The organism is Bacillus sp. RC251 (genome assembly GCF_044908765.1).
Taxonomy (GTDB): Bacteria; Bacillota; Bacilli; order Bacillales; family Bacillaceae_G; genus Bacillus_A; species Bacillus_A wiedmannii.
Genome location: NZ_JBIYDP010000002.1, coordinates 632,371 through 690,041 on the forward strand (window position 1 = coordinate 632,371; position 57,671 = coordinate 690,041).

Sequence of the window (57,671 nt, forward strand, 5' to 3'; positions counted from 1 at the left end):
AGTACCAGAAGAGCAGTTAGGTGAACTAGCTGAAGGCGAATACTACTACCATGAAATTATTGGTTGCAATGTTGTAACGGAAGAAGGAGAAGCGTTAGGAACAATAAAAGAAATTTTATCTCCTGGTGCAAATGATGTTTGGGTAATTAAACGTCCAAAAGGCCAAGATCTATTAATTCCTTATATTGATGATGTTGTACTTCAAGTTAACATTGAGAATAAATTAGTAACCATTCATGTAATGGAAGGGCTATTATAATGAAAATTGACATTTTAACATTGTTTCCAGATATGTTTACGGGTGTGTTTGGATCTTCAATTTTAAAGAAAGCACAAGAAAAAGAAGCGGTAGAGCTTCGTGTTGTCAATTTCCGCGATTATACAACGAGTAAGCATAATAGCGTAGATGATTATCCGTATGGTGGTGGCGCTGGGATGGTATTAACCCCCCAGCCCATCTTTGATGCAGTGGAAGAGTTAACGAAGGAAACAGAACGTAAACCGAGAGTTGTCCTAATGTGTCCACAAGGAGAGCGTTTTACGCAGAAGAAGGCAGAAGAACTTGCTGAAGAAGAGCATGTTATTTTTGTGTGTGGTCATTATGAAGGGTACGATGAACGAATTCGTGAGCATCTCGTAACGGATGAAATTTCTATCGGTGACTACGTATTAACCGGCGGAGAGTTAGCCTCTATGGTTATTACGGATAGTGTCGTGCGTCTCCTCCCGGGAGTGCTAGGAAATCATGCTTCACAAGTCGAGGATTCGTTTAGTACAGGTTTATTAGAACATCCTCATTATACACGTCCAGCTGATTTTCGTGGTATGAAGGTACCGGATGTACTAATGTCAGGAAATCATAAAAATATTGATGAATGGCGACACAAAGAATCACTACGTCGTACGTACAAGCGTAGACCGGATTTACTGGAAGAACGAGAATTATCTAAGCAAGAAGCGAAATGGTTAGAACAAATTAAAGAAGACAAGTAAGGGCTTGATATATTTTCTATTGCAACAGTCCTAGCAATATGCTATTATAACACTTGTGCTACTGAAATCAGTGGCCGTATTAACGATGTTCCGCTGTAATTTATTAAGACTTTATAAGAGCATCTGTTTAAAGGAGAGAATTTAATATGCAACAATTAATCGCAGAAATTACTCAAGGCCAATTAAAAACTGACCTTCCTTCATTCCGTCCTGGAGACACTTTACGTGTACACGTAAAAGTAGTTGAGGGAACTCGTGAAAGAATTCAGCTTTTCGAAGGTGTTGTAATTAAACGTCGTGGTGGCGGAATCAGTGAAACATTCACAGTTCGTAAGATTTCTTACGGTGTAGGTGTTGAGCGTACATTCCCAGTTCACACGCCAAGAATCGCGAAACTTGAAGTACTTCGTCGTGGTAAAGTACGTCGTGCTAAGTTATACTACTTACGTAACCTTCGCGGTAAAAAAGCACGTATTAAAGAAATTCGATAAGACATGTATGGGAGCTTGTAAATACACAAGCTCCCTTTTTCCAATCTATATAAAATTTTGATATAATACGAGCAGCTTACATAATCGTGGAGGGGAAACGCATGAAAAAAGAAAAGAGTTCACTTTGGGAATGGATCAAAGCAATTTTGATTGCTGTTGTATTAGCGGGTGTTATTAGACAGTTTTTCTTTGCTCCAATTCTCGTAGATGGAGTATCGATGGCGTCTACTTTACATGATCGCGATCGAATGATTGTCAATAAAATTGGTTATCACATAGGAGATCCGAAACGATTTGATATTATCGTATTCCGAGCAACGGAAGATAAAGATTATATTAAGCGCATTATCGGCCTGCCAGGCGATGAAATAGAGTATCGTAATGATAAACTATATGTTAACGGAAAGGCTTATGAGGAGCCGTATTTAGACAAGCAAAAAAAACAAATTGCTGACGGACCGCTTACATATGATTTTACTCTTGAAGAAATGACAGGGAAGAAAACTGTTCCAGAAGGTCAATTATTTGTTTTAGGCGATAATCGTCGTTTTAGTAAAGATAGCCGTTCGATTGGTACAATTTCAATGGACCAAGTGATTGGAAAAGCAAATATACTATATTGGCCGTTAAAAGATGCTCGTATTGTGAAATAAAAGAAAAAGAAGGTGGCAACATGGTAATTCAATGGTTCCCGGGACATATGGCAAAGGCTAGACGCCAAGTAACAGAAAAATTAAAGTTAATTGATGTTGTAATTGAGCTTGTAGATGCTCGATTACCTTTATCTTCTCGAAATCCAATGATCGATGAGATTATTACACATAAGCCGAGGCTTGTTGTTTTAAATAAAGCGGATATGGCAGATGATCGTTTAACAAAGCAATGGATTGCATATTTTAAAGAAAAAGGCCAAATGGCAATTTCAATTAACGCACAAGCTGGACAAGGTATGAAGGAAATTGCAGCGGCTTGTAAAGTGTTGGTGAAAGAAAAATTTGATAAAATGGTTGCAAAAGGTATTAGACCGAGAGCAATTCGTGCATTAATTGTAGGTATACCGAATGTTGGTAAATCTACGTTAATTAATAAGTTGGCGAAGAAAAATATTGCTAAAACAGGAGATCGTCCTGGTGTAACAACAGCTCAACAATGGATTAAAGTTGGGAAGGAAATGGAACTGTTAGATACACCGGGTATTTTATGGCCTAAATTTGAAGATCAATTGGTGGGTCTTCGTTTAGCGACAACAGGCGCAATTAAAGATTCAATTTTAAATTTACAAGATGTTGCTGTTTACGCTTTACGTTTTATGGAAAAACATTATCCAGAACGTTTGAAAGATCGATATAATTTAAATGAAATTCCAGAAGATATTGTGGAGTTATTTGATGCAATTGGAAAAAATAGAGGCTGTTTAATGGGCGGCGGAATGATTGATTACGATAAAACATCTGAGCTTATACTTCGTGAGCTTCGTGGTGGGAAACTTGGGAAAATGACGTTTGAAACACCAGAAGAGTTTGCGGAGCAAGTAGAAGGTGTTGAAAAAGTAGAAGAAGTATAAGACGTGCGTTTGTACGTCTTTTCTTTTTTGTATATAAAAGGAGTGTGCGTGAATGCAAAAAGTGACTATTCAAGAAGCGGAACATTTACTGCAAAAAATTATGAGTGAAGAGGACGACCGCTTTCAAATATTAATGAAAGATGAGCGAAAAGGGGTACAAAAGCTCATTTTGAAGTGGCATAAACAAAAAGAGTTAGCGCAGAAAGAAAAAGAAAAGTTTTTCGAAATGTCCAAGTATGAGATTGCATTACGTGAAAAAGGGCTCACATTTATTGCAGGTATAGATGAAGTAGGGCGTGGGCCGCTAGCTGGGCCTGTCGTGACGGCAGCTGTTGTCCTTCCGGAAGATTTTTATATTCCAGGGTTAAATGACTCGAAAAAGCTGAGTGAGGCGAAGCGAGAGCGTTTTTATGATGAAATTAAAGCACAAGCAATTGCAATTGGAGTTGGAATTGTATCACCACAAGTTATTGATGAGATAAATATTTATCAAGCGACGAAACAAGCGATGTTAGATGCTGTTGCGAATTTATCTTGTGCACCAGAACATTTATTAATTGATGCGATGAAACTTCCTACACCAATTCCGCAAACATCCATTATTAAAGGTGATGCGAAAAGTATTTCTATTTCAGCTGCATCCATTATTGCGAAAGTAACGAGAGATCGTATGATGAAAGAGCTTGGAGAAAAGTATCCTGCATACGGATTTGAACAACATATGGGATATGGCACAAAACAACATTTAGAAGCGATTGAAGCGCATGGAGTATTAGAAGAACATCGTAAATCGTTTGCACCAATTAAAGATACGATTCAAAAATAAGCTGCGAATATGCAGCTTATTTTTTTATTTTGGTATATGAACATTATTATTTTCAAAAAAGAATAAAGCGATTTCAGTTTTCTGACACTTTATTGTAGACAGCGTGCCAATCATCTTATACAATGGCAATGTAATGTTTTTTAAACATTAAAAAACTTTTCGAGTAAAACAGGAAAACAGGGGAGGATGGGACCATGAATATCCATGAGTACCAAGGTAAGGCAGTCCTTAAAAGCTATGGGGTTAGCGTTCCGAACGGGAAGGTTGCATTTACAGTAGAAGAAGCTGTAGAAGCAGCGAAAGAATTAGGAACGGATGTATGTGTAGTAAAAGCACAAATTCACGCTGGTGGACGCGGCAAAGCTGGCGGAGTAAAAGTTGCAAAAAATTTAGATGAAGTTCGTACATATGCAGAGAGCATTTTAGGAACTACACTTGTGACACATCAAACAGGTCCTGAAGGTAAGGAAGTAAAACGCTTACTTATCGAAGAAGGTTGCGATATTAAAAAAGAATATTATGTTGGTCTAGTTTTAGATCGTGCAACTTCTCAAGTTGTTTTAATGGCATCTGAAGAAGGTGGAACAGAAATTGAAGAAGTAGCAGAGCAAACACCTGAAAAGATCTTTAAAGAATATATTGATCCAGCAGTAGGCTTACAAGGCTTCCAAGCGCGCCGAATCGCGTTTAACATCAATATTCCAAAAGAGCTTGTAGGACAAGCTGTGAAGTTTATGATGGGCTTATACCGTGCGTTTATCGAAAAAGATTGCTCTATCGCGGAGATCAATCCACTTGTTACAACAGGTGACGGTAAAGTTATGGCATTAGATGCGAAATTAAACTTTGATTCTAATGCTTTATATCGCAATAAAGACATTTTAGAACTTCGTGATCTTGATGAAGAAGATTCAAAAGAAATTGAAGCTTCTAAATATGACTTAAACTACATTCCTTTAGATGGAAATATCGGTTGTATGGTTAATGGTGCAGGTTTAGCGATGGCTACAATGGATATCATTAAACATTACCATGGCGATCCAGCTAACTTCTTAGATGTTGGTGGCGGTGCAACAGCTGAAAAAGTTACAGAAGCATTCAAAATTATCCTTTCTGACAAAAATGTAAAAGGTATCTTCGTTAACATTTTTGGTGGCATTATGAAGTGTGATGTTATCGCAGAAGGTGTTATTGAAGCGACGAAACAAGTAGGTCTTGAATTGCCTTTAGTTGTACGTCTTGAAGGTACAAACGTAGAGTTAGGTAAGAAAATTTTAAATGAGTCTGGCTTAAATATTGTTGCAGCAGAATCTATGGCAGACGGTGCACAAAAAATTGTTTCACTAGTGGGCTAATAGAAAGCGGGGGAGAAAAATGAGCGTATTAGTTAATAAAGATACAAAAGTTATTGTTCAAGGTATTACAGGTTCTCAAGGTTTATTCCACACAAAACAAATGATTGAATACGGTACGAAAATTGTCGGTGGTGTAACGCCAGGTAAAGGTGGCACTGATATTGAAGGTGTACCAGTATTTGATACTGTAGAAGATGCAGTGAAAGCAACAGGCGCAAACGCTTCAGTTGTATACGTTCCACCCGCTTTTGCGGCTGATGCAATTATGGAAGCAGTTGATGCAGAAATCGATTTAGTAGTATGTATTACTGAAGGTATTCCTGTATTAGATATGGTAAATGTAAAGAGATATATGGCGGGTAAACATACACGTTTACTTGGACCAAACTGTCCTGGTGTTATTACGCCTGATGAATGTAAAATTGGTATTATGCCAGGGTACATTCATAAAAAAGGCCATGTAGGTATCGTATCTCGCTCTGGTACATTAACGTATGAGGCTGTACATCAGTTAACACAAGAAGGTATTGGCCAATCTACTGCTGTAGGTATCGGCGGGGACCCAGTTAACGGTACGGACTTTATAGATGCGTTAAAAGCATTTAATGAAGATGAAGAAACACATGCTGTAATTATGATTGGTGAAATTGGTGGTACAGCGGAAGAAGAGGCGGCTGAATGGGTGAAAGCTAATATGACAAAACCTGTTGTAGGCTTCATTGGTGGCCAAACAGCGCCTGCTGGCAAACGTATGGGCCATGCTGGTGCAATCATTTCTGGTGGTAAAGGAACTGCTGCTGAAAAGATTAAAACGATGGAAGCTTGTGGTATTAAAGTAGCGGAAACTCCAGCCGTTATGGGTGAAACACTAATCTCTGTCTTAAAAGAAAAAGGTCTATTTGAGACTTGTAAAAACTACTAATCTGTTGAAAGACACCTTCTTGCTTGAAGGTGTCTTTTTACGCAATTCTTGTTTACATAATAAAAATTATGGGTAAGGAGAATTAAGATGAAAAGAGAACGATTATTACATCTTCATTATTTTTTAGCAGATCATTGGAAGGCAATGGAAAGACTACTATATGTCGATCCTGAATTGAAGGGAATATACACGTTTAATACAAAACAAATGGAATACTACACTGGAATATCCTCGAAAAAATCTTTAGAATTAGTAAATTTTCTTCAAAGTTCAAATCTCCCACAATATATATCTTATTTAGAGAAAAATCGAATCTTCTATATGACTATATGGGACGAAGATTATCCACAATTATTACGTGAAATACAGGATCCCCCATTTGTATTATATGGAAAAGGAGAGAAGTGTTTTCTCAGTAAAGCGAATAAATTAGCAGTTATTGGAACGAGAGAACCAATTTTATATGGACATGAGAGTTTAAAATTTATTTTACACCCATTATTAGAAAGGGAATGGCTTATTGTCAGTGGGTTTGCAAGAGGGATAGATACAATGTCTCATGAAATTACAGTAAGACGGCATTGCCCGACTATTGCAATACTAGGACATGGATTATCGTATATGTATCCAAAAGAGAATAGACATTTATATGAAACGTGGAATGAATATATATTGTTATTAACAGAGTATCCGCCGCACTATGCACCGAAAAAATGGTATTTTCCAAAAAGGAACCGGATTATTAGTGGTATAAGTAAGGGTGTTTTAGTTGTAGAAGCGAAATCAAGAAGTGGAACACTTATTACTGCGGACCTTGCTTTAGAGCAAAATAGAGAGGTATTTGCACTTCCTGGACCTATATTTATAGATAGTGCATCAGGAACGAATCATCTGATTCAACAAGGAGCAAAACTAGTAAGAAATGCAGAAGATATCTTGGAAGAAGTTTTAAATTAACTTTATATTTTTATGTTTTTATTAAACAATTATTGACAAATGGTAGATAGGCACTGTATGGTATATTCATTCTTGATTGACAAAAACAAGAGAAATCAATAAGATTGATGAAGACTTGAATCCACCTCTTAAGGAGGCACTAGCATGTCAGATTACCTCGTAATCGTGGAGTCGCCTTCTAAGGCGAAGACCATTGAGAAATATTTAGGGAAAAAATACAAAGTTGTCGCGTCTATGGGACACGTTCGCGATTTACCTAAAAGCCAAATGGGGATAGAAGTAAAGAACAACTTCACCCCGAAGTATATTACCATTCGTGGTAAAGGTCCCGTCTTAAAAGATTTAAAATCAGCGGCCAAAAAAGCAAAGAAAGTCTATCTCGCGGCCGATCCAGACCGCGAAGGGGAAGCGATTGCTTGGCATTTAGCCAATACGTTAAATGTGGACGTTGAATCAGATTGCCGAGTTGTGTTTAATGAGATTACAAAAGATGCAATAAAAGAATCATTTAAACATCCTCGTGCGATTAATATGGATTTAGTAGATGCACAGCAAGCAAGGCGTATACTAGATCGTCTTGTTGGTTACAATATTAGTCCTTTATTATGGAAGAAAGTAAAAAAAGGATTAAGTGCAGGACGCGTACAATCTGTAGCAGTTCGTTTAATTATCGAACGTGAAAAAGAAATTCAAATCTTTGAGCCTGAAGAATTCTGGACAATTAAGACAGAATTTGTGAAAGGGAAAGACACATTTGAAGCAAGTTTTTACGGTGTAGATGGTGAAAAAGTTCAATTAACGAATGAAACGCAAGTGAATGAAATAATTGAACAGATGAAAGATAATGCGTTTTCAGTTGAAAATGTAACGCGAAAAGAGCGAAAACGTAATCCTGCATTACCGTTTACAACATCTTCCTTGCAACAAGAGGCAGCGCGTAAGTTAAACATGCGAGCAAAGAAAACAATGATGCTCGCGCAGCAATTGTATGAAGGTATAGATCTTGGAAAGCAAGGGACTGTAGGTCTTATTACGTATATGAGAACTGACTCAACACGTATCTCAGAAACAGCTCAAACAGAGGCGCGTACTTACATTACTGAGGCGTTTGGTGCGGAATACATAGGGACAGAAAAGAAGAAAGAAACGAAAAAGTCGAACGCGCAAGATGCGCATGAGGCAATTCGTCCTACTTCGGTAATGAGAAGGCCAGAGGAACTAAAGAGTTTCTTAAGTCGTGATCAACTTCGGTTGTATAAACTGATTTGGGAGCGATTTGTTGCAAGTCAAATGGCGTCTGCTATAATGGATACTGTGACAGCTAGACTCATTAATAACAATGTTCAGTTCCGTGCAAGTGGATCGGTTGTAAAGTTTCCAGGATTTATGAAAGTGTATGTAGAGTCGAAAGATGACGGGGCTGAAGAAAAGGATAAAATGTTGCCACCTTTAGAAGTAGGGGAAACGGTATTTTCGAAGGATTTAGAACCGAAGCAACACTTTACACAACCTCCGCCGCGCTATACAGAGGCTCGTCTAGTAAGAACACTTGAAGAGCTTGGAATTGGAAGACCGTCGACTTACGTGCCGACACTTGAAACGATTCAAAAACGTGGATACGTAGGTTTGGATAATAAACGCTTCGTTCCAACTGAACTTGGTGAAATAGTAATTGAACTTATTTTAGAGTTTTTCCCAGAAATTATTAACATTGAATTTACTGCTAACATGGAGCAAAGTCTTGATGAAGTAGAAGAAGGAAATGCGAATTGGGTAAAAATTGTTGATGATTTCTACGTAGGCTTTGAACCGCGTTTAGAAAAAGCGGAAAAAGAAATGCGTGAAGTGGAAATTAAAGATGAACCAGCTGGGGAAGACTGTGAATTGTGTGATCACCCAATGGTCTTTAAAATGGGTAAATACGGGAAATTTATGGCTTGTTCGAATTTCCCAGATTGTCGTAATACAAAACCGATTGTGAAAGAAATCGGTGTTACTTGTCCGAAGTGTGATAAAGGTCAAATTATTGAACGCCGTAGTAATAAAAAGAAACGTCTTTTCTATGGATGCGGTACGTATCCAGAGTGTGACTTTGTATCTTGGGATAAACCAATTGGTCGTAAATGTCCGAAGTGCGAAGGTATGCTTGTAGAGAAGAAGTTGAAAAAAGGCGTGCAAGTACAATGTATTTCGTGTGATTATGAAGAAGAACAACAAATGTGAGCGTAACTGCTCACATTTTTTTCGGGAAGAAAAGGAAAGGTGATAAATATGACAACACAAGTAGTAAACGTCATTGGCGCAGGTCTTGCAGGAAGTGAAGCAGCTTACCAAATTGCAAAACGTGGTGTCCAAGTAAAATTATATGAAATGAGACCGGTAAGGCAAACGCCAGCTCATCACACAGATAAATTTGCAGAGTTAGTATGCAGTAACTCGCTTCGCGCAAACACATTAACAAACGCTGTTGGTGTTATTAAAGAAGAAATGCGTTTAATGGACTCTGTTATTATTCGTGCAGCTGATGAGTGCTCTGTACCAGCAGGAGGAGCTTTAGCTGTAGATCGTCATGAATTTGCGGCAAAGGTAACGGAGTATGTGAAAAACCATCCGAACGTAACTGTGATGAATGAAGAAATTACTGAAATTCCAGAAGGACCTACTGTTATCGCGACAGGTCCACTTACGTCTCCTGATCTTGCTGCACAATTAAAAGAATTAACAGGCGAAGATTATTTTTATTTCTATGATGCTGCAGCACCGATTGTTGAGAAAGACAGCATTGATATGAATAAAGTATATTTAAAGTCTCGTTACGATAAAGGGGAAGCTGCATATTTAAACTGCCCAATGACGGAAGAGGAATTTGACCGTTTTTACGAGGCTTTAATTGCTGCTGAAACAGTACCTTTAAAAGAATTTGAAAAAGAAATTTTCTTTGAAGGCTGTATGCCGGTAGAAGTTATGGCAAGTAGAGGAAGACAGACGCTAGTATTTGGACCGATGAAACCTGTTGGATTAGAAGATCCGAAAACAGGAAAAACGCCATATGCTGTTGTTCAGTTACGTCAAGATGATGCAGCAGGAACGTTATACAATATCGTAGGTTTCCAAACGCATTTAAAGTGGGGACCACAAAAAGAAGTGTTACAGTTGATTCCAGGACTGGAAAACGCAGAGATTGTACGTTATGGTGTAATGCATCGTAATACGTTTATTAATTCACCTAACTTGCTTCGTCCAACATATCAATATAAACAACGTGATGATTTATTCTTCGCTGGTCAAATGACTGGAGTAGAGGGATATGTTGAATCAGCGGCGTCAGGATTACTAGCGGGTATTAACGCTGCTCGACTTGTGAAAGGTGAAGAACCGGTTGTATTACCGCCTGTAACTGCAATGGGAAGTATGGCGAATTATATTACTGCGACAAACGCGAAAAACTTCCAGCCGATGAATGCAAACTTCGGTTTGTTTGCACCGTTAGAGAAGAAAGTTAAGAGGAAAGCAGAACGAAATGAAGCATATGCAACACGCGCTTTAGAAACAATTCAAAATTTTGTAAATATTTAGTTAAATTTCTTGCAAAGGCTACTAAGTTGTGATACGATTTAGTAGCCTTTATTGAGGTGAATTGTGTGAATGTGAAGAAATTGTTACAATTATTCGTTGGATATTTACAAATTGAAAGAAATTATTCAAAATATACAATTGCAAGTTATCAAAATGATTTAGAACATTTTGTGCAATTTATGGAGCGAGAAGGCATATCCTCTTTTTTAGATGTTACATACGCGGATGTTCGTTTGTACTTAACGACGTTGCACGATGAAAAGTTAGCCCGTAAATCTGTCGCAAGAAAAGTATCAAGCTTACGAAGTTTATATCGTTTTTTGATGCGTGAAGGTTATCGGAAAGATAATCCGTTTGCACTTGCGTCACTCCCCAAAAAAGAATTGTCAATCCCAAAGTTTTTATATGCTGAAGAATTAGAGGAATTATTTGAAGTTGCTGATACGGAAACACCGCTAGGTCAAAGGAATCAAGCTTTATTAGAGTTGATGTATGCGACTGGAATCCGTGTGAGTGAATGTGTCAATTTACAACTTACCGATATTGACTTCGCGGTGGGAACAATTTTAGTAATGGGAAAAGGAAAAAAACAAAGGTATATTCCGTTCGGAAGCTATGCGCAAGATGCTTTAATTACTTATATAGAGAACGGGAGAAAACAGTTGGCTCACAAAACTGAAGAACACTCTCATATGGTATTTTTAAATGCGAAAGGCACGCCGCTAACAAGTCGAGGGGTACGCTATGTATTAAACGAGCTCATTAAGAAGGCTTCACTGACAATGCGGATAAGTCCCCATATGTTAAGGCATACATTTGCTACTCATATGTTAGATGAAGGGGCAGATTTACGTACTGTACAGGAGCTACTCGGTCATGAGAATTTGTCGACGACACAAATTTATACGCATGTCTCTAAAGAAAGATTGCGTTCGGTCTACATGAAGCATCACCCGCGGGCATAAATTGCTTTTAAAGCTATAAAAACATATAAAGGAGTTTTTTCTATGGGAAATTTCCACGCTACAACGATATTTGCAGTTCATCATAATGGAGAATGTGCAATGGCTGGAGATGGTCAGGTGACAATGGGAAATGCAGTTGTAATGAAACATACAGCTCGTAAAGTCCGTAAACTTTTCCAAGGGAAAGTTTTAGCTGGCTTTGCAGGTTCCGTTGCTGACGCATTTACTCTTTTTGAAATGTTTGAAGGGAAATTAGAAGAGTACAATGGGAACTTGCAGCGTGCTGCAGTTGAGATGGCAAAACAATGGCGTGGCGACAAAATGTTACGTCAGCTAGAAGCGATGCTCATTGTCATGGATAAAACAACTATGCTTCTTGTTTCAGGTACAGGAGAAGTGATTGAACCAGATGATGGGATTTTAGCGATTGGATCTGGTGGGAATTATGCGCTTTCTGCAGGTCGTGCTTTAAAGCAATATGCAAGTGAACATTTAACAGCGAAGCAAATTGCGAAAGCGAGTTTAGACATTGCTGGCGATATTTGTGTTTATACAAACCACAATATAATTGTGGAAGAATTGTAGAATCGTAAGGGAGGCATTTTATATGCATTTACATTTTACTCCGCGTCAAATTGTGGAAAAATTAGATCAATACATTATTGGTCAAAAAGATGCGAAGAAAGCGGTTGCTGTAGCTTTAAGAAATCGATATCGTCGAAGTAAATTAGCTGAAAATCTACGTGATGAAATTGCACCTAAAAATATTTTAATGATTGGACCGACAGGTGTTGGTAAAACAGAGGTAGCACGACGAATGGCGAAACTCGTTGGAGCACCTTTTATTAAGGTTGAAGCTACCAAATTTACAGAAGTTGGATATGTAGGTAGAGATGTAGAATCGATGGTACGTGACCTTGTGGAAACGTCAGTTCGTATCGTGAAAGAAGAAATGGTAATTAAAGTACAAGACAAAGCAGAAGAACAAGCGAACCAACGTCTTGTTGAAATTTTAGTGCCGAGTCCGGAGAAACAATCTGGATTTAAAAACCCATTAGAAATGCTATTTGGCGGTGCTCAAAATTCGAATCAAACATCTGATGCACAGGAAGATGTTGAAATCGAAAAGAAACGTCAAGATGTGGAAAGAAAGCTTGCTGCAGGACTTCTTGAAGATGAAATTGTATCGATTGAAGTGACTGAGCAACAGTCTTCCATGTTCGATATGTTACAAGGAACTGGCATGGAACAAATGGGAATGAATTTCCAGGATGCATTAGGGAGTTTTATGCCGAAAAAAACAAAAAAACGTAAACTTTCTGTGAAAGAAGCAAGAAAACTCTTGACAAATGAGGAAGCACAGCGCTTAATTGATATGGATGAAGTTACACAAGAGGCTGTTTATCGTGCTGAACAGCTCGGGATTATTTTTATCGATGAAATTGACAAAATTGCTGGTAAGCAGTCGAATAGCGTAGATGTATCACGTGAAGGTGTGCAACGTGACATTTTACCAATTGTAGAAGGATCGAATGTTGCGACAAAATACGGATCAGTAAAAACGGATTATATTTTATTCGTTGCAGCTGGAGCGTTTCATATGTCTAAACCGTCGGATTTAATTCCGGAACTGCAAGGGAGATTTCCGATTCGAGTAGAATTAACAAAATTATCGACAGATGATTTTGTTAAAATATTAATCGAGCCTGACAATGCGTTAATTAAACAATATATGGCTTTATTAGCGACTGAAGGTATAGAAATTGAATTTTCAGACGAAGCTATTCGTAAGATTGCTGAGATTGCTTATCAAGTTAATCAGGATACAGATAATATTGGAGCAAGAAGACTTCATACGATTATGGAGAAACTCCTTGAAGATTTATCGTTTGAAGCATCTGAAATTACGTTAGAGAAAATAACGATAACACCTCAATACGTTGAGGAGAAATTAGCAACGATTGCTAAAAATAAAGATGTGAGCCAGTTTATTTTGTAATAGTGTCATCAGGTGACTCGCCCTAGTTTCCAAGTGATGAAAAAATATGTAAGTAACATGTAGGAGGAACTTTTGAAATGGAATTATTAGCAAAAACAAGAAAATTAAATGCGTTATTACAGAGCGCAGCAGGAAAGCCTGTAAACTTTAGAGAAATGTCTGACACAATGTGTGAAGTAATCGAAGCGAACGTATTCGTAGTAAGCCGTCGTGGTAAATTACTAGGTTATGCAATTCACCAACAAATTGAGAATGAGCGTATGAAACAAATGCTTGCAGAGCGTCAATTCCCGGAAGAATACACGCAAAGCTTATTCAACATTACAGAAACATCTTCAAACTTAGATGTAAACAGTGCTTACACAGCATTCCCAGTAGAAAATAGAGAATTATTTGGTCAAGGTTTAACTACAATCGTACCAATCGTTGGTGGCGGTGAGCGTCTAGGCACATTAGTGTTAGCTCGTCTTGGTCAAGAGTTCTTAGACGATGATTTAATCCTTGCTGAATACAGTTCAACTGTAGTAGGTATGGAAATCTTACGTGAAAAAGCAGAAGAAATCGAAGAGGAAGCACGTAGTAAAGCTGTTGTTCAAATGGCGATTAGCTCATTATCTTACAGTGAGTTAGAAGCGATTGAGCATATCTTCGAAGAATTAAATGGAACAGAAGGTTTACTTGTTGCAAGTAAAATTGCTGATCGCGTAGGAATTACTCGCTCTGTAATCGTAAATGCACTACGTAAATTAGAAAGTGCTGGTGTTATTGAATCTCGCTCTTTAGGTATGAAAGGAACATACATTAAAGTGCTAAACGACAAGTTTCTACAGGAACTTGCTAAATTAAAAACAAACTAATTTATAAAACTCTCCTCGTTTTTTGAGGAGAGTTTTTTGTGTGTAAAAGATTAATGGTGTCTGTAAAAAGCGTCATAATCGTGTTCTTTGGAAAAGCTATGAGTTGAATTTCACTTTTTTGCTTAAAAGAAATGCAGGTTGGTAATACTAGAATTCGAGTGTGAACAAAGAAAGTTTTACATTGTTCGCATTTTCGACTTGATTGTAATATTTCAGTATGATATAGTAAGCAGTGGTGTCAGTACAAAGTACACACGTTTGCTGATTTAAGTGTTGGTGCTACGTTTGTAGTTTCGCTTAGAGATGAAGTAAACGGAGGATATCAAAAACCATTTAGGAGGAACTATATTATGTCAGTAATTTCTATGAAGCAATTGCTTGAAGCTGGTGTTCATTTCGGACATCAAACTCGTCGTTGGAACCCAAAAATGAAGCGTTACATTTTCACAGAGCGTAACGGTATCTACATCATCGACTTACAAAAAACTGTGAAAAAAGTTGAGGAAGCTTACAGAACGATGCGCGACATCGCTGCTGAAGGTGGAGACATTTTATTCGTAGGTACTAAAAAACAAGCACAAGAAGCTATTAAAGAAGAAGCAACTCGTGCTGGTATGTACTTCGTTAACCAACGTTGGTTAGGTGGAACTTTAACAAACTTCCAAACAATCCAAAAGCGTATCAAGCGTCTTAAAGACATCGAAAGAATGCAAGAAGATGGTACTTTCGAAGTACTTCCTAAGAAAGAAGTTGTTCAACTTAAAAAAGAGTTAGAGCGTCTTGAGAAATTCTTAGGCGGTATTAAAGATATGAAAGGTCTTCCAAGTGCATTATTCATAGTAGACCCTCGTAAAGAGCGTATTGCAGTTGCTGAAGCACGCAAATTACACATTCCAATCATCGGTATCGTTGATACAAACTGTGATCCAGACGAAATCGATCACGTTATCCCAGCAAACGATGATGCAATTCGTGCTGTAAAACTTCTTACATCTAAAATGGCAGACGCGATCCTTGAAGCAAAACAAGGTGAAGAAACTGTTACTGCGTAACAAATTTGGAAAGGTGATAAGGGGTTCGGCCTTTTATCACCTTTTTTAAGGTATAAACACCTTTATAAAAGGTATAAATACATATTTTAGGAGGATGAAAAATATGGCAATCACTGCACAAATGGTAAAAGAACTTCGTGAAAAAACAGGCGCAGGTATGATGGACTGCAAAAAAGCTTTAACTGAGACTAATGGCGACATGGAGAAAGCAATTGACTTCTTACGTGAAAAAGGTATTGCAAAAGCTGCTAAAAAAGCAGACCGCATCGCTGCTGAAGGCTTAACTTTCATCGAAACAAACGGTAACGAAGGTTTAATTTTAGAATTAAACTCTGAAACTGATTTCGTTGCGAAAAACGAAGGTTTCCAAGCATTAATTAAAGAATTAGCTGCACACTTATTAACTAACAAACCAGCTAACATTGAAGAAGCTATGGCTCAAACAATCGAAGGCGGCAAAACAGTAGAAGAGCACATCAACGAAGCAATCGCTAAAATTGGTGAAAAACTTACACTTCGTCGTTTCGAAATCGTATCAAAAACTGATGCGGATGCATTCGGCGCTTACCTACACATGGGTGGACGTATTGGTGTATTAACAGTTCTTGAAGGTTCTACTGACGAAGCTGCTGCTAAAGATGTAGCAATGCACATCGCAGCAGTTAACCCTAAATACATCGACCGCGATGCTGTAACAGCTGAAGAAGTTGAGCATGAGCGTCAAGTATTGACACAACAAGCTTTAAACGAAGGCAAGCCTGAAAAAATCGTTGCAAAAATGGTTGAAGGCCGTCTAGGCAAATTCTTCGAAGAAATTTGCTTACTTGACCAGGCATTCGTTAAAAACCCTGATATGAAAGTTCGTCAGTTCGTTGAGTCTAAAGGCGGAACATTAAAAGGATTCGTTCGCTACGCTGTTGGTGAAGGTATCGAAAAACGCGAAGACAACTTTGCTGAAGAAGTAATGAACCAAGTAAAAGGTAGCAACTAATAAAGATTAGGGAACACATTGTGTTCCCTTTTTTAAAATAAAGATGTAAGCAATTGGAGGTTCATTATGAGTAAACCGAAATATAATCGTGTCGTATTAAAGCTAAGCGGAGAAGCGTTAGCTGGCGAACAAGGATTTGGAATTAACCCGTCTGTTATTAAATCAGTTGCGGAACAAGTGAAAGAAATTGCAGAACTTGATGTAGAGGTTGCTGTTGTTGTTGGTGGCGGAAACATTTGGCGTGGAAAAATCGGAAGTGAAATGGGAATGGATCGTGCTGGAGCAGATTACATGGGTATGTTAGCAACAGTTATGAACTCATTAGCTCTTCAAGATAGCCTAGAGAATGTTGGAATTCAAACTCGTGTTCAAACTTCAATCGAAATGCGTCAAGTAGCAGAGCCTTACATTCGTCGTAAAGCAATTCGTCATCTAGAGAAAAAACGTGTTGTGATCTTTGCAGCAGGTACAGGTAACCCATATTTCTCTACAGATACAACGGCAGCACTACGTGCAGCGGAAATCGAAGCAGACGTTATCTTAATGGCGAAAAACAATGTAGATGGCGTATATAATGCAGATCCATCTCTTGACCCAACAGCTACGAAATACGAAACACTTACTTACTTAGATGTATTAAAAGAAGGTTTAGGTGTAATGGATTCAACAGCTTCTTCTTTATGTATGGACAATGATATTCCATTAATTGTATTCTCGGTTATGGAAAAAGGTAACATTAAACGTGCCGTTTTAGGCGAAAATATCGGAACAGTTGTAAGGGGGAAATAAATATGGGACAACAAGTATTGAAGTCTTCAAATGAAAAAATGGAAAAAGCAGTTGCTGCTTACTCTCGTGAATTGGCAACAGTTCGCGCAGGTCGTGCAAGCTCGTCTGTATTAGATAAGGTACAAGTTGATTACTATGGTGCACCAACACCTGTTGTGCAATTAGCGAACATTACAGTTCCAGAAGCACGTTTACTTGTAATTCAACCTTATGATAAAACTTCTATCGGTGATATTGAAAAAGCAATCTTAAAAGCAGATTTAGGCTTAAATCCTTCTAATGATGGAACTGTAATTCGTATTGCATTCCCTGCATTAACAGAAGAGCGTCGTCGCGATCTTGTAAAAGTTGTGAAAAAATATGCTGAAGAAGCAAAAGTTGCTGTTCGTAACGTACGTCGTGACAGTAACGATGATCTTAAGAAGCTTGAAAAAGCTGGCGATATTACAGAAGATGATTTAAGAGGATATACTGAAGATATCCAAAAAGAAACAGATAAATATATTGCAAAAGTTGACGAAATCGCAAAAAACAAAGAAAAAGAAATCATGGAAGTGTAATAGCGATACCTTCGCAAATATGACCCTCTTCTTAAGGGGGTCTTTTTACACTTTTAGGCATACGTCTGCTTGCTGGAGGGTATGAATGATGTTTAAAAACTTTCCTTTTTTTAAAAGTAAAAAGGTCGCATCGTTTGATTATCTCGTTGAAAAAGTGAAAAAAGGATACATCCCAGAACATATTGCCATCATTATGGATGGTAATGGAAGATGGGCAAAGAGGAGAGCGATGCCTCGTATTGCGGGACATCATGAAGGCATGCAAGTTGTAAAGAAAATCACAAAATTTGCAAGCAAACTTAATGTGAAAGTGTTAACTCTTTATGCTTTTTCAACTGAGAACTGGAAAAGACCGAAAAAGGAAGTTGACTATTTAATGAGGCTTCCAGAAGAATTTCTAGGTACATTTTTACCAGAATTGATTGAAGAGAACGTACAAGTCCGAGTGATAGGACAACAAGATCGTCTTCCTACGCATACACGCAGAGCGATGGAAAAGGCCATGGAAGATACGAAAGAGAATACGGGATTAATTCTTAATTTCGCGTTAAACTATGGAAGTCGAGATGAGATCGTTTCTGCTGTGCAACATATGGTGAAAGATAGTGAGGAAGGAAAAATTCGTGTTGAAGATGTAAGTGAAGAAATGCTTTCTTCCTACTTAATGACGAGTTCTTTACCTGATCCAGAGTTGTTAATTCGTACGAGCGGAGAGCTACGTATTAGTAATTTCATGTTATGGCAAATTGCATATTCGGAGTTTTGGTTTACAGATGTGTATTGGCCAGATTTTACCGAGGAACATTTGCTAAATGCGATTACAGACTTTCAACATAGAGGGCGCAGATTCGGAGGCGTGTAGAAAGAGAGGGTTTGGTAGTGAAACAGAGAATTATTACTGGAGTGGTTGCTGCCGCGCTATTCATTCCCATCGTAATTTACGGTGGCGTGCCTTTTACGGTTTTAGTGTATGCACTTGCTTCTATAGGTTTATATGAATTAATTCGTATGAATAAGCTTACGCTTATTTCAATACCAACAGTTTTAGCTGCAGTATTATTATGGGTTATTTTAATTCCAAGTAGTGCATCAGAACTGTTTACTTGGATTGGATTAGGTAAATTAGAAATCACATTTGTGATTGTTTTATTACTTTTATCATATACAGTCCTTTCTAAGAATACATTTACTTTTGACCATGCTTCCTTTTTACTAATGGCAACAACATATGTTGCAATGGGATTCTTATATTTGAATGAAACGAGAATTTTAGGAATTAAATATGTGTTTTGCGCATTATTTGTTATATGGGCTACCGATTCAGGCGCATATTTCGTAGGGAAAGCATTAGGAAAAAGAAAATTATGGCCAGAAATTAGTCCGAATAAAACGATTGAAGGTTCATTAGGCGGCATCGTTTGTGGGATTGTTGTGGCACTTGTTTACAATATGTTCTTCCCAGTTGAGGCTAATGTAGGGATTTTAATTGTGTTGACAATTATCATTTCTATTTTTGGACAAATTGGTGATTTAGTACAATCTGCATTTAAACGTCATTATGGCGTAAAAGATTCAGGTACAATTTTACCTGGACATGGTGGTATATTAGATCGAACAGATAGTTGGTTATTTGTTTTACCAATTCTCTACTTCTTATTACAATACAATTAATAAATGAACGAGGGGTTGGAGTCATGAAAAACATTAGTTTATTAGGTGCAAGCGGATCAATTGGTACACAAACTTTAGATGTATTACGCTCGCACCCAGACCAATTCCGTCTCGTTGCTTTTTCTGTAGGGAAAAATATTGACTACGCAGTAAAGGTAATTCAAGAATTTTCTCCGCAAATTGTCTCTGTGCAAAGAGAGGAAGATGTTTTAAAATTACAAGCTGTCTCTGGTAATACAAAAATTGTATATGGTAGTGAAGGGCTTTTAGAAGTAGCATTACATCCAGATGCAGAGATTGTAGTAAATGCTGTTGTAGGTAGCGTAGGGTTGTTACCAACACTTCGTGCAATTGAGGCGAAAAAAACAATCGGAATTGCAAACAAAGAAACGTTAGTAACCGCAGGGCATCTTGTAATGGAAGCAGCACGAAAACATAATGTTTCGTTACTTCCAGTAGACAGTGAACATTCAGCTATTTTTCAATGCTTGAATGGTGAAAATGAAAAAAGAATTTCTCGACTAATTATTACGGCTTCTGGTGGAAGTTTCCGTGATAAAACGAGAGATGAATTGCATCATGTGACCGTAGAAGATGCGCTTCGACATCCAAACTGGTCAATGGGTTCGAAAATTACAATTGATTCTGCTACAATGATGAATAAGGGGCTAGAAGTAATTGAAGCACATTGGCTTTTTGGTATCCCTTATGAGCAAATCGATGTTGTTTTACATAAAGAAAGTATTATTCATTCTATGGTTGAATTTGAAGATCGTAGTGTGATGGCACAGCTTGGCTCACCTGATATGCGAGTACCAATTCAATACGCACTTACATATCCTGATCGATTACCTCTTTCAGACACAAAGCAGTTAAATTTATGGGAAATGGGAACATTGCATTTTGAGAAAATGAACCAAGAACGTTTCCGTTGTTTGCGTTTTGCGTATGAAGCTGGAAAAACAGGTGGAAGTATGCCAGCTGTAATGAATGCAGCGAATGAAGTAGCTGTTGAAGCGTTTTTACAAAAGAGAATTGGTTTCTTAACAGTGGAAGACCTCATTGAAAAAGCAATGAACCATCACAATGTCATTGCACGTCCGAGCTTAGAGGAAATTCTGGAAATTGATGCAACCACAAGACGGTTTGTGATGGAACAAATTTAGCAAAGGTGGTATGGAATTGAATACAGCGATTGCCTTTATATTAATTTTCGGTGCACTCGTATTTTTCCATGAGCTAGGGCATCTATATTTCGCAAAAAGAGCAGGTATTTTATGCCGTGAGTTTGCGATTGGTTTTGGTCCGAAAATATTCTCATTTGAAAAGAATGAAACGGTGTATACGATTCGATTACTGCCCCTTGGTGGCTATGTAAGAATGGCTGGCGAGGATGCAGACACAGTTGAGTTAAAGCCTGGAAAAAAGGTTGGCCTTGTATTAAATGAAAAAGACGAAGTTGCGAAATTAGTTTTTGATGGATATGAAAAGTATCCAAATGTTCGTGTCATTGAAGTCGAACAAGCTGATTTAGAGCATAATTTAACAATTTCGGGCTATGAAGAGTACGAGGAAGAGCTTCAAACATTCCGAGTGAATGAAAAGGCTCGTATTATTACTGCTGGTGAAGAAATACAAATTGCTCCGTATAATAGGCAATTCGGCTCCAAGAAATTGGGTCAACGTGCCTTAACAATCTTTGCAGGTCCTGCAATGAACTTCATTTTAGCATTTGTTATTTTTGTGATTCTTGGATTTGTACAAGGTGTTCCTGTTGACAAGCCAATGGTCGGAAAAGTAATGGAGAATAGTGCAGCCGAGCAAGCCGGATTAAAAGAAAATGATACAATTCAAGCAATCGATGGGAAAAACACAAGTACATGGAAAGATGTTGTTACCATTGTACGTGAAAACCCAAATAAAGAAATTACGTTACAAGTAAAGCGTGATAATGAACAGTTTAATGTAAAAGTAACGCCAACACTCGATAAAGAAGGAAAAGACGAAGTAGGTAGAATTGGTGTTTACTCTCCAGTAGAGAAAACAGTAATGGGTTCTATTAAATCAGGATTTGAACAAACATACCAATGGACAAAACTAATTTTTGATTCACTTGTGAAATTAGTAACTGGTCAATTCTCTATTAATGAGTTGTCAGGTCCAGTAGGAATTTATAATCTAACAGATCAAGTCGTAGATTATGGATTTACGCGTGTATTAAGTTTAGCAGCAGTTTTAAGTATTAACCTTGGTTTATTTAATTTACTACCAGTCCCTGCTTTAGACGGTGGACGTTTGTTCTTCTTCTTAATTGAAGCGTTACGAGGGAAACCAATTGACCGCCAAAAAGAAGGAATGGTTCACTTTATTGGTTTTGCATTATTAATGTTACTTATGTTAGTTGTAACTTGGAATGACATTCGTAAGTTTTTCTTGTAAAATAAAGTGAAACTTATAATGAAATAGAGCTCGTAGAATAAAATCCCTCACCTAACTCGAGGTGAGGGGTTTTACTGCGTGTAAGAGTAAAATGAAGAGGTGCGAATAAATGAAACAAAGTATGGTATTCAGTCCTACATTACGTGAAGTTCCAGCTGATGCGGAGATTAAGAGTCATCAGTTATTACTTCGTGCAGGTTTTATGCGTCAAAATGCTTCTGGTATTTATAGTTTTCTACCATTTGGATTAAAAGTACTACACAAAGTAGAACGTATCGTTCGAGAAGAAATGGAGCGCGCAGGAGCTGTTGAATTATTAATGCCAGCGATGCAAGCTGCAGAATTATGGCAAGAATCAGGCCGTTGGTATTCTTACGGATCTGAATTAATGCGTATGAAAGATCGTAACGCTCGTGAATTCGCATTAGGAGCGACACATGAAGAAGTAATTACGGATCTTGTACGTGATGAAGTGAAATCATATAAAAAATTACCGTTAACATTGTACCAAATTCAAACGAAATTCCGTGATGAACAAAGACCTCGTTTCGGTTTATTACGTGGAAGAGAGTTTCTAATGAAAGATGCATACTCTTTCCATGCTACACAAGAGAGTTTAGATGAAGTATACGATCGCTTATACAAAGCATACTCTAACATTTTTGCTCGTTGTGGCTTGAATTTCCGTGCAGTTATTGCTGACTCTGGAGCAATGGGCGGAAAAGATACGCATGAATTTATGGTATTATCTGAAGTTGGTGAAGATACAATTGCATACTCTGATACATCTAATTATGCAGCAAACATCGAAATGGCTCCTGTGGTAGCTACGTACACGAAGAGTGATGAAGCAGAAAAGGCACTTGAAAAAGTAGCAACACCAGATCAAAAAGCAATTGAAGAAGTATCTGCATTCTTAAACATTGAAGCTGACAAGTGCATTAAGTCTATGGTATTTAAAGTAGATGAGAAATTAGTAGTTGTACTTGTTCGTGGTGATCATGAAGTAAACGATGTAAAAGTGAAAAATGTATACGGCGCTTCAGTTGTTGAGCTTGCTTCTCATGAAGAAGTGAAAGAGTTATTAAACTGTGATGTTGGTTCTTTAGGACCGATTGGTGTAACAGGTGATATCGAAATTATCGCAGACCATGCTGTAGCATCAATTGTTAACGGATGTTCAGGAGCGAACGAAGAAGGGTTCCATTATGTAAATGTAAATCCAGAACGTGACTTTAAAGTAAGTCAATATACAGATTTACGCTTCATTCAAGAAGGAGACCAGTCTCCAGATGGAAATGGAACAATTCTTTTCGCACGCGGAATTGAAGTTGGCCATGTATTCAAATTAGGAACTCGTTATAGTGAAGCAATGAACGCAACATTCCTAGATGAAAACGGAAAAACACAACCACTTATTATGGGTTGTTACGGTATCGGTGTATCTCGTACAGTGGCAGCAATCGCAGAGCAGTTTAATGATGAGAACGGTTTAGTTTGGCCAAAAGCTGTTGCACCGTTCCATGTGCATGTAATTCCAGTAAATATGAAATCTGATGCGCAACGTGAAATGGGTGAAAACATCTACAACTCATTACAAGAGCAAGGGTACGAAGTATTACTAGATGATCGTGCAGAACGTGCAGGAGTTAAATTTGCAGATGCAGATTTATTCGGCCTTCCAGTTCGCGTGACAGTTGGTAAAAAAGCAGACGAAGGTATTGTAGAAGTGAAAGTACGTGCTACAGGCGAGTCTGAAGAAGTGAAAGTAGAAGAACTTCAAACATATATTGCAAATATTTTAAAATAAGAAGAGGTACCTCGTAATGAGGTACCTTCTCTTTCTTTGTAAACGTATTTTGTAAAAGAAGAAGGGAGAAATCTTTCTTTGTAGTACGTTTCAATTTATAATAGCAAATGGAAGGAGAGTGCTTATGTCTTTAACAAATGAACAACAAGAGCGATTTCAAATTTTGCTCCAGCAGTTGCAAATACCAGACGACCTTATAAATCAATATTTACAAGGTGGTGGCATTGAAAGGCTCGTTATTGATAAAACGAATAAAAGTTGGCATTTTGATTTACAAGTGCCACGAATTTTGCCTACAGAATTATATGAATTGCTAGAAACAAAGCTTAAGCAATCATTTTCTCATATTGCAAGAACAACATTTGCATTAGAAACAGAGAATAAACAATTTACAGAAGAAGAAGTGAGGGCGTATTGGCCACTTTGTACGGAACGAATTACATTTTCACCTATGTTTGCTTACTTAAAAAAGCAGCTTCCGCAGGTGAATGGAGTGAAGTTGCTAATAAATGTGAATAATGAGCTCGAATCTACTGCTTTAAAGAAAAACGTTGCGAAACCAGTAGGGGATCAATACGAAACTTTTGGATTCCCGCGTTTTCAGTTAGACACACATATACAGCAAAATACAGAAGAAATGCAAAAGTTTCGTGAGCAAACGCAGCAAGAAGATCGTGAACGTGTTATACAAGCTATGGAAGAAATGGCAAAGAAGCAAGCTGAAGAAAGTAGCGTTGTGCATGAAGGACCGGTTGTACTCGGATATCTTATTAAGCCGGATGAAGAGATTACACCGATGCGAGAAATTCAAGATGAAGAAAGAAGAAAAACAGTTCAAGGGTATGTCTTCCATGTAGAAACGAAAGAGCTACGTAGTGGCCGTACGTTATTAACTTTAAAAATAACAGACTATACGGATTCAATTATGATCAAAATGTTCTCGCGTGACAAAGAAGATATTCCAATGCTGCAATCCTTGAAAAAAGGAATGTGGGTGAAAGCGCGTGGTTCTGTTCAAAATGATACATTCGTTCGAGATTTAGTAATGATTGCAAATGATATAAATGAAATAACAGGACCGTCTCGTAAAGATAAAGCGCCAGAAGGTGAAAAACGTGTAGAGCTGCATCTTCACACACCGATGAGCCAAATGGACGCTGTTACTCCTGTTTCTAGACTTGTTGCCCAAGCAGGTAAATGGGGACATGAGGCAATCGCTGTTACAGACCATGCTGTTGCGCAGTCTTTCCCAGAGGCATATTCTGCGGGGAAAAAGGCTGGGGTTAAAGTTATATACGGTGTAGAGGCGAATTTAGTTAATGATGGTGTACCGATTGCATATAACGAAGCGCATCGTTTACTTGCGGAGGAAACTTATGTTGTTTTCGACGTTGAGACGACAGGTTTATCAGCTGTATATGATACTGTTATCGAGTTAGCGGCTGTAAAAGTAAAAGGTGGCGAAATTATTGACCGCTTTGAATCTTTCGCAAATCCACATCAACCATTATCTGCGACGATTATTGAATTAACAGGTATTACAGATGATATGTTAACGGATGCACCAGAAGTGGACGAAGTGTTTAAAAAGTTTGAAGAATGGATGGGCGACCATACACTTGTTGCTCATAACGCAAGTTTTGATATGGGCTTTATTAACGTAGGTTTTAAAAAGGCTGGACTAGAAAAAACGAATAATCCTGTTATTGATACGTTAGAACTTGCAAGATTCTTATTCCCGGAAATGAAAAACCATCGATTAAATACGATGTGTAAAAAGCTTGATATTGAATTAACGCAACATCACCGTGCGATTTATGATACAGAAGCAACGGGATACTTACTTGTGAAAATGTTAAAAGATGTGATTGAAAAGGGATTTGAATATCACGATCAATTAAATGATAGCATGGGGCAAGGGGATGCGTATAAGCGTGGACGTCCAAGTCATATGACGTTACTTGCGACATCAGATGTAGGGTTGAAAAATTTATATAAACTTGTTTCCTATTCTCACCTAAATTACTTTTACCGTGTACCACGAGTACCAAGGTCACTATTAAAAAAATATCGTGAAGGAATTTTAGTAGGAACGGCTTGTGATAAAGGTGAAGTGTTTGAGGCGATGATGCAAAAAGCTCCTGAAGAGGTAGAAGAAATTGCGCAGTTCTATGATTACATTGAAGTAATGCCTCCAGAGGTGTTACGTCATTTAGTAGAGCGTGAACTTGTTCGAGATGAGGGACAATTAAAAACAATTATTTCTAACTTAGTAAAACTAGGTGAGACGTTAGATAAACCAGTTGTTGCTACAGGAAACGTGCATTATATAGATCCAGAGGATGCAATGTATCGCAAGATTTTAGTCAGTTCGCAGGGCGGAGCCAATCCGTTAAACCGACATTCATTACCACCTGTACATTTCCGTACAACGGATGAAATGTTAGAGTGTTTTTCATTCTTAGGTGAAGACGTAGCGAAAGAAATTGTTGTAACGAATACACAAAAGATTGCATCATTAATTGGTGATGTTCATCCAGTGAAAGATGATCTATATACACCGAAAATTGAAGGTGCAGATGATGAGACGCGTGATATGAGTTATGAAATGGCGCGTAGCATTTATGGTGAAGAGTTACCTGAAATTGTAGAAGCACGTTTAGAAAAAGAATTAAAAAGTATTATTGGGCATGGATTTGCCGTAATTTATTTAATTTCACATAAGCTTGTGAAAAAATCGTTAGTAGACGGATATTTAGTAGGTTCACGTGGATCGGTAGGTTCATCATTCGTTGCAACGATGATGGAAATTACAGAAGTAAACCCATTACCACCACACTATGTATGTCCGAAGTGTAAGCAATCAGAATTCTTTAATGATGGTTCTGTAGGTTCTGGTTTTGACTTGCCGGATAAAGAATGTCCTGCATGTAATGTTCCATACGTGAAAGATGGACATGATATTCCGTTCGAAACGTTCCTTGGATTTAAAGGAGATAAGGTACCCGATATCGATCTGAACTTCTCCGGGGAATACCAACCACGTGCCCATAACTATACGAAAGTACTGTTCGGTGAAGATTATGTATACCGTGCGGGTACAATAGGTACAGTTGCGGAAAAAACGGCTTATGGATATGTAAAAGGTTATGCAAATGATCATAATTTAACGATTCGAAATGCAGAGATTGACCGATTAGTAGCAGGATGTACGGGCGTAAAACGTACAACCGGACAGCATCCAGGTGGTATTATCGTTGTGCCAGATTACATGGATATCTTTGATTTCTCACCAATTCAGTTTCCGGCAGATTCAATAGGGGCTGAGTGGAGAACGACACACTTTGATTTCCACTCCATTCATGATAATTTATTGAAACTTGATATACTAGGACACGATGATCCTACTGTTATTCGTATGTTACAAGATTTAAGTGGTATTGATCCGAAAACAATCCCAACAGACGATCCGGAAGTAATGAAAATTTTCTCAGGCCCGGAATCGTTAGGGGTAACGGAAGAACAAATTAACTGTAAAACAGGTACACTTGGTATACCAGAGTTTGGTACGAAATTCGTAAGGCAGATGTTAGAAGAGACGAAACCTACGACATTCTCTGAGTTAGTCCAAATCTCTGGACTATCACATGGTACAGACGTATGGCTTGGTAATGCAAACGAGTTAATTTATAACGGTACATGTACGCTGAGTGAAGTTATCGGTTGTCGTGATGACATCATGGTATATTTAATCTATCAAGGTTTAGACCCATCATTAGCCTTCAAAATCATGGAGTCAGTTCGTAAAGGTAAAGGTGTACCGGAAGAATGGGAAGATGACATGAAAAGTAATAATGTACCAGGTTGGTATATTGATTCATGTAAGAAAATAAAGTACATGTTCCCTAAAGCCCATGCGGCTGCTTACGTACTTATGGCTGTACGTATTGCATACTTTAAAGTACATTTCGCGCTTCTATTCTATGCGGCATACTTTACAGTTCGTGCAGACGACTTTGATGTAGAGGCGATGGCGAAAGGTTCAGCATCTATACGTGTAAGAATTGATGAGATTGCGCAAAAAGGTTTGGATGCAGCGCCGAAAGAAAAAAGTTTATTAACAGTACTAGAAATGACACTTGAAATGTGTGAGCGTGGATACTCATTCCAAAAGGTTGATTTATACCGTTCGCATGCAACAGAATTTATTATTGATGGGGATACTTTAATTCCTCCATTTAATGCAGTGCCTGGACTTGGTACAAACGCAGCTTTAAGTATTGTAGAAGCACGCAAAAATGGAGATTTCTTATCAAAAGAAGATTTACAGCAGCGCAGTAAGGTTTCCAAAACAATTATTGAGTATTTAGATAGTCAAGGTTGCTTAGGCGATTTACCTGATCAAAACCAGTTATCACTGTTCTAATAGGTAGGAAAATTCTTTGCAAATCAACATTTGCTATGGTATACTATTAACCGAGATAACCATGTCATGTATACTGTGTAAAAAAAAGAGTGGGGAAACCCACTCTTTCGTGTTACTATCTACGTTTTATTGATGTGGAGAGGTAAGAAATTTCTGTCGTATATACATATTTTGTTACAAGTTTTACTTCTTAAATTTGGTAATACTAAGACAGATATTCCCTGCTTAACGGCAGGGGCTTTTGTTAGCTAACGAGAAAGAATAAGATGGACCGTTTTTATGGACGGGGTCTTTTCTTGTAAATGGTACATGGCGGCAGGAAGGAGGCTGTTTATGGATAAGAAAGTCACAGAAGTTGTAGAAGCATTTGCGCAGCCAATCGTTGAAGAGTTAAATCTTGAACTTGTAGATGTAGAGTATGTGCAAGAAGGACAAGACTGGTTCTTACGCGTATTCATCGATTCTGAAAAGGGAGTCGACATTGAAGAATGCGGTGCGGTAAGTGAACGTTTAAGCGAAGCTTTAGATAAAGAGGATCCAATTCCTCATCTTTACTTTTTGGATGTATCATCTCCTGGAGCGGAACGCCCATTAAAGAAAGAGAAAGACTTCCAGCAAGCGGTAGGAAAACAAGTGGCAATTAAAACATATGAGCCGATTGATGGTGAAAAAATGTTTGAAGGAAAGCTACTTTCCTACGATGGTACTACAATTACATTATTATTAACAATTAAAACACGTAAAAAAGAAATCCAAATTTCAATGGATAAAGTTGCAAATGCGCGACTTGCTGTTACGTTTTAGTTAGAAGGGGGATCTTCATGAGCACTGAGTTGTTAGATGCCTTGCTCGTATTAGAGTCAGAAAAAGGAATTAGCAAAGATATTATTATTGATGCGATTGAAGCAGCGTTAATCTCTGCTTATAAACGCAATTTTAACCAAGCACAAAACGTTCGTGTGAGCTTTAACCCAGAAGTGGGAACAATTCAAGTTTTAGCACGTAAAGACGTTGTTGATAATGTGTTTGATCCACGTCTTGAAATTTCTGTTGAAGAAGCAAGACAAATTAATCCAAACTATCAAGATGGTGACGTACTAGAGATTGAAGTAACACCAAAAGATTTCGGTCGTATTGCAGCACAAACTGCAAAACAGGTTGTAACACAACGAGTGCGCGAAGCAGAGCGTGGTGTTATTTACTCTGAGTTTAGTGACCGTGAAGAAGATATCATGGTGGGTATCGTACAACGTCAAGATGCTCGTTTCATCTATGTAAGCTTAGGGAAAGTAGAAGCTTTATTACCTGTAAGTGAGCAAATGCCAAACGAACAGTACAAACCACATGATCGTATTCGCGTATTCATTACGAAAGTAGAAAAAACAACGAAAGGACCACAAATTTACGTATCACGTACACATCCTGGTCTTTTAAAACGTTTATTCGAAATGGAAGTTCCTGAAATTTATGATGGAACTGTTGAAATTCGTTCTGTAGCACGCGAAGCAGGCGATCGCTCTAAAATTTCTGTACATGCAGAGAACATTGATGTTGATCCAGTAGGTTCTTGTGTAGGACCGAAAGGACAACGTGTACAACGCATTGTAGACGAACTAAAAGGCGAAAAGATTGACATCGTTCGCTGGTCAAATGATCCAGTAGAATATGTTGCAAATGCTTTAAGCCCATCACAAGTTGTTAAAGTGCTTGTAGATGAAGAAGAAAAAGCAACAACAGTTGTTGTTCCAGACCACCAACTTTCATTAGCTATTGGTAAGCGTGGACAAAATGCACGTCTTGCAGCTAAATTAACAGGTTGGAAAATTGATATTAAGAGTGAGTCTGATGCGAAACAACTTGGTATTGTAACAGAAGAAGATAGCGTAATCGCATTCGGATTCGATTCAGTTGAAGACGAAATCGAATAGAGGTGATGAGTATGAGCAATCGAAAAGTTCCGTTACGAAAATGTGTTGCAACGCAAGAAATGAAATCAAAACGAGAGCTCGTTCGCATTGTTCGTTCCAAAGAGGGAGAAGTGTCCATTGATTTAACTGGAAAGAAATCAGGACGAGGTGCTTATTTATCAAAAGATAAAGAAAGTATTCTTCAAGCCCAAAAGAAAAATGTTTTGGAACATCATCTAAAAGCGAAAATCGACGGTTCTCTATACGAAGAGCTTCTTGAGCTTGTTGAGAAGGAGTCGAAATAAGTGTCCGATTGGAAATCGTTTTTAGGACTAGCAAACCGGGCTCGGAAAATTATTTCGGGTGAAGAACTTGTTTTAAAAGAAGTACGAAGTGGCAAAGCAAAACTTGTATTGCTATCTGAAGATGCGTCAGCAAATACTACAAAACGCATCACGGATAAAGCGACGTATTACAACGTACCAATGAGAAAGGTCGAAAATCGACAACAATTAGGGCATGCGATTGGGAGAGACGAGCGAGTCGTTGTAGCTGTGTTAGATGAGGGCTTTGCGAAAAAGCTGCGTAGCATGCTCGATACAAATTACCGGGGGTGAAGGTATGAGTAAAATTCGAGTGCATGAATATGCAAAACAACATAATATCTCAAGTAAAGATCTTATGACAAAACTAAAAGAAATGAATATCGAGGTTTCGAATCATATGACAATGTTAGAAGATGAAGTAGTAAATAAATTAGATAATGCGTATCAAACTGAAAAACCTTCTGTTGCAGATGAGTTTGAAGTAGAAGAAAAAGTTGTTCGTAGTAAAAAGAACAGCAATAAGAAAAAGAAAAAAGGCAAGGGAAATGAAGACAAACGTCAAGATAACTTTGCTGGAAGACAACAAACACAAACTGTAGAAACACCAGATAAAGTTACTTTCTCTGGAAGTCTTACAGTAGGTGAGCTTGCTAAAAAATTAAGCAAAGAGCCATCTGAAATTATTAAGAAGCTCTTTATGCTTGGAATTATGGCAACAATTAACCAAGACTTAGATAAAGATACAATTGAGTTAATTGCTACTGATTATGGTATTGAAGTAGAAGAAGAAGTAGTTGTAAGTGAAACTGAATTTGAAACATTCATCGATGAGCAAGATGATGAAGAGAACTTAAAAGAGCGTCCAGCTGTAGTTACAATTATGGGGCACGTTGACCATGGTAAAACAACTTTACTTGACTCTATCCGTAATTCAAAAGTAACTGCAGGCGAAGCAGGTGGAATTACTCAGCATATTGGTGCATACCAAGTTGAAGTAAATGACAAGAAGATTACATTCTTAGATACGCCTGGTCACGCGGCATTTACAACGATGCGTGCTCGTGGTGCGCAAGTAACGGATATTACAATCCTTGTTGTTGCAGCTGATGACGGTGTTATGCCACAAACAGTTGAAGCAATTAGCCATGCGAAAGCTGCTGGAGTACCAATTATTGTAGCTGTGAATAAAATGGATAAACCAGCGGCAAATCCTGATCGTGTAATGCAAGAATTAACAGAATATGAATTAGTTCCAGAAGCTTGGGGCGGAGATACAATTTTCGTACCAATTTCTGCAATTCAAGGTGAAGGAATTGACAACTTATTAGAAATGATTCTTCTTGTAAGTGAAGTAGAAGAATATAAAGCAAATCCAAACCGCTATGCAACTGGTACTGTAATCGAAGCACAGCTTGATAAAGGTAAAGGAACTATCGCGACATTACTTGTTCAAAACGGTACACTTCGAGTTGGAGATCCAATCGTTGTTGGTACTTCATTCGGACGTGTTCGTGCAATGGTAAGTGATATTGGTCGTCGTGTAAAAGTTGCTGGTCCATCAACTCCTGTTGAAATTACAGGTTTAAACGAAGTACCACAAGCGGGAGATCGTTTCATGGCATTCGCTGATGAGAAGAAAGCTCGTCAAATCGGTGAATCACGTGCACAAGAAGCGTTACTTGCTCAGCGTGGTGAAAAATCTAAATTAAGCCTTGAAGATTTATTCCAACAAATCCAAGAAGGCGATGTAAAAGAAATTAACTTAATTGTGAAAGCAGACGTACAAGGTTCTGTAGAAGCAATGGCAGCGTCACTTCGTAAAATTGATGTTGAAGGTGTTAAAGTTAAAATTATCCATACAGGCGTAGGTGCGATTACAGAATCTGATGTTATTTTAGCTTCTGCATCTAATGCAATTGTAATTGGATTTAACGTACGCCCTGACGTGAATGCGAAGCGTACAGCTGAATTAGAGAATGTTGATGTTCGTTTACACCGTATTATCTATAAAGTAATCGAAGAAATCGAATCAGCAATGCAAGGTATGCTGGATCCAGAATTCGAAGAAAAAGTAATCGGTCAAGCGGAAGTACGCCAAACATTCAAAGTAACAAAAGTTGGAACAATCGCAGGTTGTTACGTAATTGACGGTAAAATTACACGTGATAGTGGCGTGCGTATTATCCGTGATGGCGTAGTAATTTTCGAAGGACAACTTGATACGTTAAAACGTTTCAAAGATGACGTAAAAGAAGTTGCACAAAACTATGAGTGTGGTATTACAATCGAGAGATATAATGATCTTAAAGAAGGGGACATCATTGAAGCGTACATTATGGAAGAAGTGAAGCGATGATTATCGCTTCACTCTCATTCGAGTGTATGATTTACGATGTGCATTCTTTAAAAGAGAAACGAGCAATTTTGCAACGGGTGCTAACTCGTGTGAAGCAGCGTTATAATGTAGCTGTTTCAGAAGTAGGGCATCAAGATGTATGGCAACGTACAGAAATTGCAATTGTTTCTGTATCCTCTAATCGTGTTATTTGTGAAAAAGAAATGAATCGTGTACTCGAGTATATCGATTCATTTCCTGAAATTGAACGTACAATAACGCAATTGGAATGGTATTGAATGAGGTGAAGAGTTATGAAATTACGTGCAAACCGTGTAGGCGAGCAAATGAAAAAAGAATTAGGCGACATCATCAGTCGTAAAATTAAAGATCCACGTGTTGGATTTGTTACAGTAACAGATGTACAAGTGAGTGGAGATTTACAAATTGCTACAGTATATATTTCTGTTTTAGGTGATGAGGAACAGAAAGAAAGTACATTAAAAGGTTTAGCGAAGGCAAAAGGTTTCATTCGTTCAGAAATTGGCCAGCGTATTCGTCTTCGTAAAACACCGGAAATTTCCTTTGAGTTTGATGAGTCTATCGGATATGGTCATCGAATTGATACACTTTTACATCAAATTAATAAAGACGGTAAACGTGAAGAATAATGGATAGACATTTGTCTATCCATTTTTTCAATGCAAAATTAATTTTAGATAATTACTATGAAAGAATTATGATGAGGTGAACATATATGGAAGGTGTAGTATTATTACATAAGCCAAAAGGCATGACATCACATGATTGTGTATTTAAATTAAGAAAGATATTGCGTGAGAAACGAATTGGTCATACAGGAACATTAGATCCAGATGTAACAGGAGTATTACCTATTTGTGTAGGACGAGCAACGAAGATTGCACAATTTTTAACAAGTGAGACGAAAACATATGAAGGTGAAGTAACGCTTGGATTTTCAACGACAACTGAAGATGCTTCTGGTGAAGTTGTTGAAACGAAAAATGTAGATCGTGTTATTACTCGTAAGGAAGTAGAAGGGGCTCTTGCTGCATTAACAGGTACGATTGAACAAATGCCTCCGATGTTTTCAGCTGTAAAAGTTAACGGAAAAAAATTATATGAATATGCAAGAGCAGGACAAGAAGTTGAACGTCCAGTTCGTACAATTACAATTCATGAATTTGTATTACTAGATGACCGTGAAGTGTTTGAGGGGGAAAATATTTCATTCCGTTTCCGTGTAACGTGTAGTAAAGGGACATATGTAAGAACGTTAGCAGTAATGATTGGTGAAAAACTTGGTTTCCCATCACATATGTCTCACCTTGTAAGAACAGCTTCTGGTGAGTTTTTATTAGAAGATTGCATATCATTTGAAGAAATTGAAGAAAACGTGCAAAATGGAACAGTAGAGTCTATCTTCATTTCAATTGATGAAGCATTAAGTAAGTTTCCGAAAATGGTTGTAGATGAAAAGCAAGCAGAGAAAATAAAGAATGGTATGTTCTTAAAAAATGAATTGCAAATAACGGCGCCATTTATAACAGTGTTTGATACAAATAATCGTTGCCTTGCAATTTATGAGCACCATCCAAAACACCCTGGTATGCTAAAGCCGATGAAAGTACTTGTGAATAATCAAGAACTAAAGCTATAATGAATTATTGGAAGGATTATTACAGAAAAAGGTGAATTCAAGCGTGAAACTTATTCATTTAACTCATCCACATGAACAAAATAAATTAGAATTACCACCTACTGTAATGGCATTAGGATTTTTTGATGGCATTCATTTAGGACATCAATGTGTGATTCGAACTGCGAAACAAATAGCTGATGAACGAGGATATAAAAGTGCAGTTATGACATTTTATCCGCACCCATCTGTTGTTTTAGGAAAAAAGGAAGCGCATGCGGAGTATATTACACCAATGTGTGATAAAGAAAAAATAATCGAAAACTTAGGGATCGATATATTATATGTTATTAAATTTGATGAATCGTTTGCAGGCTTATTGCCACAACAATTTGTAGATGATTATATTATTGGTTTGAATGTAAAGCATGTAGTAGCAGGGTTTGATTATTCATATGGACGTTTAGGAAAAGGAAAGATGGAGACTTTACCATTTCATGCAAGAGGGGAGTTTACACAGACTGTGATTGAAAAAGTTGAATTTCAAGAAGAGAAAGTAAGTTCTACAGCATTACGAAAGTTAATTCGAAATGGCGAAATGGAACAAATTCCATCTATTTTAGGTAGAGCATATACAGTAGGAGGAACGGTTGTACACGGTGATAAGCGTGGACGTCAAATTGGTTTTCCCACAGCTAATATAGGTTTAAGTGATGAGTATCTATTACCACCTGTAGGTGTTTATGCAGTGAGATTAAAAGTTCAAGATGAATGGTACGATGGTGTATGTAATATTGGATATAAACCAACTTTTAAAGAAGATGAGCCTCAATTATCTATTGAAGTGCACTTATTTGAATTTAACAAAGACATATATGATCAAAATGTTACAGTAGAGTGGCATATGCGTATAAGAGAAGAAAAGAAATTCAATGGCATCGATGAGTTAGTTGAACAAATTGCAAAAGATAAGAAAATAGCACAAGTATATTTTGCGAACGAAAAGAATATACTTGCTTTTTCAAATGAAAAGTAGTATTCTATGTTATGTACTTTATGACAACCATTGCTTGGCATTGCGACTCACCGACGCTTGCTAGGTAATTGGGGGTTTAATTAATAGGAGGTGAAATAGGATGGCTTTAACACAAGAGCGTAAAAATGAAATCATTGCACAATTTAGAACTCATGAGACTGATACTGGTTCTCCAGAGGTTCAAATTGCTGTCCTAACGGAGCAAATTAACACTCTAAACGAGCACTTACGTACTCACAAGAAAGATCATCATTCACGTCGTGGTCTATTAAAGATGGTTGGTAAACGTCGTAACTTACTAACTTACCTTCGTAATAGCGATATCACACGTTACCGTGAATTAATCACAAAGCTTGGCTTACGTCGATAGTCAAAGAAGCGGGAATATTCCCGCTTTTTTGTTAGGTAAAAATATATCTTCTACCCTTTATAGCTTACCTCATTTTCGGTAATACTAGAGGTAGAATATTGTGATATACTATCCATTTACATAGAAGAATTGAATACTTTAAATTGAGAGGGGTACTTAAATGAGTCAAGAAAAGCAAGTCTTCTCGATAGATTTAGCTGGTCGTCAGCTAACAGTTGAAACAAGTCAGCTTGCGAAGCAAGCGAACGGAGCAGTATTAGTAAGATATGGCGATACAGCGGTTCTATCTACAGCAACTGCATCAAAAGAACCAAAAAATGTAGATTTCTTCCCACTTACAGTAAATTATGAAGAGCGTTTATATGCAGTCGGAAAAATTCCTGGCGGTTTCATTAAACGTGAAGGTCGTCCGAGTGAAAAAGCAATTCTGGCAAGTCGTTTAATCGACCGTCCAATTCGTCCGCTTTTCGCAGATGGTTTCCGTAACGAAGTACAAGTTGTCAGCATAGTAATGAGTGTTGATCAAGATTGTTCTTCTGAAATGGCAGCTATGCTTGGTTCTTCATTAGCGTTATCGATTTCAGATATTCCATTTGAAGGCCCAATCGCGGGTGCAACAGTTGGTCGTATTAACGGCGAATTCGTTATTAATCCAACAGTAGAACAGCAAGAACAAAGTGATATTCACCTTGTTGTAGCTGGTACGAAAGATGCAATTAACATGGTTGAAGCAGGAGCAGATCAAGTGCCTGAAGAAACAATGTTAGAAGCAATTATGTTTGGACATGACGAAATTAAACGTCTAATTGCATTCCAAGAAGAGATTGTACAAGCTGTAGGTAAAGAGAAATCAGAAGTGAAACTTTATGAAGTTGACGCTGATCTTAATCAAGCTGTACGTGAAATGTCTGAGAAGGATATGCATTCTGCAATTCAAGTACATGAGAAACATGCACGTGAAGATGCAATTAACGAAGTGAAAAAGCGTGTAATTGAGCATTACGAAGCGCAGGAAGCTGACGCTGATACATTAGGACAAGTAAGTGAGATTTTATATAAAATTGTAAAAGAAGAAGTACGTCGTCTTATTACAGTTGAAAAAATCCGCCCAGATGGCCGTAAAGGTGACGAAATCCGTCCATTAGCATCAGAGGTTGGTATTTTATCTCGTACACACGGTTCTGGTTTATTCACACGTGGACAAACACAAGCATTAAGTATTTGTACATTAGGTGCATTAGGCGATGTACAAATTTTAGATGGTCTTGGTGTAGAAGAATCAAAACGTTTTATGCACCATTACAATTTCCCATCATTTAGTGTTGGTGAAACAAGACCGATGCGTGGACCAGGTCGTCGTGAAATTGGTCACGGTGCACTAGGAGAACGTGCTCTTGAGCCTGTAATTCCATCTGAAAAAGATTTCCCATATACAGTACGTCTTGTATCTGAAGTTTTAGAATCAAATGGTTCTACTTCACAAGCAAGTATTTGTGGTAGTACTTTAGCAATGATGGATGCTGGTGTTCCGCTTAAAGCTCCAGTTGCAGGTATTGCAATGGGGCTAGTTAAAACTGGTGAGCATTACACAATTTTATCTGATATTCAAGGTATGGAAGATCATTTAGGTGATATGGACTTTAAAGTAGCAGGTACAGCAAAAGGTGTAACTGCACTGCAAATGGACATTAAAATCGATGGTTTATCTCGTGAAATTTTAGAAGAGGCATTACAACAAGCAAAAGTTGGTCGTGTGCACATTCTAAATCATATGTTATCTGTTATTGCAGAGCCACGTACTGAATTATCAGCTTATGCTCCAAAGATTATTACAATGACAATTAACCCAGATAAAATCCGTGACGTTATTGGGCCGAGCGGTAAACAAATCAATAAAATTATTGAAGAAACTGGCGTTAAAATTGACATCGAGCAAGATGGTACAGTATTCATTTCTTCAATAAATCAAGAAATGAATGACAAAGCTAAGAAAATTATCGAAGATATCGTTCGCGAAGTACAAGTAGGTGAAATCTACGAAGGAAAAGTGAAACGTGTTGAGAAATTCGGTGCTTTCGTTGAATTATTCAGCGGTAAAGACGGATTAGTTCACATTTCTGAACTTGCACTTGAGCGTGTAGGTAAAGTAGAAGACGTTGTGAAAATCGGTGATGTAATTACAGTTAAAGTTATCGAGATTGACAAGCAAGGTCGCGTGAATCTATCTAGAAAAGTATTGCTAAAAGAAGAGCAAGAAAAAGAAGCTGCTAAAGAAGAAAACAAACAAGAGCAGCAATAAGTAAAAGCCAGTTAAACTGGCTTTTTTTGTTATGTAAAAAATATGATTTACATATATTTTTATGTCAGTATAGGTATAGTTTTCATTATAACGCTCAAATTAACAAAGATAAGAAGAAAAAAGGTTTTTATATAGTTAATGGGAGGGTTTATATGAAAGCTCGTGTATTGGCATACATATGTATATTCTTTTTATATGTCAGTGTAGGCTCTTATTCCGTTTTTGCACAGGATAACTTATATGAAGAAATTCAAAAACATGCAAAACAATATGAGATTGCACCTCAAAATGCGATGATTGATAAAATATGGAAATCAACACCAGGATATAATGGAAGACAAGTTGATATCGAAGCATCCTATAATAATATGAAGAAACTAAAGAAATTTGATCAAAGAAATCTTGAATTCAAGGAAGTATCACCGAGTGTCCACTTAGAAGATTTATCACCAGCCCCAATTTATAGGGGACATCCAAATAAAAAGATGGTGGGATTAACAATAAATGTGGCGTGGGGAAACGAGTATTTGCCTCGTCTATTAGAAATATTGAAAAAACATGATGTGAAAGCGACTTTCTTTTTAGAAGGACGTTGGGTGAAGGAAAATTTGCGATTTGCCAAAATGATTGTTGATGCAAATCAAGAAGTCGGAAATCATTCTTACACACACCCTAATATGAAAACGCTATCTTCTGATGAAATCCGAGATCAGTTACAAAAAACAAATCGAATGATCGAAGCAGCTACGAATCAAAAGGTAAGATGGTTTGCTCCGCCGAGTGGAAGTTTTCGGGATGAAGTCGTGAAAATTGCAGATGATTTCCAAATGGGAACGATTATGTGGACTGTAGATACAATTGATTGGAAGCGACCGGATCCAGATGTACTATTGCAGAGAGTGATGAGAAAAATACATCCAGGTGCTATCGTATTAATGCATCCAACGTCATCTACAGCAGAAGCATTAGATACAATGATTACAAAATTGAAGGAACAAGGATATAAAGTAGGGAATATAACAGAATTACTGGATGAAAAACGTGTGGATTAAATACATTTGCATGACATTCATCCTTAAACTTGTTATCATTAAATAATAGCACTTATTTAGAGAAACTGGCAGTAGGAGGAAAGTTTTTGATTAAAAAATATACTTGTAAAAATGGTGTAAGAATTGTTATGGAGAATATACCAACTGTAAGATCGGTTGCGATTGGTATTTGGATCCATGCGGGATCAAGAAATGAAAATGAAAAAAATAACGGGGTTTCCCACTTTTTAGAGCATATGTTCTTTAAAGGAACAGAAACACGTAGTGCACGCGAAATTGCAGAATCATTTGATAGCATTGGTGGGCAAGTGAATGCTTTTACTTCAAAAGAATACACTTGTTATTATGCAAAAGTGCTAGATGAGCATGCTAAATATGCTTTAGATGTATTAGCAGATATGTTCTTTAATTCAACATTTGATGAGGAAGAACTGAAAAAAGAGAAGAATGTCGTATGTGAAGAAATTAAAATGTACGAAGATGCTCCAGATGATATTGTGCATGATATGTTAACGAAAGCAACATATGAAACGCATCCGCTTGGATATCCTATTTTAGGAACAGAAGAAACGCTTGATACGTTTACAGGTGATACGCTACGCCAATATATCAAGGATCATTACACACCTGAAAATGTCGTTGTTTCAGTTGCAGGAAATATTGATGAAGCCTTTTTACAAACAGTAGAGCAATATTTCGGTAGTTATGAAGGAACAACAAATCGTGAACAAGTACATAGCCCAATTTTCCATTTTAATAAGGTAGCACGTAAAAAGGAAACAGAACAAGCTCATTTATGTTTAGGATATAAAGGCTTACAAATGGGACACGAAGATATTTATAACTTAATTGTATTGAATAACGTTTTAGGCGGTAGTATGAGTAGCCGTTTATTCCAAGAAGTACGTGAGCAACGCGGGTTAGCCTATTCAGTATTTTCTTACCATTCTTCTTATGAAGATACAGGTATGTTAACGCTGTATGGTGGAACAGGTAGCCAACAATTAGATACACTGTATGAAACAATGCAAGAAACATTAGAAACATTGAAAAATACAGGTATTACAGAAAAAGAGCTTATTAATAGTAAAGAGCAATTAAAAGGAAACTTAATGTTAAGTTTAGAAAGTACGAATAGCCGTATGAGCCGTAATGGTAAAAATGAATTGCTACTTCGTAAGCATCGTTCACTTGATGAGATTATTGAAAGTGTAAACACAGTAACAAAAGAAAATGTTGATGAGTTAATTCGTAACATGTTTACAGATGAATTCTCTGCAGCATTAATTAGTCCAGATGGAAAACTTCCAAAAGGAATAAAACTATAATTACTTTATATGAAGTATGTAAAAATAACCGTATCTCTTTTAAATGAGATACGGTTATTTTTTTTGGATATACAGAATAGGTACTAATTATAGATAACTTAAATTCATAATTCGGTAGGGGGAGAGTGTATGCGATTAAGTGAATTAAGTGGCAAAGAAATCGTAAATTTAGAAAGAGCAGAAAAAATGGGGGTTTTAGGTTATGTGGATTTAGAGATTGATGAGAAGGATGGCCAAATACAGGCTCTTATCATACCGGCTGGGAAATGGGGAGGTTTTAAAAAAGAACCACAAGAAGTAAGAGTCACGTGGAGCCAAATTAAGAAAGTAGGGCACGATATGATCCTTTGTGATATTACGGATCATTCAAAATCGAAGTGAAAGGTGGCCATTTTGGTCATCTTTTTTTGTTCATTCTCCTCTGAGTAAAAGCTCACATGAATCGAGCGTTTACCGGAAATCAATTTCCCGTATAATGTCCTCTCATATGTCGAATGTTGAGATGGAGGTCTAACTGCATACAAATAGCGGGATAAATCATACGTGCTTTTGTTTTTCAATCACCTAAAACTCGTACATTACATATGATGTGGAGGAAAAAGAAAAAGTAGGCACTTTTCTTATAAATGACAGAAAAAGAAGGTGAATTAGGGAATGTTGACTGAGATGCATATTGCTGTCATAGGAGGAGATGCAAGACAGCTAGAAGTAATTCGCAAGCTAGTTGAATTGGATGCGAAACTTTCATTGATAGGGTTTGATCAGTTAGATCATGGCTTCACAGGGGCAGCAAAAGAAAGTATACAAAATTTAGATTTCACTTCTGTAGATGCAATTATTTTGCCAGTTGCAGGTACAAATGCCAAGGGAGAAGTAGATACTATTTTTTCAAACGAAAAAGTTTCTATAACGAAAGAACAAATTGAAAATACACCAGAACACTTTACTATATATTCAGGTATTGGTACGCCTTACTTGGAAAATCTCGTATCTACTACAAACCGCAAACTTGTTAAATTATTTGATCGTGATGATGTGGCAATCTACAATTCTATACCAACTGTAGAAGGTACATTAATGATGGTAATTCAACATACCGACTATACAATTCATGGTTCCAATGTAATGGTTTTAGGATTTGGTAGAACAGGGATGAGTGTTGCCAGAGCATTTCAATCATTAGGAGCCCATGTCAAAGTTGGAGCAAGACGATCGGAACATATTGCACGTATTACAGAAATGATGTTTTCTCCTTTTCATATGCAAAATATTGAGAAAGAAGTAGGAAATATCGATATTGTCATTAATACAATTCCGCATCTCGTCGTGACAGCGAATGTTATTTCGAAAATGCCGGCTCATACGTTAGTAATTGATTTAGCTTCTAAACCAGGCGGTACCGACTTTAGATATGCGGAAAAAAGAGGAGTCAAAGCGCTGTTAGCACCTGGATTACCAGGTATTGTTGCTCCAAAAACAGCAGGACAAATTTTAGCGAACGTTCTTTCTCAGTTACTAGCAGAAGACGTAATAGCAAGAAAGGAGAATGGGGAATGAATTTAAAAGGGAAAAGAATAGGGTTTGGTTTTACTGGTTCACATTGTACGTACGAAGAAGTAATGCCTCATTTAGAAAAATTAATTGCTGAGGGAGCAGAAGTACGCCCCGTTGTTTCTTACACTGTTCAATCAACAAATACGAGATTTGGAGAAGGAGCAGAGTGGATTAAAAAGATTGAAGAAGTAACAGGATTTAAAGCAATTAATTCAATCGTTGGCGCAGAACCACTAGGACCTAAAATTCCACTAGATTGTATGGTAATTGCACCACTAACAGGAAATTCTATGAGTAAATTTGCAAATGCAATGACAGACTCTCCAGTACTAATGGCAGCGAAAGCGACGTTAAGAAATGGCAAGCCTGTCGTATTGGCTGTTTCGACGAATGATGCTTTAGGGTTGAATGGAGTAAATCTTATGCGCCTAATGGCAACAAAAAACATCTACTTCGTCCCATTCGGTCAAGATGCACCAGAGAAAAAACCAAACTCAATGGTAGCTCGCATGGAGCTGCTGGAAGATACAGTATTAGAAGCGCTGCAAGGGAAGCAATTGCAACCGGTTGTCGTAGAAAAATTCAGATATATGAATTAAAAAACGAAAAAAAACGGACAATTTTTGATGAAACCATCATTCTTACTGTAGAATATGATAAAATTAACGTTATTAAGATTAGAAGGGGTATTGTATACTCCTTCTAATTCTAAGTTATAGAAGGATTGGTATCTAGAAAGGGGCATAGTGATGGAAAAGCAAAAAACTTTTCATGTCGCTGTAGTTGGAGCAACCGGCGCAGTTGGTGAACAAATGTTAAATACTTTAGAGAAACGAGAATTTCCAATCGGGAAGTTAACGTTACTTTCATCTAAACGATCTGCAGGTAAGAAACTTGTATTTAAAGGCGAAGAATTTACAGTTCAAGAGGCAACTCCTGAAAGTTTTGAAGGAGTAGATATCGCACTATTTAGTGCTGGTGGATCTGTATCAAAACAATTAGCGCCAGAAGCAGCAAAGCGCGGTGCGATTGTTGTTGATAATACAAGTGCATTCCGTATGACAGAAAACGTGCCACTTGTTGTACCTGAAGTAAATGAAAACGACTTAAAAGAACATAATGGTATTATTGCAAATCCAAACTGTTCTACAATTCAAATGGTAGTAGCTCTTGAGCCAGTTCGTCAGCAATATGGTTTAAAACGAGTAATCGTTTCCACATATCAAGCTGTATCAGGTGCTGGTGCGGCAGCGATTGAAGAACTTCATGAACAATCACAAGCAATCTTAAATGGTGAAGAAGTGAAGGCGAATGTTTTACCTGTATCAGGTGATAAGAAACATTTCCAAATTGCTTTCAACGCGATTCCACAGATTGATAAATTCCAAGATAATGGATTTACGTTTGAAGAAATGAAAATGATTAATGAAACGAAAAAAATTATGCATATGCCTGAATTAGAAGTAGCGGCAACATGTGTACGTTTACCAGTTGTATCAGGTCACTCTGAGTCTGTTTACATCGAAGTAGAAAAAGAAGGCGTAACAGTAGAAGAATTCAAGAGCTTACTTGCAAATGCGGAGGGTATCGTTCTGCAAGATAATCCAGAAGAGCAGTTATATCCAATGCCAGCTACTGCAGTAGGTAAAAACGAAGTATTCGTTGGAAGAATCCGTAAAGATTTAAATAACGATAAAGGATTCCATCTTTGGGTCGTATCTGATAACTTATTAAAAGGCGCTGCATGGAATTCTGTTCAAATTGCAGAGCGCTTAGTAAAATTACAATTAGTGTAAACGGCTAAGAGAAGGTGCAAAATATGAAAATTATTGTTCAAAAATTTGGTGGCACATCCGTACGTGATGAAAATGGACGTAAGCATGCGCTTCATCATATAAAAAAATCGCTAGATGCGGGTTATAAAGTAGTTACTGTCGTATCTGCTATGGGCCGTAAAGGTGAACCATATGCAACTGATACTTTGTTAAGTCTTGTAAATCAAGAGGAATCTCGCATTTCTAATCGTGAGCAAGATTTATTATTATCATGCGGAGAATTAATCTCAGCAATCGTCTTCTCTAACATGTTAAATGAGAACGGTATAAAAGCAGCGGCATTAAATGGTGCACAAGCTGGTTTTGTAACAAATGATGATTTTACAAATGCTAAGATTATTGAAATGAACTGCGATCGTATACATGAAGAGCTAGAAAATCTAGATGTAATCGTCGTTACAGGATTCCAAGGACAAACGAAAAAAGGTGATACGACAACACTTGGACGCGGAGGTAGCGATACTTCAGCTTCTGCATTAGGTGTTGCGCTTCATGCTGAATTTATTGATATCTTTACAGATGTAGAAGGTGTTATGACTGCGGATCCTCGCATTGTAAAAGATGCACGTCATCTTCAAACGGTAACATACAATGAAATTTGTAACATGGCATATCAAGGTGCAAAAGTCGTTCATCCACGTGCAGTTGAAATTGCGATGCATGCCAAAGTACCACTTCGTGTACGTTCTACGTATTCTGATAGTGAAGGTACGCTTATTTCAGCATCGGACGGTGCGACAAAAGGTCGTGATGTAGAAGAACGTCCTGTTACAGGTATCGCTCATGTATCAAATGTGACGCAAATTAAAGTGCTTGCAAAAGAAACAGCATATGATTTGCAACAGCATGTGTTTAAAGAAATGGCGAATGAAGGAATCAGTGTCGATTTAATTAACATTTCACCTACTGGGGTAGCTTATACGGTGAGTGATAGTGTATCAAGTCGTGCAGTTGAATTATTAAAAAACCTTGGATATGAGCCAATTGTGACAGAGCATTGTGCAAAAGTATCTATTGTAGGAGCTGGAATGGCAGGATACCCAGGGGTTACTGCGAAAATCGTTACAGCTTTAGCGGAAAAAGGTATTCAAATTCTGCAATCGGCAGATAGCCATACGACAATTTGGGTTCTTGTAAAAGAAACTGATTTAGTGGAGGCTGTAAATGCATTACATAGTGCGTTTGAGCTTTCAAAAGAAAAGCAACTGGAACAATAAGGAGTGAGACCATGATAGATTTTGGGACAATTGCAACCGCGATGGTAACTCCGTTTGATAAAAACGGAAATATCGATTTTGCGAAGACAACGAAATTGGTAAATTATTTAATAGATAACGGTACAACAGCAATCGTGGTAGGAGGAACGACAGGAGAATCTCCTACATTAACTTCAGAAGAAAAAGTAGCGTTATATCGCCATGTCGTATCTGTTGTCGATAAAAGGGTGCCCGTAATCGCTGGAACAGGTAGTAATAATACGCATGCTTCTATTGACTTAACGAAAAAGGCGACAGAGGTTGGTGTTGATGCAGTAATGCTAGTAGCACCGTATTATAACAAACCGAGTCAAGAAGGAATGTATCAGCACTTTAAAGCAATTGCTGAAAGCACGCCGCTTCCGGTTATGCTATATAACGTTCCAGGACGATCTATTGTACAAATCTCCGTTGATACAGTTGTTCGTTTATCAGAAATAGAAAACATTGTTGCGATTAAAGATGCAGGCGGCGATGTGTTAACAATGACAGAAATCATTGGAAAAACAGCGGACGACTTTGCAGTATACAGCGGTGATGATGGTTTAACGTTACCAGCTATGGCAGTTGGAGCGAAAGGTATCGTTTCTGTAGCATCTCATGTGATTGGAAATGAAATGCAAGAAATGATTGCAGCATTCCAAGCAGGAGAATTTAAAAAGGCGCAAAAATTACATCAATTACTTGTAAGAGTAACGGATTCATTATTTATGGCGCCAAGCCCGACGCCAGTAAAAACAGCGTTACAAATGGTTGGGTTAGATGTAGGTTCTGTACGTTTACCACTTCTTCCATTAACAGAAGAAGAAAGAGTAACGTTACAATCTGTTATGCAATCTATCCCTCGTTAATAAAAAATGACCTAGTGTAGAACTAGGTCATTTTTTTATGGTATGAAAATCTTTGCCGCTCTTTTTAACCTACCATATTACTCCATGTGTTTGATCGCTTTTTCATTATGTATTGCAACATGTACAAGAAAATAATTGTACCCCTTTAAATGAATCAAAAAAACACAGTTATTATAGAATAAACATTTGTATAAACGTAATAAACTATCGATTCTGTTTTTCAGAGGAATTGTCTCAAATGTGACGTGATTCATAAAAAAGCTTCATTTTATAAGTGTTTTTGTTCGATTCTAGAAAAATAAGTCTTGAAAATCAATATAATGAAATAAATTTAGCGTATTTATGCCTATTTCTTCAAAATAATATGGAGTATAAAATCGGAGTAAATATAAAGGAAATACGTTCGATACTTTTGTTGTAATTCCGTTCTTTTACTTTCTCTTTCGCACGATTTAACTTGTGTTCTATTTCTTGTATCAGGTATAATATGGCTAAGTAGCTTAGTACGGGTATGCTTAGCAAAATTGGTAAAAATTATAATTTGATTACATTTTCATATCATATCGAATAAGATATTTGATTTATATAATGAAAGAGAGGTGAAACCTGGTTTAAAAAATAAACAAGGACATGATATCGCATAACGGTAAGGACATTCGTCTTGGACGGTGAATATATGGTGGTTGTAGAGTTTCCCCTGGTGTCTCTGCAATTTTAGTGAAATCAGTGTTTGAAAGATTTTTAAACCAGGCAACAACATGAAGAGAAAAGAGAATGAGTCTGTTAAAGTATTTGCTCTTGGTGGAGTAGGTGAAATCGGGAAAAACATGTACTGTGTTGAAATTGATTCTGAAATCTTTATTGTAGATGCAGGATTAATGTTCCCAGGAGATGAAATGTTTGGAATTGATATCGTTATTCCTGATATTACATATTTAGTGGAAAACCAAGAGCGAGTAAAAGGTTTATTTATTACTCACGGTCATGAAGATCATATTGGTGGAATTGTTTACGTACTTCGTAAATTATCAATTCCAGTGTATGCAACGAAATTAACAGTAGGACTTATACAAGAAAAACTTGGCGAAGCGGGTATGTTAGGCCGTGTAGACTTAAAAACAATCGATTCAAATTCAACAGTAGAGTTTAATACTACAACGGTGTCATTCTTTGGAACGACACATAGTATTCCAGATTCTGTTGGTGTTTGTTTCCATACATCAAAAGGTGCTATCGTATACACGGGAGACTTTAAATTCGATCAAACTCCAATTGGAAATAGTGGAGCAGACCTTGGAAAAATGGCACAAATCGGAAATGAAGGCGTACTGTGCTTATTATCTGATAGTACAAATGCTGAGCGTCCAGGCTATACAGGTTCTGAAAAAGAAGTTGGTGTAGAAATTTCTAAAGTGTTCTACGGCGCAGAAGGACGTATTATCGTTGCTTCATTTGCATCGAATGTACATCGTATTCAACAAGTATTTGATGCAGCTGCTGAAACAGGACGAAAAGTAGCGGTTGTAGGACGTAGTATGGTGAAAGTGGTAGATATCGCAAGACGTCTTGGTTATTTAGATGTTCCAGAAGGTATGGTTATTTCACTACAAGAAGTAGACAATTTCCCAGAGAAAAAGGTAGCTATTTTAACGACAGGTAGCCAAGGTGAACCGATGGCAGCCCTTTCTAGAATGGCGAAGCAAGCTCATAAACAAATTTCAATTCGTAAAGGCGATACGGTTATTATTGCGGCTTCTCCAATTCCAGGTAATGAAATATCTGTATCGAAAATTATTGACTTGTTATTTAGAGCTGGAGCTGATGTTATTTATTACGGTGAAAGAAAAGTTCACGTTTCAGGTCACGGTAGCCAAGAAGAATTAAAGTTAATGTTAAATTTAATGAAACCGAAATATTTTGTACCCGTACATGGTGAGTTCCGTATGCAAAAAGCACATGCATATTTAGCTGAAGATGTAGGTATTGCAAGAGAGAATATCTTTATCGTAGAAAAAGGTGATGTGATTGCTTTTGGTGACGATGACGCAAACTTAGTTGGCAAAGTACAAGCTGGTAATGTGTTAATTGATGGATTAGGTGTAGGTGACGTTGGTAATATCGTTCTTCGAGATAGAAAAATGTTATCTCAAGATGGAATATTAGTAGTTGTTGTAACACTTGGTAAAGATGAAAAGAAAATTATCTCTGGTCCAGAAATCATTTCACGTGGTTTTGTGTATGTTCGTGAATCAGAAGCGTTAATTGACCGCTCTACAGAGATTGTACGTATGATTGTTGAGCAATCGATTAAAGAGTATTCAATTGAATGGTCTATGTTAAAACAAAATATTCGTGAATTATTAGGGCAGTTCTTGTACGAAGAGACAAAGAGAAAACCTATGATTTTACCGATTATTATGGAAGTATAAAAAAGATCACCTTTACGGGTGATCTTTTTTTCTTTTTAAACTCTATCGAATGAAATTTATAACTTAAGAAATAATAGTTATATACGAGTGAAAGGGGATGCGATATGACAGAACGTGATCGTTATACAAATGAAGGGAAAGAGGCTGAGCCGAAAGAAACTGGGAAAGAAGCTTCGATAGTGGAGAAAATTCAACAGCTAGGGCAAACGAATGTACCACAAATGAATGAGTCAAGTATTCATTGTTTAACAATCATCGGGCAGGTGGAAGGTCATGTTCAGTTGCCGCCGCAAAATAAAACAACAAAATATGAGCATATTATTCCGCAAATTGTTGCGATAGAACAAAATCCGAAAATTGAAGGTTTGCTTTTAATATTAAACACGGTCGGAGGTGACGTTGAAGCAGGGTTAGCAATTTCTGAGATGGTAGCTTCGCTTTCAAAGCCAACGGTATCACTTGTTCTGGGCGGAGGGCATTCTATCGGTGTACCAATCGCCGTCTCTACGGATTATTCATTTATTGCGGAAACTGCGACGATGACAATTCATCCCATTCGTCTAACAGGTCTTGTTATAGGTGTGCCGCAAACATTTGAGTATTTAGATAAAATGCAAGAAAGAGTCATTCGATTTGTGACGAAGCATTCGAAAGTAACCGAAGATCGTTTTAAAGAACTTATGTTTGCGAAAGGGAATTTGACGCGAGATATTGGGACGAATGTAATTGGTGGCGATGCAGTGAAATATGGTCTTATAGATGATGTCGGTGGTATTGGGAATGCGATTCGAAAACTGAATGAATTAATAGATGCTCGCATGGATGATAGTGCAGAAGGGACAATGTTACAATGATTTTATACACAATTATGCCAGAGCAACTTGTATATCCAGCTGATTATTCGCAATGTGAAAGCCAAAAAGTTGTAAATATAAACGGTGTTGAATTAATGGTTTCTGAAGAAGAACATGGGTGTTATTCTATTGTACGTGTGTTAAGTACGGATCCGCTACACTACTTAGAGTTTGAGCCCGGCCAGAAAATAACCTTTTAGCAAAAAGAAGGATTTTGTTTAGAAGCTATGGTATAATATAAAAAACAAGACGGTTGAGCAGCCATGAGAGGGCTGCTTTCTTCTGTTTATTTAACAATTTACAAGAAGTGTAAAAATAGAAGATATAAGACCTGAAAAAATAGAGAAAACAGACATGTAAGTAGTGCTTTTTTAGGAAGCCCTACTTACATGTAGAACACGAGGTGAAGAAATGGCAAAACAAAAGCAAAGAGGGACGAAGGCAAAAGCAAGACGCACGATAAAGCCAACTTTGTATTATGAAATCGTCGGTTTAACTCTTTTTGCACTTTCAATCATTACGATTTTACAGCTAGGTGTTGTAGGGAAATCGTTTGTGTTATTTTTTCGCTTCTTCTTTGGTGAGTGGTACATAATTGGTGTGTTAGGTGTAATAGCTTTATCGGTTTCGTTTGTTATCAAACGTGGATGGCCGAACCTTTTAAATAAACGGTTAATTGGTTTTTATTTAATAGTATTGGCGATATTAATGTTTAGTCATATTACATTATTTAACCTTCTTACGAAAGATGGAGCAGTGCAAAATACTTCTGTTATTGTGAGTACGAAAGATAACTTCTTTCTTGAAATGAAAAAGGGGCCGGATAGCGTTCATTTAGGCGGTGGTATGTTTGGTGCGCTTATGTTCGCGACGTGTTACTTTTTATTTGACGAAGTAGGAGCTTATATCATTGGCATTATTTTAGTGATTCTCGGCATACTTTGTATAACAAATAAGCATATTGGAGAAGTACTTGCCCCTGTAGGAAGAATCCTTAGAAGTCAATTTGAAGTAATGCAAGGGGATTATAAAGATTGGAGATCCAAAAGGACGGCTGAACAAACAGAAAAGAAAAAAACAACGAGAAGCACAAGGAGCAAACGTGCTGCAGAACAAGAAGAGACTATTGAGCCGATGGAAGAAATCTCAATTGATCCTCCAATTATTTCGAATTTCACTGAGAATTATCCTGTAAATGAAGAAGAGAATAAACGAATTAGCGAAGAACAGGAAGCAGAGTTAATAACTTCACCGTCTATTGAAGAGGCTCCGTCTGTTGAAGAATCTAAGAAAAAGCGTGGAGAAAAGATTGTAGAATCTTTAGAGGCGGAAACAAGTGCCCCGCCAATGCAATTTTCAAATGTAGAAAATAAAGATTACAAGCTTCCTGCACTTGATATATTGAAATTTCCTAAGAATAAGCAAGTTACAAATGAAAATGCAGAAATTTATGAGAATGCTCGTAAATTAGAACGTACATTCCAAAGTTTTGGAGTGAAAGCGAAAGTAACAAAAGTACATAGAGGTCCTGCAGTTACAAAATATGAAGTGTATCCTGATATGGGAGTAAAGGTAAGCAAAATCGTTAGTTTAAGTGATGATTTAGCACTTGCTTTAGCTGCAAAAGACATTCGTATTGAAGCACCTATTCCCGGGAAATCAGCTGTAGGGATTGAAGTTCCGAACTCAGAAGTATCTATGGTAACGCTAAGAGAAGTTCTTGATTCTAAGGCTAATAATCATCCGGAAGAGAAGTTGTTAATTGGTCTTGGACGAGATATTACAGGTGAAGCTGTATTAGCCCGTTTAAATAAAATGCCCCATTTACTAGTAGCTGGTGCGACAGGTAGCGGGAAAAGTGTATGTATTAATGGTATTATTGTTAGTATTTTAATGCGTGCAAAACCACATGAAGTAAAATTAATGATGATTGATCCGAAAATGGTAGAGTTAAATGTATATAACGGTGTTCCGCATTTATTAACACCAGTTGTAACTGATCCGAAAAAAGCATCACAAGCTTTGAAAAAAGTCGTGAGTGAAATGGAACGACGTTATGAATTATTTGCTCATAGTGGCACGCGTAACATTGAAGGATATAATGATCATATTAAAGAACATAATAGTCAATCAGAAGCGAAACAACCGGAATTACCTTATATTGTAGTAATAGTGGACGAGTTAGCCGATTTAATGATGGTTGCTTCATCAGATGTAGAGGATGCGATTATGCGTTTAGCACAAATGGCTCGTGCGGCTGGTATTCATTTAATTATTGCGACGCAGCGTCCATCGGTTGATGTTATTACGGGAGTTATTAAAGCGAATATTCCATCACGTATTGCATTCGCGGTATCTTCTCAAACGGACTCTCGTACAATTCTTGACGGTGGTGGTGCAGAGAAACTGCTAGGTCGTGGAGATATGCTGTTTATACCAATTGGTGCATCGAAGCCTGTACGTGTACAAGGTGCATTTTTATCCGATGATGAAGTTGAGAGAGTTGTAGAGTATGTTATTGGTCAGCAAAAAGCGCAATATCAAGAAGATATGATTCCACAAGATGTTCCTGATACGAAGCGGGAAGTAGAAGATGAATTATATGATGAAGCAGTTCAGCTTGTAGTGGAAATGCAAACAGCATCTGTTTCTATGTTGCAACGTAGGTTTAGAGTCGGTTATACGCGAGCTGCCCGTTTAATTGATGCAATGGAAATGAATGGTGTGGTAGGTCCGTATGAAGGTAGTAAACCACGAGAAGTGCTCATTAATGATGTACAAGAAAAAAGTTCATAAAAAAAGCCTAATTGTTTTTACAATTAGGCTTTTTTATATGCTAGTTTTGTTATATACTATATTCAGTAATTAAGAAAGGGCTTACATTTGAAGCGATTCTTTAGAATACGAATACTTTGATTATGTTTTTAATAAATGTTCGATATTTAATGTAGAAAAATGTTAAATTTTGTTGACACGTATGGGAGCAAGTGGTAAGATTACTTCGAAAAGAATCACTGCCTCATATAATCTTGGAGATAAGGTCCATAAGTTTCTACCCGGCAACCATGAATTGCTGGACTATGAGGGGAAAAGTGTGTAACAAAGGATGTAAGAGATCTTTGTGCCGAACTTTTTCTCGAAATGAGGAATGTTTATGGTGCGAAGTTTTTTTTATGCAGTAAAGAGTGAAAATTTCATCTTGAAAAATTATTAATATTTATTCGACAATTAAGCTTATTTTTAGTATTTAGCAATTTTTATTATGTTGTAAGTTGAAAAAAGAGAAAAGAAGTCTTACATCAGAGGTCGAATAATTGAAATGCGGGGGAGTCTTATGTCAGTAAAATCCGATAGTCGTCATCTATATTTACGGGTGATTGATCACATCAAAGAAAAAATTAAAGATGGAGCTTACAAAGAAAGACAGAAGTTACCATCAGAGTTTGATTTAGCGAAAGAACTTGGTGTAAGTAGGGCGACTTTAAGGGAAGCGCTGCGTATTTTAGAAGAAGAAAATGTTGTCATTCGTAGACATGGTGTAGGAACATTTGTAAATGCAAAGCCGTTATTTTCTTCTGGGATTGAACAACTTTCTAGTATTACAGATATGATTTCTAGTGTGGGGAAAACACCAGGAACTATCTTTTTATCATCATCTACAACAAGTTTAACAGAAGAAGAAAAAGAGAAGTTTAATAGTGAAGACGGTTTTAATGCGGTAATGATTGAGCGTGTGCGTACAGCAGATGGGGAACCTGTTGTATATTGTATCGATAAACTTGCAAAAGAAATCTTGCCAGATTTATCGGGATACAACGAAGAATCATTGCTTACAGTGATACATAACAATACGCACAAACGTATCACATACGCAGTTGCTCACATTGAGCCAATTGGCTATCATCCGAAAATCTCACCGATTTTAGAATGTGAACCGGAAACGGCACTGCTAGTTTTAAAACAAATGCACTATGATCAAAATGATGAGCCAATCTTATATTCTATCAATTACTTTAGAGCTGATAAGTTTAGCTTCCACGTATTAAGAAAACGTATGTAGGTAAGTTCCATTTTAGGGAGGTGACAGCAAGAAGTTAGGGACAGCAGCGTAAGAATAAAGAGATATATATAATTTTAGGAGGGGTTTCTAGTATGAAGAAAAAAACAGGTCTTTTATTATCATTAACATTAGCAGCAAGCGCGATTTTAGGTGCATGTGGTAACTCGGATAAGGCGAGTAGTGACAAGAAAGAAGATAAAGAATTCAAAGTTGGTATGGTAACGGATGTTGGGGGTGTTGATGATAAATCATTCAACCAATCTTCTTGGGAAGGTTTGAAAAAGTTTGGTAAAGATAATGGATTAAAGGAAAAGACAAATTATCGTTACCTACAGTCTGAAAAAGAAGCAGATTATATTCCAAACTTAAAGAAATTTTCAAAAGATAAGTATGATTTATCTTTCGGAATCGGTTATAAATTAGAAGGTGCAATTAAAGAAGTAGCAAAAGAAGCTCCAAAACAACAATTCGCAATTGTGGATACTGTTGTAGATGCACCGAACGTAACGAGCATTACATTTAAAGATCATGAAGGATCATTCCTTGTAGGTGCGGTAGCGGCTATGTCAACAAAATCGAATAAAGTAGGATTTGTTGGTGGAATGAAGAGTGATTTAATTAGTAAATTTGAAAATGGATTTAAAGCTGGTGCAAAGGCAGTAAATCCAAACATTGAAATCGTATCTGAATATGCAGAAGCATTCGATAAGCCTGAAAAAGGTACAGTTCTTGCTTCAGCAATGTACGGTCAAGGCGTAGATGTAATTTATCATGCTGCTGGTGGTACAGGTAACGGTGTGTTCACTGAAGCGAAAAATCGCAAGAAAAAAGGTGAAAATGTTTGGGTAATCGGTGTTGACCGTGACCAACATCAAGAAGGTATGCCTGAGAATGTAACATTAACTTCAATGATAAAACGCGTTGATGTAGCTGTAGAAAAAGTAGCTAAAGAAGCAAAAGATGGAAAGTTAAAAGGTGGAAAAATTGAAGCGTTTGGCTTAAAAGATGACGGTATTGGTATTTCAAAAACAACTGATAACGTGAAAAAAGTTAACCCTGAAATTTTAACAAAAGTAGAAGAATTTGAAAAGAAAATTACAGACGGTGAAATTAAAGTACCAGCTACAGATAAAGAGTATAAAGAATATGAAGCTTCTCTAAAAAAATAAATAGAGAAATAGCAAAGGTTAGTTCATAGAACTAACCTTTGTATGTATAAAACTTCCGAATTGCTTAATAAGTTAATAGTGTAATAGGGGAATGTTCCCTGTTAAAAGGAGGAACAAAATGGAATACGTAATTGAGATGAATAACATTACGAAAGTATTCCCAGGCATTGTAGCGAATGATGATATTACGCTGCAAGTAAAGCAGGGTGAGATACATGCTTTACTTGGCGAAAATGGTGCAGGGAAATCCACATTGATGAATGTACTATTTGGTTTGTACCAACCAGAACAAGGTGAAATTAAAATTAATGGAAAGTCTGTAAACATTACCAATCCGAATGTGGCAAATGACCTTGGTATTGGAATGGTTCATCAGCACTTTATGCTTGTTCATAATTTTACAGTTACAGAGAATATTATTCTCGGAAATGAACCGAAGAAAAAAGGGAAAATTGCTGTTGAAGAAGCTGCTAAAGAAATTCAAAAACTGTCTGAACAATACGGCTTAGCTGTAGATCCATATGCGAAAATACAGGATATTTCAGTTGGTATGCAACAGCGTGTTGAGATTTTGAAAACTCTTTACCGCGGTGCAGAAATTTTAATATTTGATGAACCGACAGCTGTGTTAACACCACAAGAAATTCATGAGCTAATTCAAATTATGAAAAAGCTTGTGCAAGAAGGAAAATCTATCGTTCTTATTACACATAAGTTGAAAGAAATTATGGAAGTTTGCGATCGTTGTACGATTATTCGTAAAGGAAAAGGGATTGGAACGGTTGACGTTGCAAATACGGATGAAAATAAACTTGCAGAATTAATGGTCGGACGTCAAGTGAATTTTAAAACAGAAAAAATAGACGCGAAGCCAAAAGAAGAGGTACTTTCAATTGCAAACCTTGTTGTTCACGATGCACGTCAACTACCTGCTGTAAAAGGCCTTGACTTAACTGTTCGTGCGGGGGAAATTGTTGGGATTGCAGGAATTGATGGAAACGGACAAAGTGAATTAATAGAAGCAATTACTGGTTTACGAAAAGTTGAGTCAGGTTCTATTGCAATTAGAGGAAAAGAAATAACAAATTGGCCTGTTAGAAGAATAACAGAAGAGGGAATTGGTCATATTCCAGAAGATCGTCATAAACACGGACTTGTTCTTGATTTTTCTGTTAGAGATAATATAGTTCTGCAAACGTACTATAAAAATCCGTTTTCAAAGAAAGGGATTTTAAATTTTAGTAAAATTACAGAAAAAGCAAAGGCTCTTATTGAACAGTTTGATGTACGTACACCTAGTGAGCAAACGGTAGCACGCGCTCTATCTGGGGGGAATCAACAAAAAGCAATTATTGCACGTGAAGTAGACCGTGATCCAGATTTATTAATCGCAGCACAGCCAACACGTGGTTTAGATGTAGGAGCAATTGAATTTATTCATAAGAGATTAATAGAACAAAGGGATAAAGGAAAAGGGGTATTACTTTTATCTTTAGAGTTAGATGAAATCTTAAATGTTAGCGACCGAATTGCTGTTATTTATGAAGGGAAAATTGTAGCAATTGTTGATGCGAAAGAAACAAATGAACAACACCTTGGGTTGTTAATGGCTGGAGGAACAAAGAAGGAGCAGGTGGGTACAAATGGCTAAAAAACTTTTAACAGAACGAACGATAAATATTTTAGTCCCAGTACTATCCGTTATTTTCGGCTTACTCGTCGGAGCAATTGTAATGCTAGTTAGTGGCTATGATCCAATTGTTGGTTATAGTGCGCTTTGGACAGGAATGTTCGGTAGCGCAAGTGCGATTGGTGAAACGCTTCGTACAATGATCCCGCTTATTCTTGCTGGTTTATCAGTGGCGTTTGCATTTCGAACAGGTTTATTTAATATCGGGGTAGAGGGCCAATTGCTAGTTGGTTGGCTTGCAGCAGTTTGGTTCGGTTATGCAGTTTCGCTACCAGCTGTTCTTCACATTCCGTTATCAATTTTATTTGCAGCATTGGTAGGTGGAATTTGGGGTTTCATCCCTGGATATTTAAAGGGGAAATTTCAAGTTAATGAAGTTATTGTAACGATTATGATGAACTATATTGCGTTATACGTAACATATGACATTATTAAGCGTTTCTTGCACGAGGGTAATGATAAAACGTACGACATCAAAGCGAGTGCGTCATTATCTTCAGACTGGCTTGCTTCCATCACTGACGGTTCGCGCCTTCACTGGGGAATTGTTGTAGCAATTTTAATCGCTATTTTAATGTGGTTCTTATTAGATCGAACAACTTTAGGGTATGAATTAAAGTCGGTAGGATTTAATCAACATGCCTCCCAATATGCTGGTATGAAAGTTTCTCGCAATGTAGTATTCTCTATGACAATTGCTGGTGCATTTGCAGGGATTGGCGGTGCGATGGAAGGGTTAGGAACATTCCAAAGTATGACAGCAATGTCTTCGTTTACAGGAGTAGGATTTGACGGGATTGCCGTAGCCTTACTTGGGGGGAATAATCCGTTTGGTATTATCCTTTCAGCTTTATTATTTGGTGGTTTGAAAAGTGCTTCCCCTCAAATGAACTTTGAGGCAGATGTACCATCAGAGCTTATTAATGTGATTATTGCATGTATCATCTTCTTTGTTGCATGTAGTTATGTGTTAAGATGGGCGCTTACACGCATGAGCAAGGAGGGGAAATAAATGAGCTTTTTAGATATATTAGCCATTCTTGTGACGGGTACGTTATATACATCAGCACCTATAATTTTTACAGCACTAGGTGGTGTATTTAGTGAACGATCAGGTGTTGTAAATATTGGATTAGAAGGACTAATGCTATTTGGTGCATTTATTGGAGTTGTTACAAACTTATTAATGGGTGATACATGGGGCACGATGACTCCGTGGATTGCGTTATTATTTGCGGCAATTGGTAGTGGGTTATTTGCATTACTTCATGCGGTAGCATCTATTACATTCCGAGCGGATCAAGTTGTAAGTGGTGTAGCAATTAACTTCTTATCTCTTGGTTTAACAGTATTTGCAATTAAGAAGATTTTTGATAAAGGGCAGACTGACTTTATTCAGTATCGTATTGAAAAGATT

53 protein-coding genes and 1 riboswitch (2 of these 54 only partly in view) are annotated in these 57,671 nt (G+C 37.3%); all 53 genes read left to right on the forward strand.

Annotated features, from left to right (window positions below):
* Positions 1 to 259, forward strand: partial view of a ribosome maturation factor RimM gene (rimM, locus tag ABH961_RS13280; protein ID WP_048546010.1) — the 3' portion only. 257 nt of this gene lie to the left of the window's left edge; the window shows 259 of its 516 coding nt (coding positions 258-516); the start codon falls outside the window, past its left edge; the stop codon is at positions 257 to 259.
* Positions 259 to 993 carry a tRNA (guanosine(37)-N1)-methyltransferase TrmD gene (gene trmD / locus ABH961_RS13285; RefSeq protein ID WP_404519494.1) on the forward strand — a complete coding sequence of 245 codons (735 nt, stop codon included), beginning with the start codon at positions 259 to 261 and terminating at the stop codon, positions 991 to 993. Before rimM ends, trmD begins: the two co-directional genes overlap by 1 nt.
* A gap of 146 nt (positions 994 to 1,139) precedes the next feature.
* On the forward strand, positions 1,140 to 1,484 hold the full coding sequence (gene rplS, locus ABH961_RS13290; protein WP_001186518.1) for a 50S ribosomal protein L19: 345 nt from the start codon (positions 1,140 to 1,142) through the stop codon (positions 1,482 to 1,484).
* A 101-nt stretch (positions 1,485 to 1,585) separates the two neighbouring features.
* On the forward strand, positions 1,586 to 2,137 hold the full coding sequence (gene lepB, locus ABH961_RS13295; protein WP_000711857.1) for a signal peptidase I: 552 nt from the start codon (positions 1,586 to 1,588) through the stop codon (positions 2,135 to 2,137).
* A 20-nt stretch (positions 2,138 to 2,157) separates the two neighbouring features.
* Positions 2,158 to 3,048 carry a ribosome biogenesis GTPase YlqF gene (gene ylqF, locus ABH961_RS13300; RefSeq protein WP_048546006.1) on the forward strand — a complete coding sequence of 297 codons (891 nt, stop codon included), beginning with the start codon at positions 2,158 to 2,160 and terminating at the stop codon, positions 3,046 to 3,048.
* Positions 3,049 to 3,100: 52 nt separating this feature from the next.
* Positions 3,101 to 3,874, forward strand: a complete 774-nt coding sequence (locus ABH961_RS13305; RefSeq protein WP_048546004.1) for a ribonuclease HII — start codon at positions 3,101 to 3,103, stop codon at positions 3,872 to 3,874.
* Positions 3,875 to 4,068: 194 nt separating this feature from the next.
* Positions 4,069 to 5,229 (forward strand): ADP-forming succinate--CoA ligase subunit beta, encoded by a 1,161-nt coding sequence (sucC, locus tag ABH961_RS13310; protein ID WP_001020778.1) that lies wholly within the window; start codon positions 4,069 to 4,071, stop codon positions 5,227 to 5,229.
* Positions 5,230 to 5,248: 19 nt separating this feature from the next.
* Positions 5,249 to 6,151, forward strand: coding sequence for a succinate--CoA ligase subunit alpha (gene sucD, locus ABH961_RS13315; RefSeq protein WP_000115178.1), 903 nt, complete (start codon positions 5,249 to 5,251; stop codon positions 6,149 to 6,151).
* 87 nt (positions 6,152 to 6,238) lie between these two features.
* Complete coding sequence (gene dprA / locus ABH961_RS13320; RefSeq protein WP_048546002.1) at positions 6,239 to 7,108, forward strand: DNA-processing protein DprA; 870 nt, start codon at positions 6,239 to 6,241, stop codon at positions 7,106 to 7,108.
* Positions 7,109 to 7,252: 144 nt separating this feature from the next.
* The gene (gene topA / locus ABH961_RS13325) at positions 7,253 to 9,331 is read left to right on the forward strand and encodes a type I DNA topoisomerase (protein WP_001286953.1); all 2,079 of its coding nucleotides are present in this window, start codon (positions 7,253 to 7,255) and stop codon (positions 9,329 to 9,331) included.
* A 48-nt stretch (positions 9,332 to 9,379) separates the two neighbouring features.
* Complete coding sequence (trmFO, locus tag ABH961_RS13330) at positions 9,380 to 10,684, forward strand: FADH(2)-oxidizing methylenetetrahydrofolate--tRNA-(uracil(54)-C(5))-methyltransferase TrmFO (protein WP_000211997.1); 1,305 nt, start codon at positions 9,380 to 9,382, stop codon at positions 10,682 to 10,684.
* Between the two features lie 65 nt (positions 10,685 to 10,749).
* Positions 10,750 to 11,649: a tyrosine recombinase XerC gene (gene xerC, locus ABH961_RS13335; RefSeq protein WP_001101235.1), complete on the forward strand. Its 900-nt coding sequence runs from the start codon at positions 10,750 to 10,752 to the stop codon at positions 11,647 to 11,649.
* Positions 11,650 to 11,691: 42 nt separating this feature from the next.
* Positions 11,692 to 12,234: an ATP-dependent protease proteolytic subunit HslV gene (gene hslV, locus ABH961_RS13340; protein WP_000526271.1), complete on the forward strand. Its 543-nt coding sequence runs from the start codon at positions 11,692 to 11,694 to the stop codon at positions 12,232 to 12,234.
* A gap of 22 nt (positions 12,235 to 12,256) precedes the next feature.
* Positions 12,257 to 13,648 carry an ATP-dependent protease ATPase subunit HslU gene (hslU, locus tag ABH961_RS13345; RefSeq protein WP_000550070.1) on the forward strand — a complete coding sequence of 464 codons (1,392 nt, stop codon included), beginning with the start codon at positions 12,257 to 12,259 and terminating at the stop codon, positions 13,646 to 13,648.
* A 77-nt stretch (positions 13,649 to 13,725) separates the two neighbouring features.
* The gene (codY, locus tag ABH961_RS13350) at positions 13,726 to 14,505 is read left to right on the forward strand and encodes a GTP-sensing pleiotropic transcriptional regulator CodY (RefSeq protein ID WP_000421290.1); all 780 of its coding nucleotides are present in this window, start codon (positions 13,726 to 13,728) and stop codon (positions 14,503 to 14,505) included.
* A gap of 350 nt (positions 14,506 to 14,855) precedes the next feature.
* Positions 14,856 to 15,557 (forward strand): 30S ribosomal protein S2, encoded by a 702-nt coding sequence (gene rpsB / locus ABH961_RS13355; protein WP_048546000.1) that lies wholly within the window; start codon positions 14,856 to 14,858, stop codon positions 15,555 to 15,557.
* Positions 15,558 to 15,660: 103 nt separating this feature from the next.
* Positions 15,661 to 16,548: a translation elongation factor Ts gene (gene tsf / locus ABH961_RS13360; protein ID WP_048545999.1), complete on the forward strand. Its 888-nt coding sequence runs from the start codon at positions 15,661 to 15,663 to the stop codon at positions 16,546 to 16,548.
* 66 nt (positions 16,549 to 16,614) lie between these two features.
* Entirely contained in the window at positions 16,615 to 17,337 is a 723-nt protein-coding gene (gene pyrH / locus ABH961_RS13365; protein ID WP_048545997.1) for a UMP kinase, read from the forward strand.
* A gap of 2 nt (positions 17,338 to 17,339) precedes the next feature.
* Positions 17,340 to 17,897 carry a ribosome recycling factor gene (gene frr, locus ABH961_RS13370; RefSeq protein ID WP_000531506.1) on the forward strand — a complete coding sequence of 186 codons (558 nt, stop codon included), beginning with the start codon at positions 17,340 to 17,342 and terminating at the stop codon, positions 17,895 to 17,897.
* A gap of 85 nt (positions 17,898 to 17,982) precedes the next feature.
* A complete protein-coding gene (uppS, locus tag ABH961_RS13375) occupies positions 17,983 to 18,759 on the forward strand; it encodes an undecaprenyl pyrophosphate synthase (RefSeq protein ID WP_404519495.1) in 777 nt (258 codons plus the stop codon).
* Positions 18,760 to 18,776: 17 nt separating this feature from the next.
* On the forward strand, positions 18,777 to 19,568 hold the full coding sequence (gene cdsA, locus ABH961_RS13380) for a phosphatidate cytidylyltransferase (RefSeq protein WP_048545995.1): 792 nt from the start codon (positions 18,777 to 18,779) through the stop codon (positions 19,566 to 19,568).
* A 23-nt stretch (positions 19,569 to 19,591) separates the two neighbouring features.
* Entirely contained in the window at positions 19,592 to 20,734 is a 1,143-nt protein-coding gene (dxr, locus tag ABH961_RS13385) for a 1-deoxy-D-xylulose-5-phosphate reductoisomerase (RefSeq protein WP_000790363.1), read from the forward strand.
* A 16-nt stretch (positions 20,735 to 20,750) separates the two neighbouring features.
* Positions 20,751 to 22,007 (forward strand): RIP metalloprotease RseP, encoded by a 1,257-nt coding sequence (gene rseP, locus ABH961_RS13390; RefSeq protein WP_001090238.1) that lies wholly within the window; start codon positions 20,751 to 20,753, stop codon positions 22,005 to 22,007.
* Positions 22,008 to 22,116: 109 nt separating this feature from the next.
* Positions 22,117 to 23,817 (forward strand): proline--tRNA ligase, encoded by a 1,701-nt coding sequence (locus tag ABH961_RS13395; protein WP_048545992.1) that lies wholly within the window; start codon positions 22,117 to 22,119, stop codon positions 23,815 to 23,817.
* Between the two features lie 124 nt (positions 23,818 to 23,941).
* Complete coding sequence (locus tag ABH961_RS13400; RefSeq protein ID WP_098642749.1) at positions 23,942 to 28,243, forward strand: PolC-type DNA polymerase III; 4,302 nt, start codon at positions 23,942 to 23,944, stop codon at positions 28,241 to 28,243.
* 333 nt (positions 28,244 to 28,576) lie between these two features.
* On the forward strand, positions 28,577 to 29,047 hold the full coding sequence (gene rimP, locus ABH961_RS13405; protein WP_000359099.1) for a ribosome maturation factor RimP: 471 nt from the start codon (positions 28,577 to 28,579) through the stop codon (positions 29,045 to 29,047).
* Positions 29,048 to 29,064: 17 nt separating this feature from the next.
* Entirely contained in the window at positions 29,065 to 30,171 is a 1,107-nt protein-coding gene (gene nusA / locus ABH961_RS13410; RefSeq protein WP_000102596.1) for a transcription termination factor NusA, read from the forward strand.
* A gap of 11 nt (positions 30,172 to 30,182) precedes the next feature.
* The gene (rnpM, locus tag ABH961_RS13415) at positions 30,183 to 30,455 is read left to right on the forward strand and encodes an RNase P modulator RnpM (RefSeq protein WP_000071127.1); all 273 of its coding nucleotides are present in this window, start codon (positions 30,183 to 30,185) and stop codon (positions 30,453 to 30,455) included.
* Entirely contained in the window at positions 30,456 to 30,767 is a 312-nt protein-coding gene (locus ABH961_RS13420; protein ID WP_001286521.1) for a YlxQ family RNA-binding protein, read from the forward strand. It begins immediately after the preceding gene.
* 4 nt (positions 30,768 to 30,771) lie between these two features.
* On the forward strand, positions 30,772 to 32,832 hold the full coding sequence (infB, locus tag ABH961_RS13425; RefSeq protein WP_000036353.1) for a translation initiation factor IF-2: 2,061 nt from the start codon (positions 30,772 to 30,774) through the stop codon (positions 32,830 to 32,832).
* Positions 32,829 to 33,110, forward strand: a complete 282-nt coding sequence (locus ABH961_RS13430; protein WP_000582364.1) for a DUF503 domain-containing protein — start codon at positions 32,829 to 32,831, stop codon at positions 33,108 to 33,110. Before infB ends, ABH961_RS13430 begins: the two co-directional genes overlap by 4 nt.
* A gap of 15 nt (positions 33,111 to 33,125) precedes the next feature.
* The gene (rbfA, locus tag ABH961_RS13435) at positions 33,126 to 33,482 is read left to right on the forward strand and encodes a 30S ribosome-binding factor RbfA (RefSeq protein ID WP_000776445.1); all 357 of its coding nucleotides are present in this window, start codon (positions 33,126 to 33,128) and stop codon (positions 33,480 to 33,482) included.
* Between the two features lie 86 nt (positions 33,483 to 33,568).
* Complete coding sequence (truB, locus tag ABH961_RS13440; RefSeq protein WP_048545987.1) at positions 33,569 to 34,492, forward strand: tRNA pseudouridine(55) synthase TruB; 924 nt, start codon at positions 33,569 to 33,571, stop codon at positions 34,490 to 34,492.
* 43 nt (positions 34,493 to 34,535) lie between these two features.
* A complete protein-coding gene (ribF, locus tag ABH961_RS13445; RefSeq protein ID WP_404519498.1) occupies positions 34,536 to 35,507 on the forward strand; it encodes a bifunctional riboflavin kinase/FAD synthetase in 972 nt (323 codons plus the stop codon).
* Positions 35,508 to 35,607: 100 nt separating this feature from the next.
* Positions 35,608 to 35,877: a 30S ribosomal protein S15 gene (gene rpsO, locus ABH961_RS13450; RefSeq protein WP_001229392.1), complete on the forward strand. Its 270-nt coding sequence runs from the start codon at positions 35,608 to 35,610 to the stop codon at positions 35,875 to 35,877.
* Between the two features lie 160 nt (positions 35,878 to 36,037).
* Positions 36,038 to 38,176, forward strand: coding sequence for a polyribonucleotide nucleotidyltransferase (pnp, locus tag ABH961_RS13455; protein ID WP_046957398.1), 2,139 nt, complete (start codon positions 36,038 to 36,040; stop codon positions 38,174 to 38,176).
* A 152-nt stretch (positions 38,177 to 38,328) separates the two neighbouring features.
* Positions 38,329 to 39,228 carry a polysaccharide deacetylase family protein gene (locus tag ABH961_RS13460; protein ID WP_098079068.1) on the forward strand — a complete coding sequence of 300 codons (900 nt, stop codon included), beginning with the start codon at positions 38,329 to 38,331 and terminating at the stop codon, positions 39,226 to 39,228.
* 86 nt (positions 39,229 to 39,314) lie between these two features.
* Positions 39,315 to 40,556, forward strand: coding sequence for a M16 family metallopeptidase (locus tag ABH961_RS13465; RefSeq protein WP_000593006.1), 1,242 nt, complete (start codon positions 39,315 to 39,317; stop codon positions 40,554 to 40,556).
* A 129-nt stretch (positions 40,557 to 40,685) separates the two neighbouring features.
* Positions 40,686 to 40,937, forward strand: a complete 252-nt coding sequence (locus ABH961_RS13470) for a YlmC/YmxH family sporulation protein (protein ID WP_048545981.1) — start codon at positions 40,686 to 40,688, stop codon at positions 40,935 to 40,937.
* 273 nt (positions 40,938 to 41,210) lie between these two features.
* A complete protein-coding gene (gene dpaA / locus ABH961_RS13475; protein WP_000954740.1) occupies positions 41,211 to 42,113 on the forward strand; it encodes a dipicolinic acid synthetase subunit A in 903 nt (300 codons plus the stop codon).
* Positions 42,110 to 42,709 (forward strand): dipicolinate synthase subunit B, encoded by a 600-nt coding sequence (gene dpaB / locus ABH961_RS13480; RefSeq protein WP_001049480.1) that lies wholly within the window; start codon positions 42,110 to 42,112, stop codon positions 42,707 to 42,709. Before dpaA ends, dpaB begins: the two co-directional genes overlap by 4 nt.
* 150 nt (positions 42,710 to 42,859) lie before the next feature.
* A complete protein-coding gene (gene asd / locus ABH961_RS13485; RefSeq protein ID WP_000414854.1) occupies positions 42,860 to 43,906 on the forward strand; it encodes an aspartate-semialdehyde dehydrogenase in 1,047 nt (348 codons plus the stop codon).
* 23 nt (positions 43,907 to 43,929) lie between these two features.
* Positions 43,930 to 45,162: an aspartate kinase gene (gene dapG / locus ABH961_RS13490; protein ID WP_000692477.1), complete on the forward strand. Its 1,233-nt coding sequence runs from the start codon at positions 43,930 to 43,932 to the stop codon at positions 45,160 to 45,162.
* Positions 45,163 to 45,173: 11 nt separating this feature from the next.
* Positions 45,174 to 46,052 carry a 4-hydroxy-tetrahydrodipicolinate synthase gene (gene dapA / locus ABH961_RS13495; RefSeq protein ID WP_088321353.1) on the forward strand — a complete coding sequence of 293 codons (879 nt, stop codon included), beginning with the start codon at positions 45,174 to 45,176 and terminating at the stop codon, positions 46,050 to 46,052.
* Between the two features lie 758 nt (positions 46,053 to 46,810).
* Positions 46,811 to 48,481 (forward strand): ribonuclease J, encoded by a 1,671-nt coding sequence (locus tag ABH961_RS13500; protein WP_000823079.1) that lies wholly within the window; start codon positions 46,811 to 46,813, stop codon positions 48,479 to 48,481.
* A 104-nt stretch (positions 48,482 to 48,585) separates the two neighbouring features.
* Positions 48,586 to 49,335, forward strand: coding sequence for a translocation-enhancing protein TepA (gene tepA / locus ABH961_RS13505; RefSeq protein WP_000139828.1), 750 nt, complete (start codon positions 48,586 to 48,588; stop codon positions 49,333 to 49,335).
* Positions 49,332 to 49,535 (forward strand): YlzJ-like family protein, encoded by a 204-nt coding sequence (locus ABH961_RS13510; protein WP_000605020.1) that lies wholly within the window; start codon positions 49,332 to 49,334, stop codon positions 49,533 to 49,535. The genes tepA and ABH961_RS13510 overlap by 4 nt, the downstream gene beginning before the upstream one ends.
* Before the next feature lie 211 nt (positions 49,536 to 49,746).
* A complete protein-coding gene (locus ABH961_RS13515; RefSeq protein WP_404519499.1) occupies positions 49,747 to 52,131 on the forward strand; it encodes a DNA translocase FtsK in 2,385 nt (794 codons plus the stop codon).
* Positions 52,132 to 52,334: 203 nt separating this feature from the next.
* Positions 52,335 to 52,436, forward strand: a riboswitch (purine riboswitch).
* Positions 52,437 to 52,669: 233 nt separating this feature from the next.
* The gene (locus ABH961_RS13520) at positions 52,670 to 53,395 is read left to right on the forward strand and encodes a GntR family transcriptional regulator (protein ID WP_000114176.1); all 726 of its coding nucleotides are present in this window, start codon (positions 52,670 to 52,672) and stop codon (positions 53,393 to 53,395) included.
* A gap of 92 nt (positions 53,396 to 53,487) precedes the next feature.
* Positions 53,488 to 54,564, forward strand: coding sequence for a BMP family lipoprotein (locus tag ABH961_RS13525; protein ID WP_098137098.1), 1,077 nt, complete (start codon positions 53,488 to 53,490; stop codon positions 54,562 to 54,564).
* Positions 54,565 to 54,682: 118 nt separating this feature from the next.
* Positions 54,683 to 56,215 (forward strand): ABC transporter ATP-binding protein, encoded by a 1,533-nt coding sequence (locus tag ABH961_RS13530; RefSeq protein WP_404519501.1) that lies wholly within the window; start codon positions 54,683 to 54,685, stop codon positions 56,213 to 56,215.
* Entirely contained in the window at positions 56,208 to 57,266 is a 1,059-nt protein-coding gene (locus tag ABH961_RS13535; protein WP_098079077.1) for an ABC transporter permease, read from the forward strand. Before ABH961_RS13530 ends, ABH961_RS13535 begins: the two co-directional genes overlap by 8 nt.
* Positions 57,267 to 57,671 carry the beginning of an ABC transporter permease gene (locus ABH961_RS13540; RefSeq protein ID WP_000008857.1) on the forward strand. Its footprint extends 555 nt past the window's final position, so 405 of the gene's 960 nt are visible here — the first part of the coding sequence; it begins with the start codon at positions 57,267 to 57,269; its stop codon lies off the right edge, out of view. It abuts the gene before it with no gap.

Coding starts and splice junctions, on each gene's coding strand:
- trmD (WP_404519494.1), top strand. CDS start 259: ATGAAAATTGACATTTTAACATTGTTTCCAGATATGTTTACGGGTGTG.
- rplS (WP_001186518.1), top strand. CDS start 1,140: ATGCAACAATTAATCGCAGAAATTACTCAAGGCCAATTAAAAACTGAC.
- lepB (WP_000711857.1), top strand. CDS start 1,586: ATGAAAAAAGAAAAGAGTTCACTTTGGGAATGGATCAAAGCAATTTTG.
- ylqF (WP_048546006.1), top strand. CDS start 2,158: ATGGTAATTCAATGGTTCCCGGGACATATGGCAAAGGCTAGACGCCAA.
- ABH961_RS13305 (WP_048546004.1), top strand. CDS start 3,101: ATGCAAAAAGTGACTATTCAAGAAGCGGAACATTTACTGCAAAAAATT.
- sucC (WP_001020778.1), top strand. CDS start 4,069: ATGAATATCCATGAGTACCAAGGTAAGGCAGTCCTTAAAAGCTATGGG.
- sucD (WP_000115178.1), top strand. CDS start 5,249: ATGAGCGTATTAGTTAATAAAGATACAAAAGTTATTGTTCAAGGTATT.
- dprA (WP_048546002.1), top strand. CDS start 6,239: ATGAAAAGAGAACGATTATTACATCTTCATTATTTTTTAGCAGATCAT.
- topA (WP_001286953.1), top strand. CDS start 7,253: ATGTCAGATTACCTCGTAATCGTGGAGTCGCCTTCTAAGGCGAAGACC.
- trmFO (WP_000211997.1), top strand. CDS start 9,380: ATGACAACACAAGTAGTAAACGTCATTGGCGCAGGTCTTGCAGGAAGT.
- hslV (WP_000526271.1), top strand. CDS start 11,692: ATGGGAAATTTCCACGCTACAACGATATTTGCAGTTCATCATAATGGA.
- hslU (WP_000550070.1), top strand. CDS start 12,257: ATGCATTTACATTTTACTCCGCGTCAAATTGTGGAAAAATTAGATCAA.
- codY (WP_000421290.1), top strand. CDS start 13,726: ATGGAATTATTAGCAAAAACAAGAAAATTAAATGCGTTATTACAGAGC.
- rpsB (WP_048546000.1), top strand. CDS start 14,856: ATGTCAGTAATTTCTATGAAGCAATTGCTTGAAGCTGGTGTTCATTTC.
- tsf (WP_048545999.1), top strand. CDS start 15,661: ATGGCAATCACTGCACAAATGGTAAAAGAACTTCGTGAAAAAACAGGC.
- pyrH (WP_048545997.1), top strand. CDS start 16,615: ATGAGTAAACCGAAATATAATCGTGTCGTATTAAAGCTAAGCGGAGAA.
- frr (WP_000531506.1), top strand. CDS start 17,340: ATGGGACAACAAGTATTGAAGTCTTCAAATGAAAAAATGGAAAAAGCA.
- uppS (WP_404519495.1), top strand. CDS start 17,983: ATGATGTTTAAAAACTTTCCTTTTTTTAAAAGTAAAAAGGTCGCATCG.
- dxr (WP_000790363.1), top strand. CDS start 19,592: ATGAAAAACATTAGTTTATTAGGTGCAAGCGGATCAATTGGTACACAA.
- ABH961_RS13395 (WP_048545992.1), top strand. CDS start 22,117: ATGAAACAAAGTATGGTATTCAGTCCTACATTACGTGAAGTTCCAGCT.
- ABH961_RS13400 (WP_098642749.1), top strand. CDS start 23,942: ATGTCTTTAACAAATGAACAACAAGAGCGATTTCAAATTTTGCTCCAG.
- rimP (WP_000359099.1), top strand. CDS start 28,577: ATGGATAAGAAAGTCACAGAAGTTGTAGAAGCATTTGCGCAGCCAATC.
- nusA (WP_000102596.1), top strand. CDS start 29,065: ATGAGCACTGAGTTGTTAGATGCCTTGCTCGTATTAGAGTCAGAAAAA.
- rnpM (WP_000071127.1), top strand. CDS start 30,183: ATGAGCAATCGAAAAGTTCCGTTACGAAAATGTGTTGCAACGCAAGAA.
- infB (WP_000036353.1), top strand. CDS start 30,772: ATGAGTAAAATTCGAGTGCATGAATATGCAAAACAACATAATATCTCA.
- ABH961_RS13430 (WP_000582364.1), top strand. CDS start 32,829: ATGATTATCGCTTCACTCTCATTCGAGTGTATGATTTACGATGTGCAT.
- rbfA (WP_000776445.1), top strand. CDS start 33,126: ATGAAATTACGTGCAAACCGTGTAGGCGAGCAAATGAAAAAAGAATTA.
- truB (WP_048545987.1), top strand. CDS start 33,569: ATGGAAGGTGTAGTATTATTACATAAGCCAAAAGGCATGACATCACAT.
- rpsO (WP_001229392.1), top strand. CDS start 35,608: ATGGCTTTAACACAAGAGCGTAAAAATGAAATCATTGCACAATTTAGA.
- pnp (WP_046957398.1), top strand. CDS start 36,038: ATGAGTCAAGAAAAGCAAGTCTTCTCGATAGATTTAGCTGGTCGTCAG.
- ABH961_RS13460 (WP_098079068.1), top strand. CDS start 38,329: ATGAAAGCTCGTGTATTGGCATACATATGTATATTCTTTTTATATGTC.
- ABH961_RS13470 (WP_048545981.1), top strand. CDS start 40,686: ATGCGATTAAGTGAATTAAGTGGCAAAGAAATCGTAAATTTAGAAAGA.
- dpaA (WP_000954740.1), top strand. CDS start 41,211: ATGTTGACTGAGATGCATATTGCTGTCATAGGAGGAGATGCAAGACAG.
- dpaB (WP_001049480.1), top strand. CDS start 42,110: ATGAATTTAAAAGGGAAAAGAATAGGGTTTGGTTTTACTGGTTCACAT.
- asd (WP_000414854.1), top strand. CDS start 42,860: ATGGAAAAGCAAAAAACTTTTCATGTCGCTGTAGTTGGAGCAACCGGC.
- dapG (WP_000692477.1), top strand. CDS start 43,930: ATGAAAATTATTGTTCAAAAATTTGGTGGCACATCCGTACGTGATGAA.
- dapA (WP_088321353.1), top strand. CDS start 45,174: ATGATAGATTTTGGGACAATTGCAACCGCGATGGTAACTCCGTTTGAT.
- ABH961_RS13500 (WP_000823079.1), top strand. CDS start 46,811: ATGAAGAGAAAAGAGAATGAGTCTGTTAAAGTATTTGCTCTTGGTGGA.
- tepA (WP_000139828.1), top strand. CDS start 48,586: ATGACAGAACGTGATCGTTATACAAATGAAGGGAAAGAGGCTGAGCCG.
- ABH961_RS13510 (WP_000605020.1), top strand. CDS start 49,332: ATGATTTTATACACAATTATGCCAGAGCAACTTGTATATCCAGCTGAT.
- ABH961_RS13515 (WP_404519499.1), top strand. CDS start 49,747: ATGGCAAAACAAAAGCAAAGAGGGACGAAGGCAAAAGCAAGACGCACG.
- ABH961_RS13520 (WP_000114176.1), top strand. CDS start 52,670: ATGTCAGTAAAATCCGATAGTCGTCATCTATATTTACGGGTGATTGAT.
- ABH961_RS13525 (WP_098137098.1), top strand. CDS start 53,488: ATGAAGAAAAAAACAGGTCTTTTATTATCATTAACATTAGCAGCAAGC.
- ABH961_RS13530 (WP_404519501.1), top strand. CDS start 54,683: ATGGAATACGTAATTGAGATGAATAACATTACGAAAGTATTCCCAGGC.
- ABH961_RS13535 (WP_098079077.1), top strand. CDS start 56,208: ATGGCTAAAAAACTTTTAACAGAACGAACGATAAATATTTTAGTCCCA.